Raw genomic sequence first — 57,671 nt, 5'->3', positions numbered from 1 at the left:
ATTTTGGCCTGTTGTCCAAGCTCTTCGCCGGCATGCAGTACGTAGACCAGCAGAAAATTGCGGCAATGTATGGTGCACCGAGCGGCAAGGCGTTCGCACAGTGGCTGCGTAGCCTGAACTTCATCCGCAACGTGTCTGCGCACCACAGCCGCCTATGGAACATCAACGTGCTGGATTACTCGCCGCTTCCTTTAGGCTGGCCAACCCAACTCAACAGTGCACGCCCGTTCGTTTATTTCTGCCTGATGCAGAAATTGTTGGAGGTGATCTGCCCGAACTCTTGCTGGGGACAGCGCTTTAAGGATTTGCTGGAAAACGAGTTCCCGGCGATGGCCAACCAGCAGATTTCCCTCGCGGAGTTTGGGGCCTTTTCCGGATGGGAAAAATGGGTGCTATGGCCACAGTGACATAGAAATGAAAACCGACGCGTACACAGAGTGCAGAGGCGTCGGCCATATTGGGGCGGATTTTAGTTCCCTGAACTTTTTCGGTCAAGCTGTTTCGCTTCAGGCTGGTCCAGACACGAATGCACCGCAGTCTGTCATGAACTGAACGTCAGGACTCCCTCAACGGCCACCTCACCGCTGCCATCAGTGATAAACAGTCGCACCACCTCGCCCAACTTCTGAACCCCGGCAGGCCTGCGACTACAGCCGACACCCTTATTGCCGGTCAGATCGAAGCCGCCGAAGGCCTCATGCTTCTCGCCTCTCGCAGCGCCGCTGAAGGGATTCGGCAGAACATGATGATCAACCTGATGCGGGACACCTCCAAGACCATCCCGCAGTTGTTGAACGACCCTTCCGCGGTTCAAATCGCCACCGCTGAATCCATGGCGGCAGCCTCCAGCAACAGCAGTTACCTGGTCATGGCCAAGGTCGCCGAGGGAGCACTGCCCAAGATTCGCAACGTCATCCACCTGGTTGTCCTTGCCGTCTTCCCCATCTTGATGATGCTGCTGATCGCAGCCGGCACCAAGGGCGGCTTGGTCCTGAAGTCTTACGTCATCACGCTACTGTGGGTTAACTTGTGGGCGCCGCTCTACGCCGTGGTGAACTACATCGCAACAATGGCCGCAGCCAAGAGTTCCGCCGCCGCGTTGGCCGGCATCGGGGGTCAGACGCTGGGGACGGCCGCCACGCTAGCGTCCACCGTACTGTCCGATCAGGCCGTCGCTGGCCTGCTCTCGATCGCCGTTCCCGTCATGGCGCTCGCGCTGGTGAAAGGCGGAGAGGTCGCCATGAGTGGCGTTGTCTCCAGCGTCATGGGCCCGGCGCAGTCCGCGGCGTCCCGTGCCGGCGACTCCGTGGGCCAGGGCAACACCTCGATGGGCAGCACGAGCTGGGGCACGCACACGGCGAACATGATGGCCGCAGGCAAGGCCGACACCAACATCGCGCACAACTCGGGGGCGTTTTCCTTGGGGAGAGGCTTGGGTACGCATCGCTGGGATACCGGCGGTGCGAGCTCTTTCGATGGTTCTGGCTTCGGCACCAATCTAGGCAAGGTTGGAGGGATGCTCAAGAGCGCAGTCGAGCGTAGTTCTGCGGAACAGGCCTCCCGATCCTATTCGATGGCGACAGACCAGGCTCTCACCTTTGCGCAGGGGTTGCAAAGTATCGGCTCTACGGCCAGGGGGTATGAAACGCACAATCAGGGCAGCGAGGGCTTCCGTGGCAGTGAAGCCGGCCGCATCACGTCCGATATCTCCTTTGGCACAAACAACATGACCAAGATCGGCGAGCAATACGCCAAAGATCATAGTGTGAACGCCAAGACTGCCACACAGATTGCGATGGGAATGCAGGCTACCGCTTCGGCGGGGGGGGGACATCGGTATTTTTGCTGCTAAGGTTCATGGCTCACTGCAGGCAAATGGCATGTCTAGCGATGAAGTCAACAGGACGATGAAAGCGGCGCAGTCCATCCAGAGTGACACGGGCTTCCAGGAAGGCTACAACCGAACGGTTCAAGCAGTTCGCGATGGTGGCAGTCATTGGGACAGCTCGAGCGGAGACAAGGCGTCGAGAACTTTTGGTGCCCAGCTAAACGATACTATGCGTGCTGAAGAGCAAGCGAGCACGTCGTTCAAACGAGCCCAAGCATATGACGAAGTCAACCGCGAGATGAAGTCGAACGGTAGCGGCGTCGACGCCAGCCTTGGTGCGATGTATCTTGAGAAATACGGCTCTGCGGCAACTGAGGCACTGGCTCGAATGTCAACCCCTGAGCAAGCTGCAGCCCTGCAGGCCTTCTCGCAAGGTGCTGCGCAAGACATGGCGGAGAAGTTCCTCGGGGGAAGTGGCGTTCAGCCCATTACTGCGGAGCAGAAAGCAGTGAAGGGCACTGTACAATCCCAAACGCCTGAGGATGTCACCGCGACCAATGCGAAAGTTCAGGTACTTGGGAAACATGCCCAGAACGATGCAGGCATTCCGGGAAATCCTAATGCTGCGCCAGTCGATAGAAGCTCGAAGGAAATACAAGTTATTGCGGCAAACACTGAAAACACCGTTGCGAGGGAAACCGCAAAGGCACAGGAAAAAGTCGCCAAGAAAGGAGGTGAAGTTTACGACGCCTATAAGCAGAGCGCCGAAAATGCCAGCAGTCCGACGAGCATCTTTACTGGGGGCACAGCACTTGGAACTGTGAACGGTCTTTTCGATCTGGGTGTGAAATTTGGGCTCGATGGCGTGAGCCTGGAGAAAATGAACAGGACTGATGGGCCTGACCAACCAGGGGAGGCTCTCAACAGCGTTTTCAATCGAGCCAAAGCATGGGGCTCTGAAGAATGAAGAAAGAGTGTTAACTCAAAATCGAAAAAAACGGCGCTAAGCGCCGTTTTTCGTTTTAGGAGCATCACATACTTAGAACTTGAAAGGATCCATATCAAGATCAGCGCTGACTTTGAACTTGCATGGTGACGTAGGATGCTCGAACGCAAAAAATTCATCCGCCTTTTCTTCCCTACGGCTGGTAGCACGCGGCGCTGCACGGACAAACGGTGCAGTCAGCTTGGCAACAACCCATGCCGCAAGCACAACCACCAGAATGATAGATACCGCGCCCATGACCATGATTCCCTCCTGATTCCATCTATCCCAAGCTCATCGGTGAGCCCTGACGCCTTCAACTTATCACCTATGTCCGCAAAAGGGAACAAAAAGTTCAACCCCCTGGGCCTTGCCTCCCCGGGTCAAAAAAACCGCCGCCCCGACGCTGGAACAGATGTCATATGGGTCAGTTCCCTTCCGTTTTTTTCCGGAAGGGCTGCTGGATATACTGAAATGCATGAGCGCCTATGACACCTTCCGCACGACGGTTGAGCACCTTTACCGGCAACGCTTCGGCGGCACTGCGGATGCGCTCGGCGTCTCAGCCATCACGGCAGCTTCACTGCTCACCTCTCAAGCACTCGAATGAACCCAGGTCGCCCAACTGAGCTTGGGCAGGCAGACAAAAACTCATGCTGAAGCGACAGTCATGATGGCTTTCTTCATTGACGCGCCCCTTCAAACACCGCGTTCACCGTACCTTCAAGTGCCATGTAGATCAATTCCTGAGGGATGAAGGCGGGCTGATAGGCCTCTGCCGCACGACCGAAGCGGGAAAGCTGGACATCGCCTTCAAACAGGTACGCTTCGACCCGGGCTTTCTGGCGACTGAAGTCGCGATCGGCGCAATCCTGTAGGCAGACCCCACGTGGGTCGCCGACCAGCATCTGGTTGAAGCGGCCAGAAATTCCTGTTGCCTGGGCAATAGCCCCAAGAATGTTTCCTCCCATATTGTTCAGGTATCCTGCATTGAACATTTCTGCCGTTTGCACTGAAGCCCCGATAGTGATGAGGGTTTCCCCGGTCGTCGCTGTACGATAGTCACGTGCCTCAAGAGCAGCATCTGCCCAATCGAAGATCGGACCCAGTTCAATCGGCGGGATATTGATCTTTCCCTTGGACTGGAAATGGCCGGAAACTAGGATCACATAGCGAGCCTGATCGCTATTCTCCACGATCTGAAAACCTCCTTTGGAGAACGCTTCCGTCAGATACCGAGTCATGGAAGTACTGTTCTCAAAGGAAACATAGACCGGAGCGCCTTTGATCTCCGCGGGAATCTTGTCCACACCGACGAGCATCAAATACGCGGGCTCTTCCTTGACGATTCTTTCCGGCAGGGTCGTGCAGGCCGAAAAAATCATGACCGAAAGGGTTACGCAGATAAATGGGATACGTCGCATGAACCTTTTCCTATTAAATTATGAATATGTATTATCCCTCTCTTCGCCATGCTTATCCAGTATATTTCTGATGTCTTTCGCCTCGCACCAGCCGAGAAAATAACGGAAGCAAGCAATCAGAAACAATAACGACACCGCGATGAGAATGCCGTATAGCCAACGCTGCTCACGTACGGATTTCTCCGCGAAAGCCGGAAGCTGAGCTCTAGTGTCAGCTTCACAGAGAAGTGCGAGATCCGCCTGCGGCATGCTCGTGACGGATTCTCTGGTCGCTTGATCGTCACACCGCGCCAGATCGAAGGTCTCTCCATTGCTGCCTCTGAAGTGGATCACCGCGCCATCCGTACGAAACCGGGCTCCTGACTCCTTCATATACAACTGCGCAAGAGGATCATTGGCGCCCATGTTCGCCCAGACCATGCACAACACGGCGGCTGCCATGACGACGACTGTGCAGGCCAGCTCCCGCCTGCTCGGCTCGACAACGATTTCCGCCTCGCGCAACCGAACCCAGTAACGGGCACGCTGGAGCCGGACCACCGGGATATCGTATTTCTTGCACCAAGTCATCAAGCGCTTCAACTGGGCCTGTGACTCGACTTTCAGGCGGTACATGAAACGAAATTTCTCGATGTCGCGATTCCATGCGAGGAATTCTTCCAGCTCTTTGCTGGCAACCTTGGCCTGCCCGGCAGCCAAGCTCCATACGCGCTCGAAAAGGGTGTTCATCGAACCTGCCCGCCACAAATAAAACACGCAAAGAAAAACGAGCGCAGCCACAGGCGCCAGTTTCAGCACGAGAGGACTCCCGGCCAGGGCAGCAATATCGTTCACATACCTCTCCAATCAATTGTCATATTTATGGGCTATGGATCTGTAGTCTGGCTTCCGATACTGTCGCTTTCTTCACGCCCCCGCTGTACGGACGCTGCGAATCCCAGCACATCCGGCAAAAACTCCATGAAATCCTCCTCGAACCCCGCGTAATTCTCCAGCAACTCTTCCCCCGCCCCTTTCAACTGATTGGGCTGGCGCAAGCGATACTCGCCAATGCGGTCGAGCGCGAGAGCCACCGAAGCCGGATTGCGATAGCTGGCCAGCCAGTCCTGCACGGCCATGCGGGCGAACACCTTACGGAAGGCCGGTGGCAAGGGCTCGGGGTGCGTGGCAATGAGCCGATAGGTATTGGCAGTGAAGCATTCCAGCTCGCTTTCCCCGGGCAGATCCTTCGCCAGTTCCGTCCAATGCACGGCAAGAAAATGGTCATAGAACAGATCGACCATGATGCCGCCAACACGGCGGCGTTGCGCGCTGACGCGGGCGCGGCTGCGCTGGAAGGCGAGATGAGTGTCCGCGTAGGCGTCGATGCGGCGATGCAGGACGAGGCCGGCGCCGAGCAGGGGGCCGATGCCGGGCGGTAGCGGGTCGAGCGGGCCGCGGACGAAATCGCCGGCAATGCCGCCGACGCGGTCGGAGGACAAGGGACCGGCGAGGAAGGCGTGGGCGAGATAGTTCATGGCGCTATGGGTGAAAAGCGGGAACCGGTATGGAAACAAGCCGCGATCGATGGGTTTCGCTACGTTCCCTGCTCATCCTACGGCACGGATCGCTGAAACGACACCGCCGTACCAGCACCTTTTGCACCGCAGTCTTGTCGAAGGGTTGTATGAGCAACGGAGAACAGCCATGCTCCGCAAACACCTTCTCGCCGCAGCCGCTGTGCTGCTGGCCTTCCCCATCACAGCCCCAGCGGAACCACCACCGCAGGTTACGGTGGAATTCGTCAAGCCGGAAGGCTACATCGACGTTGGCCGTTACGGATACGACCGCGAACGCAACCTGAAGACGCTGGAACGCCACTTTGCCACCGAGGGCAAACGTTGCCTGAAACCGGGCGAACGCATCGAAGTGCGGGTGCTCGACGTCGACCTTGCCGGGCGCCAGGAATGGTGGCATCACGGCAACGACAACCTGCGGGTGATGACCGACATCACCTGGCCACGGCTGGAGTTCGAATTCACCAGGCACGCGGCCGATGGCACTGCGCTGGAAAGCGGCCGCGAACGGCTGAGAGACATGAACTATCTGCGCCGCAGCGCCTGGGTACGCCACGACGGCAAACCGCTGCCCTATGAACAGGCCATGTTGCGCGACTGGTTCGACAAGCGCTTCTGCCGTCCCCAAAGCGACAACCTGGCGTCACACCGTCCGTGAGAATGTGGGAGGCACCGACCAATCGGCCACGAAGAGGGTGATCCGATCGGTTCCCCGTCTACGGTGCTTCGTTCTTGCGCTCCCCGGCCTCCGCCGCCAGCAGATGCGGAAACACGTCCATCCTCGCCAGCACCGGAAACAGCTTCATCCATCCACCGGCCACGGCGAGCGTCGCCGCACCGCCGAACACGACCGCCGGCACCAGGCCGAGCAGGCGCGCGGCAACACCGGATTCGAAATCGCCGAGCTGGTTCGAGGCGCCGATGAACACCGAATTGACCGCACTGACGCGGCCGCGGATTTCGTCCGGCGTCTCGTGCTGCACCAGGATCTGGCGCACATAGACGCTGACCATGTCGCCCGCGCCGCTCAGGGCCAGCGCAACGAAGGACAGCAGCAGGCTGGTGGACAGGCCGAACAGCACCATCGAGGCACCGAACAGGGCGACGCCACCGAACATCCAGGGCCCGACGTTACGGCGGATGGGCCGCCATACCAGCATCACTGCGGCCAGCGCAGCACCCACCGCCGTCGCCGCGCGCAACAGGCCGAGGCCGGCGGCGTCGGTATGCAGCACGTCGGTCGCCATTGCCGGCAGCAGCGCCACGGCACCGCCGAACAGCACGGCGAACAGGTCGAGCGATACCGCGCCCAGCACCACCGGGCGCGAGAAGACGAAGCGCAGGCCCTCGAACACCGCGCCGGCACCACGATCGCCTTCCTGTGCAGCGACGTGGCGCAAGCCGCTGCGGACCCGGCTCATCAGCAGCACCGCGCAGCAGAACAGCGTGGTCGAGGCGACGTAAACCGCGTGCGGCCCGCCGAGATAGACCATGCCGCCGAGCACCGGACCGACGATCACCGCGATATGGAAGGACGAGGAGTGCAACGCCACCGCCTGGGCGAAGCGCGGCGCCGATACCAGGTTGATCAGTACCGCCTGGCTGGCCGGCATCATGAAGGCCCGCGCGCAGCCGAGCAGCACCAGCACGGCATAGATCAGGCCGACTTCGCGCCAGCCCGACAGCGTGATTGCCAACAGCGCGGCCGATGCCAGCCCTTGCAGCGCAAAGCAGACGGCGATGATGCGGCTGCGTTCCTTGCAGTCCGCGACTTGGCCGGCGGGCAGGATCAGCACCACGAACGGCAGGAACTGCGCCAGCCCGACCAGGCCGAGCGCGAGCAGGTCGCCAGTCAGTTCATAGACTTGCATGCCGACCGCGACGCTGACCATCTCGGCGGCCAGCGTGACCAGGATCTTCGCGCTCAGGAAGAAGACGAAATCGCGCTCCTGCAGTACTTCCAGCCGCTCGCGCATGCTCAATTTCGTCTCCGCGGGTGTTTCGAGCGGGCGATTATCGCGCATCGGCTTAGAATTCCGCTCATTGCGCCTGTCTCTCACCAGCCATGCAGAATTCGCTTTTCGCCGATGACGAAGCCGGCCTGCCGCTCGTGGTCGAGGCCGCAGCGCCCGACCCGGCGCTGGTCGAGCTGGCCACCGCGCTGCCTCCTCGGCTGCGCTTCGGCACTTCGTCGTGGAACTACCCCGGCTGGGCCGGGATGGTGTGGAAGCGCGACTATCCGGATGCGGTGCTGTCCAGCCACGGCCTGCCGGCTTATGCGCAGCATCCGCTGTTTCGCACGGTCGGGCTCGATCGTAGTTTCTACCGGCCACTGAGCGCAGCCCAGTACGCCGACTATGCGGTGCAGGTGCCCGAGGATTTCCGCTTCGTGATCAAGGCGCCGGGCGCCGTGACCGATGCCATGCTGCGCGACTCATCGGGCCGCGGGCGGCAGCCGAATCCCGATTTCCTCGCCACGGAGCCTGCGCTGCGGGATTTCATCGAGCCTGTGCTGGCCGACATGGGCAAGAAAGCCGGCGCGCTGGTGTTCCAGATCAGCCCGCTGCCCAACGACTGGCTGACGCGGATACCGGAATTGATCGCGCGCCTGCACACGATGCTGGCTGCCATCCCCGAGCTGCGCGACACCGCCCCCGACGCCCTGGTGGCGGTGGAAGTGCGCGATCCGCAATGGCTGGTGCCGGCTTTCACCCAGGTGCTGCGCGACACCGGCGCGACCTATTGCATGGGCCTGCATGCCAAGATGCCGCGCATCGCCGAACAGATTCCGATCCTGCGTGCATTGTGGCCGGGGCCGCTGGTATGCCGCTGGAACCTCAACCCGCTGCACGGCGCCTTCGGCTACGAGGAAGCGCGCCGCGCGTATGCGCCCTACGACAAGCTGGTCGATCCAGACCTGGACACCCGTGCCGCGCTGGCACGGGTCATCGCCGGCACGGTCGGCGCTGGCCAGAACGCCTACGTCACGCTCAGCAACAAGGCCGAAGGCAGCTCGCCGCTGTCGGTGCAGGCCCTGGCCGAAGCCGTCCACGCACTGCGGCGCTGAACGCGCAGGCCAAGCCGCCTTTCACTGCTCGCGCTTCTTGTTGGCGTACATGGCATGGTCGGCATGGGCGAGCAGGGTCACGCTGTTCGTGCCGTCAGCGGGGAAACAGGCCGCACCGATGCTGGCGCCGACCCTGAAAACATGCCCGTCGTACTCCAGCGGCGCGGAAATGGCCCTGTACAGCTTGTCGATCAGGACCTGGGGTTCGTAGGGCCGCTGCAGGTTCTCGGCAATGACGACGAATTCGTCGCCGCCGAGGCGGACCACGGTGTCGGAGCGGCGCACGCTGCTCGACAGGCGGCGCGCCGTTTCCTTCAGCACGGCGTCCCCCGCCGCGTGTCCATAAGTGTCGTTGATCGGCTTGAAACGATTCAGGTCGATCAGCATCACGCAGCCGATCGTCTGCTGCCGCTCGGCGCGCGCCACCGCGCCCGACAGTTCTTCTTCCAGCACCAGCCGGTTGCCGAGCTTGGTCAGCGGGTCGAGGCGGGCGATCTCCATCAGCGCCCGTTCGTTGTCGCGCAGCCTGTCGATCACGCTGGCAAGCTCGACCATCAACTCGTCATAGGCACGCATGACGTCGCCGAGCTCGTCGTTGTGCTTGCGGATCTCGTCGTCGAGCCGGGGCAGATCGTCGCCGCCGAAACCCACGCCGGTGCGGATGGCAGCCTGGAAGCGCGCCAGCGGCTGGCTGATGGTGCGCCTGAAGACCAGGATCGCGCCCACCATCATCACGCCGAGCATGACGAAGAACAGCACCAGATAGCGCCACATCATGTCGAGCGCGGCATTGGCGATGGAAGCCGGATGGAAGGCCACCGTCAGCTCACCGACGGTGTACCGGCGCCCCTGCTGATCGACGTAAATCACGTGCTGGCTGTATTGCTGCGCTTCCGTCTGTGCGGACCCGACCTCACCCGCCTTCAACGACAGGTTGTTGCACAAATCCTGCAGCTCGGCGCCCGCTACCGTCGGCAGCGAGGCCAATGCATCGACCACGCCTTGCGAGGCCGTACTGTCGCAATCCCACAGCGGCTTGACCAGGGCATGCGAGAAGACGCGAACGAGATCCTGCCGATGCGAAACCTGCGCCGCGAGCTCGACCCGGTAGCCGATGAGCACCGTGCCGGCGGCAGCCAGCACGAAGGCGATGACCAGGGGAATGAGCAGTTGGCCGATGAACTGCCGATACAGCGGCCGGCGGGGCCGGGTATCGTTCCACGGAGATCCGAGGCTCACTTCGCCCTGTCCTCGAAAAGAAGATGGCGATACTTCGGCGGCACCAGGTCGTAGCCGTAGAAGGGGTTGGGGATGTCGATGATGACGCGGTCCTTGAAGACCGAATCCGGCGGCGGCTTGCGGTACTGCTGCCAGATTTCCAGAAAGCGGCCGTTGGCGACCATTTCGTCGAAGCCGCGCTGCAGCGCATCGAAGACTTCGTCGGCCTCGGGTTTCGGCGACACCCACACGAAGCGAAACCACGGATAGCGCACGATCACATGCGGATCGATGGTCAATTGCGGGTATTTCCTGCGGAAATGCGGCAGGAAGTGGGTGAGCGTCTCTTCCAGCCCGAGCGGGAAAAGATCGAGAAAGCCGGCCTCCATCTGCAGCGCGAACTCACCGTCGGCCCAATCCTTGATCTCCTTGGTCGGGATGCCGGCCGCACGGTAGATCTCGACGTCCATCCAGCCGACGTTCTGCCCCAGGCTGAAGGCCCGCAGGTCTTCCGCGGTCCGGACGCCGGCAAGCATGTCGCGCCGGCTCTCCAGCAGCAGATTGACCCGGTATCCCAGCAAGCCGCGATCGAGCGGAATCGGGATCATCCTCAGCTTGCCGCTGCGTACCAGCTCGAGACGGGTGGGCGTGGCCGGCATCATGTCGATGTGGGTCAGCCCCTCGGAGATCAGGGCCACGTTGCGCCGCTCGTTGCCCTTGGACGCATCGACCATGTCGACCGTCAGCCCGCCAACGCGCAAGGCCTCCTGCACCAAGGCGCGGGCATGCGCCAGGTGAGGTTCGTTCTGCACCGTCAGCGTCATCGCAGCGGCGCCGGCAGCCGCGAACAGGCCGCAGACGAGCAGGCAGAAACGGATCGGCAAGGCCATGCTCACCTGCTGGTCAGGATGCCTTCCGAAACCTTCTTGCCCTTGGAATACAACGCGACCTGGCCGTCCTCGAATTCGACTTCCATGCAGCCGGAGTTGCCCTGGAGCTTGCCGTCCAGCCATTCGCGGCAGTAACGCCCCTGCTCATCCACCCACCAGCGGCCGTTGGCGCCGGTGGCATCGGTCAGCTTGCCGTCGGTGCCGAAACTGAGCGTATAGGCGGACTCGGTGCGCAGATAGACACCGATGAAGGTCGCGCCACTCAGTATTTTCTCGACTTCGGCCTTGTCGGTGATGAAGTTCTGCGCCATTACGCCGCCAGCGGCGGCAGACAGGGCCGTGGCAGCCAGCAATACGCGTCCTGCATTGTGGATTTCGAGTTTCATGGTCCTCTTCCTGTTGCCTGGTTTGGTTCGATTCATGCAGCCGCGGCTTTCAGCCGCGCATCCCCAGCCGGCCGACGAGGCCGCGCAGCGTTTCCTGCAGGTCGGCCGGCATCACCACCACCTTGGAGCCGCTGCCTTCACCCAGCTTCTCCAGCGCGGCGATGTACTTCTCGCCCAGCAGATAGAGCATCGGCGTGGTCTGGTCGCCGATGCTCGCCGTCACCCGGCGGATGGATTCAGCCGAAGCCTCGGCCAGCATCACCTGGGCATTGGCGTCGCGCTTGGCCGCCTCCAGCCGGGCCTCGGCTTCGAGGATCGCCGCCTGCTTGGCGCCTTCGGCCTTGGTCACCGCGGCCTTGCGCTCGCGCTCGGCGGCGGCCTGCAGCTCCATCGCCTTCTGCATCGACGGCGACGGCTTGATGTCCTGGATCTCGACCGACTTCACCGTCAGGCCCCAGTCCACCGCCTCGTCGGCAATGCTCTCGCGCAGCCTGGCCTTGATCTTGTCACGCGAGGATAAGGCCTCGTCCAGCTCCATTTCGCCGACGATCGAGCGCAATGTCGTCATGATCAGGTTACGGATCGCTTCGGAGAAGTCGGTCACGCCATACACCGCCTTGACCGGATCGGTCACTTTCACGAAGGCGATGGCATTGGTCAGGATCACCGCGTTGTCGCGGGTGATCACCTCCTGCTCCTGCACGTCGAGGATGATGTCCTTGGTCACCAGCTTGTAGGCGACGTTGTCGAGATAGGGAATCAGGATGTTGAGGCCCGGCCGCAGCGTGGCGTGGTACTTGCCGAGCCGTTCCACCACCCATTCCTCGCCCTGGGAGACGAGCCGCACGCCCTTGGCAATGGTGATGACGATGAAGATCAGGACGGCGAGCGCGATGGCGAGGCCTTCGGTCATGTATGTGTTTTCCCGTGGATTGAAACGATCAGGCTTTCGCCACCTTGACGAAGCTGCCTTCGACGCTGACGACGCGCACCCGCTCGCCGGCCGCGATCGGACTTTCGGCCATGCAGGCCCATTCCTCGGCGCCCAGTACCGGGCGCTGGAAGCGCACCTTGCCACGCTCGAACGGCGCCACCGCACTGACCAGCAGCCCCACTTCGCCGATGACCTCGCCCACCGCAGTGCCGATCAGGGTCTTGTGCTGCGAACGCTTGAACACCCGGAACCACAGCACCGCCATCGCCACCGACGCGACCGTCCAGGCAGCGATCTGCGTCGGCAGGGACAAATCCGGCATCGCCAGCAGCAGCAAGCCGACCAGCAGCGCGCCGAGGCCGAACCAGATGACGAAAAAGGCCGGGATCACCAGCTCGAGCAGCACCAGGCCGACGCCGACGATTTCCCAGTGCCACCATTCGATGAGCGATGTGTAGTCCATGGCGCGACTTTAGCGCAGCTCGACGGCGGCGGGTTCGATCCGGCAAGGCTTGTGAACGCCGGGAACGGTGGAAAAGCTGTGGTCCGGAAGGGGAGGAAACTGTGGACAAAGCCGACCCTGCAGCGCGTGACGTTTTTCATCAACAAAGCGTCCAGCGCTTTCCGTGCAACCATACACGCCTTTATGCAGTGCACAAGCATCTGTTTTCAAAGTGCTAAAACGGCTTATCCACAGAAATGGGCAATACATGATGTTTACAGTCTTTTAAATATATAAAACCTGTGTACACTCAAAAGAAACAGCCTTCGGCTGCATGGACACCTGTTCTTCCCTCCCCTTCGCGGGGGGAGGGAGAGACCCGCTCAGGAACCTCCAGGAAAAGACATCTGCATCAGAACGGCGGGTCGTCTGCTGCCACGCTGGCCACGGCTTCGGAAGACGGTGCTGTCGCTGCCGGACCAGCTTCCACTTTTGCTTCCGTCGGTGTAGCCACGATCTCGCCGCCCAGCGCCTGAACTACTGCCGGCAGCAACAGCGCCAGCTCGCCGGTCATCAGTGCGAATTCGGCGTTGAACAGTGCTTCGGCATCGTCCTGCTCGCCATCGATCTGGTCGCGCACGACGTCGAGGAAATCCAGGCGCTTGATTTCCAGCTTCTCGGTCAGCACGAAGCTGATGCGGTCGTCGAAAGTTAGTGCCAGCCGGGTCGGCAGCTTGCCGGCTTCCAGGTGGCCTTTCACCTCCTCGCCTTCCAGCGTGTGGCGCACGTAGCGCACAGCCGCCTTGTCCTCGCCGATCGAACGCAGCTCGCAGTCCTGGTCGATGGTGAAACCTTCCGGCGCCTCGCCGCCGGCCAGCCAGTCGGCCATCGCCGAAGTGGGCGAACGCTCGGTACGCAGCAGGCTCAGCGGGAAGCTGTCGAGGGTGTGGCGCAATTGTTCGAGCACGTCCTCGGCCTTGCTCTGGCTGGCAGCATCGACGACCAGCCAGCCGTTGATCGGATCGATCCAGGCGAACATGCGCCGGCGGCGGGTGAAGGCGCGCGGCAGCAGCTCCTGCGTGACTTGCTCGCGCAGCTCCTTCATCTGCTTGCGGCCGAGCTTGTAGCCCTGCTGCTCGGCCATTTCCTCGGCGCGCTCGTCGGCTTCCTGCTTGACCACGGCCGAAGGCAGCAGCCGGTGCTCGAAGCCCAGCGATACCAGCCACTGGCCGCCGACGGCATGCACCAGCACTTCGTTGTTCAGCGGCGACAGCCAGCCGCGGCTTTCCATGTCCTGGCTGCCGCAGGGGTGGAAGGGCTTCTTCGCCAGTTGCTCTTCCAGGCGCTCGGCGCTGATGTCCCAGTTGGCGGGCAGGCGATAGATCTGCAGATTCTTGAACCACATCGGTAGGGGTCTTCCTTGTTGTGAACGAAAACACGCCCGCCATGGCTGCAGCGGGCGCGGTAAAGATTGGAATCAGTGCGTCAGGGTCACTGCTGCAAGCCGCCGGATGCGGCGATCATGCGGATGACGCGGACGGTATCGACGTCGGACTGGTGATAGGCCGAACGCACGAACTCGGCATAACGACCGTCCTCGCTGCCGGCACCTTCCGGCAGCGTGGTGCGGTAGCGGAAGCGCAGGAACAGCGAACCGGTCTCCGGCTCCTCGATGCTGATCCTCAGACTGCCGCCGGCATGCTCCTCGTTGGCTTCGGATTCGAAGCAGATCCACTCCATCGTCTTGAAGGTCACGCGGTCGCGGACGATCGCATGGCCGAAATGCAGGTCGCGCACCAGCTCGCCGTCCCTGCGCTCGACGATGTTGCAGGCTTCCAGCCCCGGCAGGAAGGCGCGCGCGTCTTCCGCCCTGCACAGCAGGCCGAACCACAGCTCCTCGCGTGTCAGCACGTCCTGCTGCGGATCGGCGAGGTCATTGACTTCGACCAGGTGTTCGAAATTCACGGGCATCTCCTGAACGGCGAGCGCCACAGTTTACCCCGACGCCCACCATGGCCGGGATAACATGCGCCTCATGCAGATCGAACGACTCCTCCATTCCCAGGGATTCGGCAGCCGCAAGGAATGCCGCGCCCTGATCCGTGCCGGCCATGTCAGCGTCGCCGGCGTTCCGTGCGAAGACCCTTCCGCCGATTTCGACCCGGGCAGCAGCGACGGCTCGGCGGGGCTCGAATTCAGCGTCGGCGACGAGAGCTGGCGCTACCGGGCCAAGGCCTACCTGATGCTGCACAAGCCCGCCGGCTACGAGTGCTCGCACAAGCCGACCTTCCACCCCTCCGTATTCACCCTGCTGCCGCAGCAGATGCTGCTGCGCGACGTGCAGTGCGTCGGCCGGCTGGACCAGGACACCACCGGATTGCTGCTGCTGTCGGACGACGGCCAGTTCATCCACCAGTGGAGCTCGGGCAAGAAGCGCACGCCGAAAGTGTATGAGGTGACGCTGAAGCATCCGGTGGATGAAAGCTTCACCGCCCGCCTGCTTGCCGGGGTCGAATTGCACGACGAGCCGGCGCCGATCGCCGCAGCCGCCTGCGTGCTGACTTCGCCGACGCAATTGCAACTGACCATCTGCGAAGGCAAGTACCACCAGGTCAAGCGCATGATCGGTGCCGCCGGCAACCGGGTGGAAGTTCTGCAGCGCAGCCGGATCGGCGGCTTGTCGCTGGATCCTGTGCTCGAACCCGGGCAATGGCGTTGGCTGGAAACCGGCGACTTGCAGGCCTTGGCCGATTTCGTCTGAGTAGTTGCTTTAGCCACCAGGTACGGGCCGTACCGGTGGCATCGAAGGCGAAACCCGGCACGAAGTTTTATGTGGCGGGTTTCGCAGGCTATGGACCTGCCTGGCCTGACTCCCGGTCCACCCTTGTGTGTTTCCAGTCCTGCCACGAGGTCTTCCATTTTTGTTTTCTACCTGCCGGCAACGCTGAGGAAAGGGGCAGGTTTGTTCTATATGTTTTTCTTTTTATTTAAAGATAAAGATGTAAACAGTAGGGCAAAATCTGTGGATAAGTCCATCAAGGCCTTGAAGCACACTGGTTCCAGGACTGTAGAACAGCGTGGACAAGGCAAGTGGATGCCTGTGTGCCGATTGTCCATGGTTTTTCCGGCAATGCGCTTTTCCCCCTTTGTTCAAAAGCTTTCCCCTCTTTCTACGCAAAAGTATCCACATCCATGAATACCGCCCATGAACCCTCTGTTCCTACCTGGGAGATCTTCTGCCAGGTTGTGGATAATTTTGGGGATATCGGCGTGTGCTGGCGGCTGGCGCGGGATCTGGCGGCGCGTACGGGTGCCGGCGTCCGGCTGTGGGTGGATGACTGGGCGGTGCTGCTGCGCCTCTGTCCGGCAGCCGGAAACATCGATCCGGCCGTGGGCGGCGTCATCGCAGGCGTGGAACTGCGGCAGTGGGCCGCGCCCTTTCCTGCAGTTGAACCGGCCAGTGTCGTCATCGAAGCCTTCGCCTGCGAGATCCCTGAAACGCATCTGCAGGCCATGGCGCGGCGGCAGCCGGCGCCGGTGTGGATCAATCTCGAATACCTGTCGGCCGAGGACTGGGTGGCGGGCTGCCACGGCATGGCTTCGCCGCATCCGCGTCTGCCGCTGACCAAGCATTTCTTCTTTCCGGGGCTCGGTGGTGGAACGGGGGGCCTGCTGCGCGAGCCGGGGCTGCTGGCGCGCCGCGACGCTTTCCTGCGCGACCGCTGCGGGCGCGAGCAATGGCTTGCATACAGAGGCGTGCGGCGCGAGGCGGGCGACACCTGCGTGTCCTTGTTCGCCTACGAGCAGCCGGCTTTGCCTGCCTTGCTGCAGGCCTGGATGAAGGGCTCGCGGCGGACGCATTTGTTCGTTCCCGAAGGGCGGGTGCTGGCGGACGTGGCGCGCGCCTTCGACCGCGGCGAACTCGGCGTGGGTGATGCCGCGAGCAAGGGCGCGCTGGACCTGCATGTGCTGCCCTTCACCGACCAGGACGGCTACGACGAGCTGCTGTGGGCCTGCGATCTGAACTTCGTCCGCGGCGAGGACTCCTTCGTCCGCGCCCAGTGGGCCGGCCGGCCTTTCGCCTGGCACATCTATCCGCAGCAGGACGGGGCCCACTTCGACAAGCTCGAAGCCTTCATCGCGCGCTACACCGCCGGCCTGCCGGCGCCGGAGAAGACTGCACTGAGCGATTTCTGGTGGGCCTGGAACGGCCGCGGCGACCCTGCTGCGGCCTGGCCGGCCTTCGCCGCTGCGCTGCCGACGCTGGGCCGCCATGCGGCCGCCTGGGGCGATTCCCTAGCCGCACAGCCGGACCTGGTGACGCGCTTGGTGGAATTCTGCTCGCACAGCAGGGCATCGGCAGGGTAGAATCCCGCGGCTAAATTTTTCAAGGACATGCGGCAGTTGCGCCGCATCGACTCAATCAGGAATCAGCATGAAAACCGCTCAGGAACTCCGCTCGGGCAACGTCATCATGGTCGGCAGCGACCCGCTGGTGGTGCAGAAGACCGAATACAACAAATCCGGCCGCAATGCCGCGGTCGTGAAGATGAAGCTCAAGAACCTGCTCACCGGCGCGCCGTCCGAGTCGGTTTACAAGGCCGACGACAAGTTCGAAGTCGTGGTGCTCGACCGCAAGGAAGTCACCTACTCCTACTTCGCCGATCCGATGTACGTGTTCATGGATGCCGACTACGAGCAGTACGAAGTCGAAGCCGAGAACATGACCGATGCGCTGAAGTACCTCGAAGACGGCCTGCAGTGCGAAGTCGTGTTCTACAACGGCAAGGCGATCTCGGTCGAGCTGCCCAACAGCGTCGTGCGCGAAGTGGTCTATACCGAGCCGGCCGTCAAGGGCGACACCTCGGGCAAGGTCATGAAGCCGGCCCGCATCGGCACCGGCTTCGAACTGCCGGTTCCGGCCTTCGTCGAGATCGGCGACAAGATCGAAATCGACACCCGTACCGACGAGTACAAGAACCGCGTCAAGTAAGCATCTGCTTGCATGCCGCACGAGAGGCCCCGTCACGGGGCCTTTCCTTTTTCGGGCTTCACTCGCGCCCAGGCCGCCACACCGCAGCGAAGGCCTTGAACTTGTTCCAGGCCGACAGGCGTTCATCCGATACCGCGTCGAGGAAGTCCGACAGGCGCTTCGATTTCACCATCGTGTAGATCGTCAGCCCGCCGAAGACGGCGGCGACCAGCACGAACAGGAGCAGCCGCCGGGACAGCGGCGAATTCGCTTCCGCCAGCAGGTTCATGCCGAGGAAACCGGTGGTCATCGAGCCGATCAGGCCGAAGATCGTCACCACCGTCAACCGCACCACCGTGTTGGCCTGGCGGCGCAGGCCGTCGGCGTCGAGATAGGTATTCATGTCGGCGGTGCGCTCCTTGACTTCGGCATACAGCGAATCGGTCTGCAGGTGCTCGGTGGTCATGCGGAACAGCGCGCGTGTCTGCGCCTGTTCGGCGATGTCGTGGAACCAGTAGCGGTGGGTGAAGCGCAGGAAGCCCTCGAAGCTGGCGCGGATCGCGCGCTTGAAGCGCCGGACGCTGGCCGGGTCGCTGACCCGCAGCGGCTTCAGCGCTTCGACCAGGCGCTCGGAAAAGGTCAGCAAGGCCGCTTTCTGGAAGTGCGCGATCAGGAACAGCAGGAAATGCTGGTGGCGGAACTGCGCCAGCACGCCGCGCTGGCGGTCGGTGAAGAAGGCAGAACGCGCATCGCCCACCACGATCAAGGCATGGCCGCTGCACAGGTAGCGGGTATGCGGCGCGGCGCCGCCGGCGCTCCAGAAACGATCGTAGCAATAGCGGCGCTCGAAGTCCGCGAGATGGAGTTCGGCATAGGGCGGCGCGGCAGCGTCGCCGTCGATGGCGGGTGCGGTTGAAGGCTTGCGTGGCCCGGCGCCGGTCACCAGGCCGAGGCGGATGAAGTCGTTGCGTGTCAGCGCACTCGGATCGTCGAGCGCCAGGTAGGCCGCCAGCGGCATGCGGTGGTATTCGATCTGGCGGTAGCGCAGCGCGCCTTCCTCGTCGGCATGGGCGCTGACCAGCGGACGCATCAGGAAGGCCCAGTTCGCCGCGATGCGCGGCGAGCGGTGGCGGCTGACGTGGGTCAGGAAAGCCTGCTTGTCGTGGGCGTCGGAGCGTGCCAGCACCGTGCCGTCGGCGGCCAGCCATTCGGATCGCGCCAGGCCGTGCAGCGCCTTGCCGTGCTCGTCCCAGCCCGAGGGGTAGGCGCGGCCGATGCGGTACATCAGGTCCTGCACCTGCGGCAGCGGCATGTCCTCGCCCTTGACCTCGACGTTGAGGATCACCACATCGACGTCGAAGAAGAAGTACAGATGCACATGCACGATGTCGAGCGTCACCGGTTCGTCGTGTTCGTGCGCGGCGATGCGCATCCTGGTCACGTCGCGGCGCTTGAAGACCCGCATCGGCGCGCCTGCGCCGGGTTCGCCGCCAGCCGCCGAGCGGCCTTCGCCGTACAGGAACTGCTGTACGTAGGGCAGGAAGGTGACGAACTCGCTGTAGTGGCGTTCCTCGAAAAAGCCGCCTTCGCGCTCGATGTCGTGCTCCACTTCGCGCCACGGCGAAGCCTCGCCCATGTCGCGCAGTACTTCCCAGGGCCGCAGCTGCGCTTCGACCATGCCGGGCGCCGGCAACAGGCGCAGCGGCCACAGCAGGGCCAAGCGGAATTGGGACACCCTCGGTGCGGCGGCGGATTCATCCATCGCCTGTCTCCTGTTCATCGTTTTTCTGCAGCGGGGCCTTTGCCGTGCAGTGTAGCGGCCCTGCCGTTTCACTGCTGGTCCGCAGGCTGGTAACGGATTCGGTGCGGCGCGGGCCAAGCCTTAGAATGTCGCCTTGTGTCACTTTCCCGCGAGCCATGTCCGCCGCCGACCACGATCCCGCCGCCATCCGCATCCGCGGCGCGCGCCAGAACAACCTGCGCAACCTCTCGCTCGACCTGCCGCTGAACCGCCTGACCGTCGTTACCGGCGTGTCCGGCTCGGGCAAGTCCTCGCTGGTGTTCGATACCCTGTACGCCGAAGGCCAGCGCCGCTACGTCGAGACTTTCTCGCCCTACGCGCGCCAGTTCCTCGACCGCATGGACAAGCCGCAGGTCGACCGCATCGAAGGCGTGCCGCCAGCGATCGCGATCGACCAGACCAACCCGGTGCGCACCTCGCGCTCGACGGTCGGCACCATGACCGAGCTGGCCGACCACTTCAAGCTGCTGTACGCGCGCGCGGCGCATCTGCACTGCCGCTGCTGCGGCAAGCCGGTGCGGCGCGATTCGGCGGCCAGCATCGCCGCCAACCTCAGGGAGCGCGCCGCGGCAACGGGCGATCCGCGGCTGGTGGTGTGCTTCCCGGTGCCGGTGCCGGCCAACTTCAGCGAGGAAGAAGTCGCCGGCCTGCTGAACGCCCAGGGCTATACCCGCATCCAGCAGCGCACCGCCGGCAGGAACGGCGAAGGCGACGTGCTGCAGGTGGTGCAGGACCGCTTCCGTGCCTCCAGCGTGGATGATGCCCGCCTGGCCGAGGCGCTGGAAACCGCGCTGCAACGCGGCAATGGCCGCATGTCGGTTCATGCCTCGGGCGAGGGCGTGAAGCCGGATCCTGCTTCGGCGGACGGCGAGGCCATATGGCGCTACTCCTCCGGCCTGCACTGTGCCGAGTGCGACATCCACTATGCCGAGGCCACGCCCGGCCTGTTCTCGTTCAATTCGCCGATCGGCGCCTGCGAGACCTGCCGCGGCTTCGGCCGCGTGATCGGCGTCGATTACGGCCTGGTGGTGCCGGACGAGTCGAAGACGCTCGCCGAGGGCGCGGTCAAGCCCTGGCAGACCGAAAGCTACCGCGAATGCCAGGGCGACCTGGCGAAGATGGCGAAGAAGTACGGTGTGGCGATGAACATCCCGGTGCGCGACCTGCCGCCCGAGCATCGCGAGTGGCTGTTCGAAGGCGATCCGAAGTGGAAGAGCTGGGACAGTTCCTGGCCGCGCATGTGGTACGGCGTGCGCCATTTCTTCGACTGGCTGGAGAGCAAGGCCTACAAGATGCACATCCGCGTGCTGCTGTCGCGCTACCGCAGCTACACGGAATGCCCAGCCTGCCACGGTGCGCGGCTGAAGCCCGACGCCTTGCTGTGGCGCCTGCCGGTGGCGTTTGATGCTGCGGGCGACTCGCGAGGGCTGGCAATCCACGAGCTGATGGCGCTGCCGATCGATCGCGTCCGCGAGGCGGTGGCGGCGCTCGGCCTGCCCGGCGCGGCCGACGAGGCCACCGAACTGGTGCTGGGCGAGATCCGCAGCCGGCTTGACTACCTCGCCGACGTCGGCCTCGGCTACCTGACGCTGGACCGCCAGTCGCGCACGCTGTCGGGCGGCGAGGTGCAGCGCATCAACCTGACCACTGCGCTCGGTACTTCGCTGGTGAATACCCTGTTCGTGCTCGACGAGCCTTCGATCGGCCTGCACCCGCGCGACATCGGCCGCATCCTCGGCGTGATGACGCGGCTGCGCGATGCCGGCAACACCCTGGTGGTGGTGGAGCACGATCCACAGGTGATGGTCGCTGCCGACGAACTGCTGGAAATCGGCCCCGGCCCCGGCGAACGCGGCGGCAACATCGTCGCGCGCGGTACGCCGGCCGAGATCGCCGCCGATCTCGGCTCGGTGACCGGCCCCTGGCTGGCCGGACGCAAGCGCATCGACATCGACCGCCCGCCGCGTCCGGTCGATGCGACCACACCGCGATTGGTGCTGGCCGGTGCGCGCCAGCACAACCTGCGCAACATCGACGTCGCCTTCCCGCTGGGCCGGCTGAGCTGCCTGACCGGGGTGTCCGGCTCGGGCAAATCCACGCTGATCCAGGACGTACTGTATCCAGCGCTGGCCAAGCATTTCGGCGAGTCGATCAGCGAAGCGCCGGGCGATTTCGACCGCCTGGAAAATGTGGATAACTTGCGCGGCGTGGTTATGGTCGACCAGTCGCCGATCGGCAAGAGTTCGCGCTCCAACCCGGTCAGCTACGTCGGCGCCTGGGACCCGATCCGGGCCTTGTTCGCCGCCCTGCCGGAAGCCAGGCAGCGCGGCTACACCCCGGGAACCTTCAGTTTCAATGCCGGCCACGGCCGCTGCCCGACCTGCACCGGCTCGGGTTTCGAGCACGTCGAGATGCAGTTCCTGTCCGATGTCTGGCTGCGCTGCCCGGACTGCGACGGCAAGCGCTACCGGCCGGAAGTGCTTGAATTGAAATGGAACGGGCTGTCGGTCGCGGACGTGCTCGAACTCACCGTGCATGAAGCGCTGGACGTCTTCCGCGAGCATCCCAAGGCGCTCGCCGCGCTGGCGCCGCTGGCCGACGTCGGCCTCGACTACCTGCGCCTCGGCCAGCCGGTGCCGACACTGTCCGGCGGCGAAGCCCAGCGCCTGAAGCTCGCCGGCCATCTCGCCGAAGCGGCGCAGAAAAAGACTGTACGCAAAACCAGGGTTGTGGATAACTTTGGGGAAAAAACTGGGGGCAAGTCCGCACCCGGCCTGCTCTTTCTGTTCGACGAACCCACCACCGGCCTGCATTTCGAGGACGTCGCCAAGCTGCTCGGCGCCTTCGACAAGCTGTTGCAGGCCGGGCATTCGCTGATCGTCATCGAGCACAACCTGGACGTGATCGCCGCCGCCGACTGGATCATCGACCTCGGCCCGGAAGGCGGCGAGGGCGGCGGCATGATCGTCGCCGAAGGTCCGCCGGAGGTGGTGCGTGCCCATGAAACCTCGTTTACCGGCGCCGCGCTGCGCGAATACGCCGAAGCGCTTCAACGCACACGCAGCGAAGCGGCCGACCAGGTTTCCGGTGCCGCGTTGCTGGCCGCCGAGCCGGCCGTGCGCTACCGCGCGATTGCGGCGCCGGCGATCGAGATCCGCCATGCGCGCGAGCACAACCTGAAGAACGTCAGCCTGAGCATTCCGCGCGACCGGTTCACCGTCATCACCGGGCTGTCGGGCTCGGGCAAATCGACGCTGGCCTTCGACATCGTGTTCGGTGAAGGCCAGCGCCGCTACCTCGAATCGCTCAACGCCTATGCGCGCCAGTTCGTGCAGCCGGCGAGCCGGCCCGACGTCGACGGCCTGTTCGGCATTCCGCCGACGGTGGCGATCGAGCAGCGCACCAGCCGCGGTGGGCGCAAGAGCACGGTGGCGACGCTGACCGAGATCCACCCCTTCCTGCGCCTGATGTACGTGAAGCTGGGCACCCAGTTCTGCCCGGACTGCAAGGTGCCGGTGACGCCGCAGAGCTTCGAGGCCATCGTCGCCCAGATCCAGCGCGAGCTGTGCGGCGCGTCGGTCGAAGTGCTGGCGCCGCTGGTGGTCAATCGCAAGGGCTTGTACACCGATCTCGCCAAGTGGGCGCGCGGCAAGGGCCATGCGCAGTTGCGCGTCGACGGCGAATACCTGCCCACGGCGAAGTGGCCGCGGCTCGACCGCTACAAGGAACACAACATCGAGCTGCCCATCGGCATGGTGGTGGTCGAGCCGGAGCACGAGACGACGCTGCGCGAGTTCGTCCGTCAGGCGCTGGACATTGGCAAGGGCGTGATCAAGGTGCTGGCGCTCGGCAGGCTGGGCGCGGAGCCAATTACCTTCTCCACGCTGCGCGCCTGCCCGAGCTGCGGCACCGGCTTCCCCGAGCCCGATCCGCGCCTGTTCTCGTACAACGCCAAACACGGCTGGTGCCCGAAGTGCTTCGGCACCGGGCTGAAGACTGCGCCGCGCATCGAAGACCCGGATGCCCTCGATCTCGGTGACGCCGAAGGCGTCATCGTCAGCGACGAGCCCTGCCCGGCCTGCCACGGCGCGCGGCTGAACCCGGTGGCGCGGGCAGTGCGCTTCCGCGATCTTGGATTGCACCAGCTCGCGGCCTGGCCGGTGGATAAAGCTGCGGTCTTCTTCGGCGATCTGGCGCTGAACGAGCGCGAAACAGACATTGCCCGCGACCTGGTTGCCGAAATCCGCGGCCGGTTGGCCTTCCTGCAGCACGTCGGCCTGGGTTACCTGGCGCTGGATCGTGCCGCACCCACGCTGTCCGGCGGCGAAGCGCAGCGCATCCGCCTGGCAGCCCAGCTCGGCTCCAACCTGCGCGGGGTCTGCTACATCCTCGACGAACCGACGATCGGCCTGCATCCGCGCGACAACCGCCTGCTGCTCGACACCCTGGAAGCCCTGCGCGACCGCGGCAACACGCTGCTGGTGGTCGAGCACGACGAGGACACCATCCGCCGTGCCGACCACGTCATCGACCTCGGCCCCGGTGCCGGTGTGCGCGGCGGCCAGGTGGTGGCCGAAGGCGGCATCGCCGATCTGCTTGCTTCACCTGCGTCGGCGACCGGCGAGTGCTTCCGCCATCCGCTGCAGCATCCGCTGCGGCCGCGCCGGCCGGTGCTCAAGGATCATCCGTCGATCCGGATCGAAGGCGCCAGGCTGCACAACCTGCAGGACGTCTCGGTGCGCATCCCGCTCGCCCGCCTGAGCGTGGTCACCGGCGTGTCCGGCTCGGGCAAGTCCAGTCTGGCGCGCGACGTGATCCATGCCAACCTGCGCGCCCGCCTCGGCGACCCCGAAGCCACCCGCGCCCGCCGCCGCGGCCAGGCCCAGCCGGCCGAAGTCGATCAGCCGCTGGTCGGCTGCAAGGCCATGCACGGCTGGCAGCAGGTCGGCCGCGTGCTGGAAGTCGACCAGACCCCGATCGGCAAGACACCGCGTTCCTGCCCGGCGACCTACGTCGGCTTCTGGGACGCGATCCGCAAGCTGTTCGCCGACACCTTCGAGGCCCGCACGCGCGGCTGGAGCGCATCGCGCTTCTCCTTCAACACCGGCGCAGGCCGCTGCCCGGTATGCGACGGCGCCGGCCAGACCACGGTCGAGATGAACTTCCTGCCCGACGTGAAGACGCCCTGCGAAGGCTGCGGCGGCGCCCGCTTCAACCCCGAGACGCTGGCGGTGCGCTGGAAGGAGCGGACGGTGGCCGAAGTGCTGGCGATGCCGGTGGACGAGGCGGTCGATTTCTTCGCCGCCCATCCGGCTATCGCCCATCCGCTGCAGCTGCTGCAGGACGTCGGCCTCGGCTACCTGACCCTGGGCCAGCCCAGCCCGACGCTGTCCGGCGGCGAGGCCCAGCGCATCAAGCTGGTCACCGAGCTGGCCAAGGTGCGCCGCCGTCCCGGCGATGCCGAGGACACCGGCGGCGTGCCGCTGCCGGCCGACAAGCACAGCCTGTACGTGCTCGACGAGCCGACCGTGGGCCTGCACATGGCCGACGTCGACAAGCTGATCCGGGTGCTGCACCGCCTCGCCGATGCCGGCCATACCGTGCTGGTGATCGAGCACGACCTCGACGTGATGGCCGAAGCCGACTGGCTGATCGATCTCGGCCCGGAAGGTGGCGACGGCGGCGGCCGGGTGGTGGCCGAAGGCCCGCCGGAAACGGCGATGGCGACCAAGGGCTCGCACACCGGCCGGTATCTGCGGGAATTCCTCGCCAGCCGCGCAAAGGGCGCAGGCTGGTAGCAGGGTGGGTCGGGCCGCGCAGGCAGAGCGAAGCGAGGCCCACCCGTCAAGCCTGAGGCGAAATCCACTCATCATCGAGGTCGGTGGGTTTGGCCTGAGGCTCTACCCACTCTACGGGCTGATCCTTCTCATCGCTTCCCGGCCCACTGCGGCCGCGGCTCCCGCTCGAAGCGGTAGAACAGGTTGGGTTCCGACAGCACGTAGATGGCGCCGTCCGGCCCGGTCGCAAGGCCTTCGGCCTGCGGCACCATCGATGAGAGGCCGTGCCAACCTTTCCACATCGGCAGCATGCTGACGGGGCGGCCGTCCGGCGCGTATTCGACGATCAGCGCCGATTCGTCGCTCAGCAGCAGCATGTTGCCGGTCGGTTCGTGGACGGTCAGCGAGGACAGGTCGGTCATGAACAGCGCGGATGCTTTCGACGACGTCCATTCGCTGATCTGCAGGTCGAAGGCGCTGCCCTTCAGCAGTCCGGGCAGGCCGGCGATGGCGAACACCCGCAGCGGCGCCTTTTCCTTAGCGACGAACAGGCGCTGGGTAGTGGAGTCCCACGACACGCCCTCGAATCCGCGATTCTTGTACAGATCGATCGCCAGCCCCAGGCGCGGCACGCCGCGCAGGTCGATGCTGTCGGTGTCGGCGTCGATGATGACGCGGTAGAGCTGCTGGTCCGGCTCGTCGGCGATGACGAAGACGTCGCCATCGATGTGGGCGATGCCTTCCGGGTCCTGGCCGCCGTGGATCGGAATCCGCCGCAGCAGGCGGCCCTCGGTATCGAGCTCGATCACTTCCTGCGGTGCATTGGTGACGGAGAACAGCGTGCCGGTCGCGGGGTTGAAGGTCAGCCCCGAGGCATTGCGTTCGATGCCCTCGATCGGCCGGGCCTCGACCGCGACGCGGTAGAAGGGCAGCCAGACGCCCTTCTCCTGCCACTCGGCCGAGCGGCCCTTCATCGTCATCCAGTAATATGCGAACGGAACGGCCTTGAAGTGCCAGGCGGCGAAAGCCAGGATGGCGAGCAAGATGCTCAGGCCGAGGATTCGTCTTTTTTTCTTGGTCATTGTGCGGTTTTCCGCAAGAGAGTGGGGCTGCCGGGCAGCCGATTCTAGCGGCCCTCGCCGACGGGCGACGATCGCCTGTTTGCTACAGTCTGCAATGCTGCGGTGCGGAACTTCAGCCGATCGGATTTGTCGTTTTTCGGATCACCGAACATTCCGGATCATTCAATAGGGACGATGAACAATTCATGAACATCCGCAAGATACTTGTCTGGGATATTCCCACGCGCGTTTTCCACTGGACGCTGGCGCTGCTGGTCGTCGCGGCCTACTGTACGGCGCTGATCGGCGGCAACCTGATCGTCTGGCACGGCTGGCTGGGCATTGCCATCGGCGGCCTGCTGGTCTTCCGCCTGGTGTGGGGCGTGCTCGGCTCGACCTATGCGCGTTTCGCCAACTTCGTGCCGGGGCCGGGCGGCATCGTCGCCTATCTGCGCGGACAATGGCGCGGCGTCGGGCACAATCCGCTCGGCGCCCTGTCGGTGCTGGCGCTGCTGGCGATCCTTGGCTTCCAGGTGGTCAGCGGGCTGGTGGCGAACGATGACATCGCTTTCGAAGGGCCGCTCTACGCACTGGTGAGCAAGGACACCAGCGACTGGCTCAGCGGCCTGCACCGGCAGAACTTCTGGATCATCATCGCGCTGGTTGCGCTGCACGTGCTGGCGATTCTTTTCTATGCCCACGTGAAGAAGGACAACCTGGTGAAGCCGATGATCAGCGGCTTCAAGGAGGTGTCCGATCCCGAGCTGAAGTCGGCGCAAGGCGGCGGCACGGTCGCCTTCATCGTGGCTCTGGCGGTGGCGGGTTTCGCGGTGTGGGCGGCAATGGGCGGGCTGCTGCCGCCTCCGCCGCCACCGCCTCCGGTCCAGGCCGTTCCCGCCTGGTGATCGCGGGCAGGGAGCCTGCCACCGCGTGAGCGCCCTGCCGGTCGGCAGGCATGAATGAAAAAAGCCGCGATTTGCGGCTTTTTCATGGCCCGGGCTCACGTGGCCCGTCCTAGAACGGCGCGGCCTGATGCGGCCTGATGCGGCCCGATCGCTTCTTACTTGGCGCGATACTTGTCGTGGCAGGCCTTACAGGTGCCGCCGGTATCGCCGAAAGCCTTCTGCACTTCGGCCTTGTCGCCGGTGGCGGCAGCGGCAACCAGGTTGTTCGCCGCGCTATTCAGATCGGTGGCGAGCTTGGCGACATCGTCCATGTTCTGGAAGAACTCGGGCTTCACGCGCGTTTTGACGTTGCCGATGGCCTTCTCGGTGCCGGGGCCGAACAGCGCGCCCATGCCGGAGCCGGAGATGGCGGCGATGGCGTTGGCGGCGGCCTGGACCTGCTGCGCGTTGAATTCGCCATCGAGGTTGGCCTTGATCTTGCCCATGTTCCAGGACATGAAGCTGTAGCCGGCCTGGCGGTACTTGATCTGGTCTTCGGGCTTCACCTGGGCGGATGCGGTGCCGGCGACGGAAAGGGCAAGGATGCCGAGTGCGATGATCTTCTTCATTGTTACCTCGTTGCTGCTTTGAAGCGTGGTTGAAAAAAATGACGTCGAGGAGGGCGACGGGCGCGTCTTGGAACCGAGACCGTCCTGCGACAGCACAGGTTCCATATTGGTTCAATGCATCTTATATCAGCGCCGAATGATATTCGGTTTGCACGGCAGCGATCAAATCCCCTGCCGCCGGCTCAAGAATGCGGGTTTGCCGGCCGTTGATGGGAAACGGGCCCGCCGATGGGGCGTCTCGGCCCGCCATCGTAAATGTGGATAGAGAGAGCGAATGATGCGCCGCTTTGCGGATACTCCGATCTGGTTCAGGCTGACCGCCGCGATCTGGCTGATGCTGGTGCTTGCCTGGGGAAGCATGATCGTGTGGGAAACGCGCGTGACCCGCGACATGGCGATCGAGCAGGCGAAGGATTTCGCCGCCACGGTCAACGAAATGACCATGGCCGGGCTGACCGGCATGATGATCACCGGCACCGTGGCCCAGCGCGACGTGTTTCTCGACCAGATCAAGGAACTGTCGGTGGTGCGCGACCTGAAGGTGATCCGAGGCGAGGAGACGAGCCGGATTTTCGGCCCGGGCGAGGCCGGCGAAGTTCCGCTCGACGAGGCCGAGCGCCGGGCGCTGGCCGACGGCCGGACCCACATGGCGGTGGAGCACGGCGCGGAACATGGCGAGCATTTGCGCGTGGTCATACCGGCGCTGGCATCGAAAGACTGGCTGGGCAAGGACTGCATTACCTGTCATCAGGTTGCCGAAGGAGTGCCGCTGGGCGCGGTCAGCATGCGCGTCTCGCTCGACCGGGCGGAGGCGGCAGTGGCCGAGTTTCGCAACAAGAGCATCGTCTTCGCCGTGTTGGTGTCGCTGCCGCTGCTGGGCTTCGTGTTCTTCTTCATCCGCCGCTTCGTTGCCCGTCCCCTGTCCGGTCTGGCTGCCGGCCTCGCCGAAATCGCCCAGGGCGGCGGCGACCTGACGCGCCGTCTCGAACGGGCCGGCAAGGACGAAATCGGCCGTACCGCGGATTCATTCAACGACATGATGGCCGTCATTGCGGTGCTCGTGCGCGAGGTCGGCGCGGCAGCCGACGAAGTGGCACGGGCGGCACGGCATCTGGCGGAGGGTGCCGATGATCTCGGCCAGCGCTCGCACCGACAGAACGAACGTTCGGCAACGGCCAGCGCCGCAGTCGAGCAGATGAGCGGCAGCATCACGCACATTGCCGCCAATGCGGCCGAGGTGCGCGAACGTTCGCATGCCAGTCTGGCGCATTCGCGAGAAGGCGAGCAGAGCGTGCGGCAACTGATCGGCGAGATGGAGCAGGTCGAGTCGGCAGTGCGTCAGATGGCAGGCACGGTCGGTGATTTCATCGAATCGACGCAAGCCATTTCACGCATGACGCAGGAGATGCGCGAGATTGCCGAGCAGACCAACCTGCTGGCGCTGAATGCCGCGATCGAAGCGGCACGCGCCGGCGAGCAGGGGCGCGGCTTTGCGGTGGTTGCCGATGAAGTGCGCAAGCTGGCCGAGAAGTCGGCGCGTTCGGCGGGCGAGATCGACGGCATCACGCACGAGGTCGGGCGGCGTTCGGATTCGGTGAGAGGGGCGATCGAGAGCGGCCTGGCCCACCTCGAATCGAGCCGCGTGGCGGCGGATGGCGTTTCGCAGGTGCTGGGTGCGGCGAACCTGCTGGTCGCCGAAGTAGGCGAAGGACTGGACCGCATTGCCACCGCAACGGCCGAGCAGCGCCGCTCCAGCGCATCGGTGGCATCCGGCATCGACGACATTGCCGGCATGGCGAGCGAGAACGATCTCGCCATCGGGCAGACGGTACAGGCGGCGCGCGAACTGGAACGGCTGGCGGCACGGCTGCAGGAATCGGTCGGGCGCTTCCGGGTGTGAGATGCCGGGCCTGAACGGATGCGTGGGGGCCGGGGCGGGGCCGGCCCCCGTCTTGCGTCATTCCAGCCGCAGCGGCACGTAGATGCGCGATTCGCCGCGCTGGATCAGCAGTGCGAAGCGTTTGCCGGCGGCCCGGACCAGCTTGCGGAAGTCGGCGACGTTGGTGACGGCGTTGTTGTTGAGCGCGATGATGACGTCGCCGTTGCGCAGGCCGGCGCGTGCGGCGGCGCCATCCACGCTTTCCACCACCAGGCCGCCGCGCAGCTGCAACTGGGCTGCCTCTTGCGAAGTCAGTGCCCGCACGCCGAGGCCGAGGCCGGCATCGACGTTTTCGACCTGGCTCGGCGCCGGGGCGGCGGCGATGTTGTCGTTCGTCATCTCGTCCAGCGTCGCCACCACGTCGCGGCTGCGGCCGTCGCGCCAGATTTCCATGCGGATGCGGGTGCCGGGGCGCTTCTCGCCGACTGCGCGCGGCAGGTCGGCCATGTCGTCGATGCGCTTGCCGTCCAGGCTCAGCACCACGTCGCCGGCCTGGATGCCGGCCTTGTCGGCGGCGCTGCCCGGCTCCACGCTGGCCACCAGGGCGCCGCGCGCGTCAGGCAGGCCGAAGGACTGGGCGAGATCCTTGTCGACGCTCTGGATGCCGATGCCGAGGCGGCCGCGCTGTACGCGGCCATGAGTGGCAAGCTGATCCTTGACGTTCATGGCGACGTCGATCGGGATCGCGAACGAAATGCCCATGAAGCCGCCCGAACGAGAATAGATCTGCGAGTTGATGCCGATGACCTCGCCGGCGAGGTTGAACAGCGGCCCGCCCGAATTGCCGGGATTGATCGCGACGTCGGTCTGGATGAAGGGCACGTAGGTCTCGTCCGGCAGGCGGCGCGCCTTGGCCGAGATGATGCCGGCGGTGACGGTGTTGTCGAAGCCGAAGGGCGAGCCCATCGCCACCACCCACTCGCCGACGCGGGCCTCGTCGGCCTTGCCGATCCTCACCACCGGCAGGTCCTTGGCCTCGATCTTCAGCAGCGCGACGTCGGTGCGGCGGTCGATGCCGACGACCTTGGCCTTGAATTCGCGCTTGTCGATCAGCGTCACGGTGACTTCGGACAGCGCCGCGTCGCCGTCCTCGCCGGCGACGACGTGGGCGTTGGTCAGCACGTAGCCGTCCTGGCTGACGATGAAGCCCGAGCCGATGCCCTGCCGGGCGCGCGGCCCCATGCCGGGCTGGCCGGGGAAGCCCGGCATCGGTACGCCGAAGCGGCGCAGGAAGTCGTAGAAAGGATCGTTGGCGAACGGATTCTGGCCGCCCGCCGTCTGCTGCTGCTGCACGACGCTGATGTTCACCACCGCCGGGCCGACCTCTTCGACCAGATCGCCGAAGTCCGGCAGGCCGTAGCGGTTCGGCGACACCAGCGAAGCCGCCGGCGCGGCCTGGGCATGGGCGGCGGGAATCAGGGCCGTACCGGGCAGCGCGGCAGCGATGGAGAGAGCGATAACAGTGGTCACAAGATGTTTGCGCATGATCGATTCCGTAGTTGGTCAGTGCCGACGACAGCAGTGGACGTCGATTCGCCGAGACTGTTCCACTGCACACATCTGATTGCAAATTTGGGGTGAAGCACGCTGCGATCAAGCCTTCCGGTCGATTTTTCCGCCGCAGGGTCCCGGCCAGCCTCAAAGAGGCATGTTTACGCTCAGGAAGACCTGCCGATCCGCCTTGTTGGGCTCGCGATGCCGGTGCTGCGGCATCGACTGCAGCGGCTTGTGCGCCAGTTCCTGGTGCCTGCCGAGGAGGTTGATGGCCGTCAGGCGCACATCCATCGAACGGTCGCCGATGCGCAGGCTGCGGGCGACGCTCCAGTCCAGGCTGGTATAGGAGGGCACGGTGTAGTGCAGGCCGGGAACATCGCCGGTCGTGGCCGCGAGCGGCCCCATGCGCAGCAGGCTCATCGTCGATCGCCAGTTGCCGATCCGCTCCATCCAGGTCAGCGTCGCCGTGTAGGGCGGGACGCTGCCCCGCACGGCCCTGTCGTCGGCGTGGCGCTGGATGAGGGTGTGAGTGAACAGCAGCGTCGTGGCCGCTCGCGGCTTCAATGAAAGCTGGTATTCCAGGCCGCGGAGGCGAATGCTGCCGGGCGCGTTGGACCACTGCGTGGAACCCATGATGTGATGGATCAGGAAGGGGTCGCCATTGGTCGCATCCTCCAGGGCTTCGCTCGGATCGAAGGGGTTCGAGAGCCTGATGGGCCTGCGCTGGATGTAGTCCCTGACGTGTTCGTCGAATATGCGCACGTCGAGCAGGCCGCCCCACGGGGTGCTGCCGAGGTAGCCGATTTCCCAGGTATCCAGCCGCTGCGGACGAAGATGGGGGTTGGGGGTGTAGCGTTGGTTGACCACGCCGAGCCCATCGACTGATATCCGCACGTTGGTCCAGAGCTCGTGCAGCGTGGGCTGGCGCCAGGCGCGCGAATAGCCCACGCGCCATGTCACGTCGTCCCGCGGCTGCCAGTTCAGGAATACGCGCGGTGCGAAGCGGACGCGGTCGCCTTCGACCTGTTCGGCCATGGCGCCGAGGTTCCACAGCCATTCGGATGCGGAGTGCCATTCGGCGTTGCCGAACAGCCGCCATTCTTCCCGTGTGCGCCGGCGGCGGCTGTCATAGAGGAAATCCGAATCGATGCGGTCGTAGCGCCATTCGGTACCCCACAGCAGGCGCAGCGCATCCGTTGCGGCGAAGCGATGCTGGAGCGAGACGTTGTCGCGCAGGGTGTCGCGGTTGTTATTGACGTTGCCGCGATAGCGCGGCATTTGCAGCAGCCTCGAGCAGAGCTGTCCCACGCGGAGGTCGTGGACGGGGCAGTTGGCCCGGGAATCCACCCACCAGTCGTCCCGGGTGTGTTCACGGTTGCGGTACCACGATACGATCCATTCTTCGTCGAATGACGGCAGATGCCGCCAGGTTGCGTGGATCGTGTAGTCCTGCTGTTCGAGCTCGCGGATGCCGCTGCCGTTGAACAAGGTGTCCGGATAGCCTTCGTCCTGCGTGGCAGTAGCGTAGCTGGCGGAGAATTCCAGCGTGTCGGTGGTTCCGAGGTCCAGGTCGCCGCGGAGGTTGAAGGAACGCAGGTGCTGGCCGTCGTGCAGCCCGGACCAGCCGTCGTCGCGCTGTTCGTGCGCGCTCAGCCGCAGGCCGAGCGCGCCGCTGCGCAACAGCGCCCGTCCGCTGACGTCGGCGATGCCATGGCTGCCGATGCGTGCGCTAACGGAATGGCCGGCTTCGGCGCCGGTATGGCGGGTGACCAGATTGACCACGCCGAGAAAGGCGTTCGAGCCGTAGCTCGCGGAATTGGAGCCGCGCACGATCTCGATGCGCTCGATGTCCTCGAGCAGGACCGGAAGGGCGCGCCAGTTGGTGCTGCCGGAATAGTGGGGCGAATAGATCGAACGGCCGTCGATCAGCACCTGCATCTGGTTCGGATGGTCGGCGCTGAGGCCATGATAGGTCACCCACTGCTGGTTGCCGCGTTCCTGCGCGACCATCATGCCGGGTACGAGCCGGAACAGCCGGGCGAGTTCGCGGTAGCCGGTGGCTGCGATCATGTCGGCGTCGATGACGGTGACGGCGCCGGGTGTATCCTGCAGGGGCTGAGGCAGGCGCGATGCGCTCAGCACCACCGGGAGCGGCTGGAAGAAGGCATCCTCTGCAACGGCATCGCCTGCCGGCATGAAGGCGAGCAGAGGCAGCATCATCGCGCTGACGTGGTGCAGGCGGAGCGACATTCGTGTCCGTCGAATGGTTGCAGAACATCGAAGTATAAGCGGGCGGCTACTGAAGCACGCAGGGGCTTGATGGGCAAGGTAACATCGACAGCCCATCCGGAGGGAAACCCATTTTCAGCGGGAGCAGACCATGACATTGACCGATCTGCGCTATCTCGTCGCGCTCGCCCATGAGCGCCATTTCGGCCGCGCCGCGGAGAAATGCCACGTCTCCCAGCCGACCTTGTCGGTGGCCGTGAAGAAGGTCGAGGAAGAACTCGGCATCCAGCTCTTCGAGCGCAGCGCGACCGAAGTCAAGATCACCGAAACCGGCCGCCGCATCGTTGCCCAGGCCGAGAAGGTGCTGATGGAAGCGAGCCAGATCCAGGAGATCGCCGCCGCGGGCAAGGACCCGCTGGCCGGCCCGCTGCGTCTCGGCGTGATCTACACGATCGGCCCCTACCTGCTGCCGCGGCTGATTCCGCGCATGCACCAGCTGGCGCCGCGGATGCCGCTGATCATCCAGGAGAACTACACCGCCCGGCTGGCCGAAGCGCTCAAGCGCGGCGAGCTGGACGTCATCATCATCAGCCTGCCGTTCGAGGAGGCCGGCATCGTCGCCCAGCCGGTGTATGACGAACCTTTCCGCATCCTGATGCCGGCCGATCATGAATGGACGCAGGAGGCGGCGGTCGATGCCCGTCTGCTGGCCGAGGACCAGTTGCTGCTGCTCGGTGCGGGCAACTGCTTCCGCGACCAGGTGCTGGAAGTCTGTCCGAGCTGCCGCAACGTCGGCGGCCTGCAGCGCACGCTGGAAGGCAGTTCGCTGGAGACGATCCGCCACATGGTCGCCACCGGCCTCGGCGTCACCGTGCTGCCGAGTTCCGCGGCAGACGATGCGACGATGCAGTATCCGCTGGTGGCGGTGCGTCCGTTCTCGCAGCCCGAGCCGGCGCGCCGGGTGGCGCTGGCGTGGCGTGTCACCTATCCGCGCAGCGGCGCGATCGACATCCTGCGCACCGCGATCCTCGAGAGCGGCCTGCCCGGTGTGCGCCCGGTCGGCCGGATGCCGGTGAAGGAGCCTGCCTGATCGGCAGGGTCGAGCGTTTCAGATCGGGAACGGCAAACCGCCGCCCGAGCGCGGTGGTGAATGCTGTGAGCTTGGCCTAAGGCTCTATCCAGCCGCGTAGGGTGGGTAGAGCGAAGCGGACTCACTGCACTTGGCTACAGGCAAGTTCATCTACCACCGCGATCTTCGCCGGCGTTGATGGGCTTCGCTTTTGGCGCGACCTACGCGGCCCGACCCATCCCGTGCCGGGTTGGTCCGACGGCTTATCCAGATTCGGGCCGGCTCAGCCGGTCTTTCGGGCCGTGCGCTTCTTGGCGGGTACTTCGGGTTTGGCAGCCGGGGCTTCCTTGTCGGTCTTCTCGGCCTTTGCCGCAGTGGCCTTGGCGCCGGCTTTCGGCGTCTTGGCCTCGAACTCGAAGCCGACCTTGCCGTCCTTGCCGCGCACCAGGAAGGCCGAGAACTTGCGCCGCGTGCGGGCCGAGACGAAGCCTTTCAGCAAATCGGTCTTGCCTTCGGCCAGCAGCTTGGCCATCTGCTCACGCTCGATCGGCTGCTGCAGGATGATCTTGCCGGAGCGGAAGTCGCAGCTCTTGCCCGGGCCGACCGATTTCTCGCAGACGTAGGCCATGCCATGCTCGAACACCCGGCTGCTGCACTTCGGGCAGGCGCCGACGCTCTGCTGGTCGGAGAAATCGACCGGCTCGGCTTCCTCGCCTTCCTTGGGCTGGCCGAAGTCGAAGGCGGGCTGCTTGTCCTCGTTGAGCACGATCTCGGCGTTGAACAGGCGGCCCATCTTGTTGCGGAAGCCGAGCAGCGGGCCGACCTTGCCTTCGCGCAGCAGGGTTTCGATCTCGTCGTATTCGAACTGGCGGCCGGCGACGATCTTCCAGGTGCTCCAGTCGCAGCGCTGGCAGGCGAACTTCTTGTAGTTCTCCTTCACCACGCCGCCGCACTTCGGGCAGGGCGTCTTCAGCGTGACGAAATCGCCCGGCACGGTGTCGGATTCGTAGCGCTTGGCGCGCTCGACCACTTCGCGCGCCATGTCGGCGATTTCCTGCATGAAGGCTTCGCGGCTCAGCTCGCCCCGCTCCATGCGCGACAGCTTGTATTCCCAGCCGCCGGTCAGTTCGGGCGAAGTCAGTGCGTTCACGCCCAGGCCCTTCAGCAGCGTGATCAGCGAGAAGGCCTTGGCGCTGGGGATCAGCTCGCGGCCTTCGCGGTGGATGTACTGCTCGGTGATCAGGCCTTCGATGATCTGCGCGCGCGTGGCCGGCGTGCCGAGGCCGCGTTCGGCCATCGCCGCGCGCAGTTCCTCGTCGTCCACCATCTTGCCCGCGCCTTCCATCGCCGACAGCAGCGTGGCTTCGTTGAAGCGTGCCGGCGGCTTGGTCTGCAGGGACTTGAGCAGAATGCTTTCGGTGGCGACTGTCTCGCCCTGTTTCACCGGCACCAATTGCGGGCCGCCGTCCTTGCCGTCCCCCGCCTTGCCATCCTTGTCGTCGCCGGCGGCTTCCTTGCCGTAGATCGCCAGCCAGCCCGGATTGACCAGCACCTTGCCCTCGGTCTTGAAGGCTTCGCCTTCGACGCGGGTGATGCGGGTGGTGATCTGGTATTCGGCCGCCGGGTAGAACACCGCCAGGAAGCGCTTGGTGACCAGGTCGTAGATCTTCTGCTCGGCCTCGGACAGGCTCCTGGGCAGCGTGCCGGTCGGGATGATGGCGAAGTGGTCGGAAATCTTGGCGTTGTTGAAGATGCGCTTGTTCGGCTTGACCCAGCCCTGCTTGGCGATCTCGGCGGCGAAGGGGGCGTACTGCTCGGGCAGGTTGCGCATGACTTCGCCGACCGTGCCGAGGTAGTCCTCGGGTAGCGCGCGCGAATCGGTACGCGGGTAGGTCAGCACCTTGTGCTTCTCGTACAGTGCCTGGGCCAGCTGCAGGGTGACGCGGGCGGAGAAGCCGAAGCGGCCGTTGGCCTCGCGCTGCAGGCTGGTGAGGTCGAACAGCAGCGGCGACAGCTGCGTCGAGGGCTTGGATTCCTCGGTGACCACGCCCGGCTTGCCGTCGCACTTGGCGCGAATGGCCTCGGCCTGGGCCTTGTCCCAGATGCGATAGGCGGTGGCGTGCTCGTCGCCTTCCGGCTTCTTGAACTTCTCGTCGAACCAGCGTCCGGGGTAGTGCCCGGCCGCGGCGGCGAAATCGGCTTCCAGCTCCCAGTAGTCGCGCGGCTTGAACTTGCGGATTTTGTCCTCGCGCTCGACCACCAGCGCCAGCGTCGGCGTCTGCACGCGGCCGACGGTGGTGAGGTGGAAGCCGCCGGTCTTGGAATTGAACGCGGTCATCGCCCGCGTGCCGTTGATGCCGATCAGCCAGTCGGATTCGGCGCGGCAGATCGCGGCGTTGCGCAGGCCTTCGACGTCCTGCGCGGCGCGCAGGTGGGCGAAGCCGTCGCGGATCGCCTGCGGCGTCATCGACTGCAGCCACAGGCGCTGCATCGGCTTTTTGGTGCCGGCGTGCTGGGCGATGAAGTTGAAGATCAGCTCGCCTTCGCGCCCCGCGTCACAGGCGTTGATCAGGCCGGTGACGTCCTTGCGCTTGATCAGCCGGGTCAGCAGCTTGAGGCGGTCCTCGGTCTTCTCGATCGGCTTGACGGCGAAGTGCGGCGGGATCACCGGCAGGTGGGCGAAGGTCCATTTGCCGCGCTTGACTTCGAATTCTTCTGGCACCGCCAGTTCGAGCAGGTGGCCGACGGCCGAGGACAGCACGTATTCGTCGGACTCGTAATAGTCCTTTTCCTTGGTGAAGCCGCCGAGCGCACGGGCGATGTCCTGTGCGACGGAAGGTTTTTCCGCGATGATCAGTTGCTTGCTCATGCTCTCTGGCTGTCGGGCGGGCCGGCATATGCCGGCTGGGGGGTCGGGAGGCTGGAGCCGCGGATGATAAAGAGGCCGCGCCGCGCCTTGCAAGCAGTCGGGACTGCCGTATTTTTCCTAATGTATCGTGGGACTGTAATCCCAGTCTTCATCGACGCTCAGTAGTTCATCGACCATCAGCGTGTCGATCGGTTGCTCCTGCTGCCACAGCACCATCAGCACGATGACCTTCAGGCGGTCGAGCGTGATATCGACACTCTCCAGCGCGAGCGCGCGTTCGATGATCAGTTCGCGATGCACGCCGTCCAGCACGCCGGCGCTTTCCATCAGCGCCAGGAAGCCGCGGCAGTCGGCATTCAGGTGAAGCTGTTCGTCTTCGGTGTAGATGCGGACCGAGCGTTCGTCGGGCGCGCCGGCCGGATGGGTTTCGCGCGCCACGTGCTGCAGCCCGGCCAGCCATTCCAGCGCCCTGGCGATTTCCGCTTCCTCGAAGCCGGCAGCGGACAGCTTGCGCGCAAGCTGGTCGGACTCCGGGCAGGCGTCGGCGTGGATGTAGCTTTCGTAGAGATAGACGAGGATGTCGAACAAAACGGTCTCTCAATGGAACGGAACGGCAAGGGGAGCGGTGACGCGGGTGAAAGGGAGAACGATGTGGTTCAGCGCCCGACTCTCTGGATGCGGCCACCGGGAAGGCTGGCGACCCGCCCGTCCAGCTCGAGCGGCAGCAGGATGGCGTACAGGGCATCTACCGTCAAGCTGCAGCGTTGCGCAAGCGTGTCGAGGTCGACGGGATCGTGGCCGATCGCCTCCATCACCCGGGCGGCATTGCCGTCGAGTGTCAGGTCGGCCTGCGGCGTGGCGCTGCGTTTCGCGGCAGGGGCGGGCAAGTGAGTGCCGAGCCGGCCCCGCAGTTCCTCGACCACATCCTCGGCGGTTTCCACCAGCTTGGCGCCGTCGCGGATCAGGCGGTGGCAGCCGCGCGACAACGGCGAGTGGATGGAGCCGGGGATGGCGAAGACTTCGCGCCCGGTTTCGGCTGCCAGCCGCGCAGTGATCAGCGAGCCGCTGTTGAGCGCCGCCTCGACCACCAGCACGCCCTGCGCGAGGCCGGCGATGACGCGGTTGCGGCGCGGGAAATTGTGCTGCAGCGGTGGCGTGCCGAGCGGAAATTCGCTGACGATGGCGCCGCAGGCGGCAATTTCCCGTGCCAGCGCCGCATTGCGGGCCGGATAGATGCGGTCGATGCCGGTGCCGACGACGGCCACCGTGCCGGCGCCTGCTGCACCCGCCGCCAGGGCGCCGCGATGGGCGGCGGCGTCGATGCCTGCCGCCAGGCCGCTGACGATGGTGAAGCCCTGGGCGGCCAGATGGCGGGCGAAGGCTTCGGCGTTCGCGTCGCCCTGCGGCGTGGCGCTGCGGGCGCCGACGATGGCGAGTGCCGGGCGCTGCAGCAGGGCCGGGTCGCCCTTGACGTAGAGCAGCACCGGCGGATCGGCGATGTCGAGCAGGGCGCGCGGATAGTCTGCGTCGGCCAGGGTCAGGATGTGGCTGCCGTCCTCGGCGGCCCAGACCCGGGCGCGCTCGATCCAGTCCTGCCGGGGTTCGGCGAGCAAGGCATCGGCCGCGACACTGCCGACGACGCCGGTGATGGCGCTGCGTCCGGCGGCGAAGATGTGCCGCGGCAGGCCGAAGGCGGCGAGCAGGCTGCGCTGGCGGTCGGCACCCAGGCCGGGCGTGGCGGCCAGCCGCAGCCAGTCGATGAGGTCGTCGTCTCCGGTCAAGGGTGACGGCCGCCGCGCGTCAGGGCTTGCGGACGGCGTCGCCGATCGTCACCGGTCCGTCGGTCTCCATCACCAGCGCATAGGACACGCGATCGAAGACGCGGAACACGAACAGCAGGCCGTAGCGCTTTTCCGGCAGGACGAAAGTTTCCTTGCCGTTGTCGCCGCGGTAGACGGCGGTACCGCGGTTGCGGAACAGGCTCAGCACGTGGCCCGGCTCGACGCCGTCGCGGGCACCGGTGTCGAGGGCGACGACGTGCAGGCGGCCGGTTTCCTGCACGCCGCGATGGATCGACACCACATGGCCGGCGACTTCGTGTTCGGGCGCATGGGGCATGTAGGAGAACACCTTGGGCGCTTCGCTGGGCAGCAGCAGGTCACCGGCGCCCACTTCCTCGATCGCCGAGAGGATTTCGAGTGTTGCCGGCTCGCCGTGTGCGGTGATGCGGGCACTGCCCAGGTTGTCGGCCTCGTAGGCGATCAGCTCGCCGGTCAGCGGGTGCTTCAGCGGACGGGCCGGGCGCATGATCTGCCAGACTTCGATGGCGGGATCGATGTTCTTGGCGAACACGGTGTCGCCGGCGCCGGTCATCACGCGGCTGGTTTCGGTGGCGACGATGGTCGCCGCGCCTTCGAGATTGGACTGGTCGATGACCAGCGGCTTGTTCAGGAAAGGCTCGATGATGTGCACCGGAATGCTGGGCACGGCGTTTTCGAGCGTTTCCTCATACACCTGCGGCTGCAGCTTGCCGCTGCCGCCGATGCGGCGGCCGATCGTCAGCCACGGCCCGCTGCGGTCGAGCAGCACGACCTGGCCGGGATAGATCAGGTGCGGGTTGCGGATCTGGTCGCGGTTCATGCGCCAGACTTCCGGCCAGCGCCATGGTTCGCTCAGGAAGCGGCCCGAGATGTCCCACAGCGTGTCGCCCTTGACGACGGTGTAGCTGTCGGGCGCGTTGTCGGCGAGCCGGACGTTGGACTGGGCGATCGAGGCGCTGCTGAACAGCGCCGAGATGCCGACGAGGAGAGGGAATATAATTCGGATCATCGATCGCTTCCGGTTGGATGGGGCGCTTCGGTCGAATACCGGAACGCCCGCGGCCTGGCTGGGTCGAAACCACGGTGGGCGCGTGGTGCCGAAACGCCCGCGTGACCGCCCCCAGATCATCGTGCATTACATGTGCATATGCGCGAAATCACTTGAAATTCTGCACTCAAAGGTTTATTGCGGCAAGCATTCATGGCTTTACTACCTATCCTCCGCTACCCCGATCCCCGGCTCCACACCATTGCGCAGCCGGTCGAGTCGGTCGACGACGAAATCCGCCAACTGGTCGCCGACATGGCCGAAACCATGTACGAAGCGCCGGGCATCGGACTGGCCGCGACCCAGGTCAATGTCCATAAGCGCGTCGTCGTCATCGACGTGTCCGAGGACAGGACCGACCTGATCGCGCTGATCAACCCCGATATCCTCGAACGCTCCGGCGAACAGGTGTGCGAGGAAGGCTGCCTGTCCGTACCCGGAATCTACGAGAAAGTGACCCGTGCCGAGCGTGTGAAGGTTCGCGCTCTGGACGAAAAAGGCCAGTCGCGCGAGATCGAGGCCGACGGCTTGCTCGCGGTCTGCATCCAGCACGAGATCGATCACCTGGACGGCAAGGTCTTCGTCGAGTACCTGTCTTCGCTCAAGCTCAGCCGGATCAAGAGCAAGCTGGCCAAGAAGGCCCGGATCACCGCCTGATGGCCGCCCCGCTCCGCGTGGCGTTCGCCGGCACGCCCGAATTCGCCGCCTGTGCGCTCGACGCCATCCTGGCCGCCGGCCACGAGGTGGCGCTGGTGCTGACCCAGCCCGACCGCCCCGCCGGCCGCGGCATGAAGCTCACGCCCAGCCCGGTCAAGCAGCTGGCGCTGGCGCGCGGCATCGAGGTCGACCAGCCCGAGCGGCTGCGCACCGACGAGCAGCGCGCCCGCCTCGCCGCCTGTGCGCCCGACGTGCTGGTGGTGGCCGCTTACGGGCTGATCCTGCCCAGGGCGGTGCTCGACCTGCCCCGACGCGGCTGTATCAACATCCACGCCTCGCTGCTGCCGCGCTGGCGCGGCGCGGCGCCGATTCATCGCGCGATCGAGGCCGGCGATACCGAGACCGGCATCACCATCATGCAGATGGACGAAGGGCTGGATACCGGCGCGATGCTGCTCGAGCGCAGCCTGCCGATCCTGCCCACCGACACCGCGGCGACGCTGCACGACTGCCTGGCGGTGCTCGGTGGCGAATGCATCGTCGCCGCGCTGGCCCAACTGGATGAACTGAAACCGGTGCCGCAGCCTGCCGAAGGCGTCAGCTACGCCGCCAAGATCGGCCGTGCCGAGGCCACCGTCGACTGGCGGCGACCGGCGGCCGAGCTGGAACGCGCGATGCGCGCCTTCGATCCCTTCCCCGGCCTGGCCTCCACGTTGCGCGATACGGTAGTCAAGTTCTGGTCGGCCGATGTGATCGACGCCGAAGGCGAACCCGGCACGGTGCTGGCCGCCGACGAGGCCGGCGTCGTCATCGCCTGCGGCCGGGGCGCGCTGCGTTGCACGGTGTTGCAACGCCCGGGCAGCCGGCGCCTGCCCGCCGGGGAATTCCTGCGCGGCTTTGCGGTCTCTGTCGGCGAACGCTTCGCTTCCGGCGAAGCCGATCCGGCTTGATGCAGGGCATTTCCGCCCCCATCTACCGCATCGAAGCGAATCTTTACGAAGGAATACGCAATGCTAGGAAACTGGATCAAGACTTCCATCCTGATGGCCGGCATCGTCGCCCTGTTCGGCGCGATGGGCGCGGCCATCGGCGGCCGCGAAGGCATGATGATGGCGCTGGTGCTCGGCGGCGCGATGAATTTCTGGGCCTACTGGTTCTCCGACAAGGCCGTGCTGAAGATGTACAAGGCGCGCCAGGTCGATGCCAGCACTTCGCCCTACCTCTACAACATGGTGCGCGAGCTGGCCCAGCGCGCCGAGTTGCCGATGCCCAAGGTCTACATCATCGATGAGGACCAGCCCAATGCCTTCGCCACCGGCCGCAACCCGGAAAACGCCGCGGTGGCCGCGACCAGCGGCATCATGCGCATGCTGTCCGAGCGCGAGTTGCGCGGCGTCATGGCGCACGAACTGGCCCACGTCAAGAACCGCGACATCCTGATCTCGACGATCTCGGCAACCGTGGCCGGCGCGATCTCGATGCTCGCCAACTTCGGCATGTTCTTCGGCGGACGCGACGGCGAGAACCGGCCCAACCCGATCGTGTCGATCGCGATGATGATCCTCGCGCCGCTGGCCGGCATGATCATCCAGATGGCGATCAGCCGCACCCGCGAGTTCGGTGCCGACCGCGGCGGCGCGGAGATCTCCGGCGACCCCGAGGCGCTCGCCAGCGCGCTGGCCAAGATCGACGCCTACGCCCGCGGCATCCCGATGCACACCGCCGAGCAGCACCCGGAAACGGCGCAGATGATGATCATGAACCCGCTGTCCGGCGGCGGCCTGCGCGGCCTGTTCTCGACCCACCCGTCGACCCAGGAGCGCATCGCCCGCCTGCACGAAATGATCCGGCGCTGAACCTCGGCCGCTTCGGCGCCGCGTCTCCCAGCCCCGCCCCGCCCCGCCGCCTGTGCCAGGTCGCGGGGCGGCGGCATGTGCCGCGTGCCGATTTGACGCCACACGGCAAATCCACAAGAATGGGAACGATTCGCAATAAATAAAGCGAACCGCCCTATTCCCCATCGACCGGCGGCGCTTTTCCCCGGAGATTTGCGTGAGCAGCGCGGCAACACCCGAATCGATTTCCACACTCTACCAGGACCACCACGGCTGGCTGTTCGCCTGGCTGCGGCGCAAGACCGGCTGCTCGCAGCAGGCCGCCGACCTCGCGCAGGATACCTTCCTGCGCCTGCTGAGCGTTCGCGAACAGGAAGCCTTCCGTGTACCGCGCGCCTATCTGCGCACCGTCGCCCACGGCCTGATGGTCGACCAGATCCGCCGCCGGGCGCTGGAACAAGCCTACCTCGAAGCCCTGGCCATGCAGCCCGAGCCACTGGCCCCCTCGCCCGAAGAACGCCTGCTCGTCATCGAAGCGCTCCACCGCATCGACACCCTGCTCGCCGCCCTGCCGGACAAGACCCGCAGGGTGTTCCTGCTCTCGCAGATCGACGGCCTCGCCTATGCGGCCATCGGCGAACGCCTGGGCCTCTCCCTGCGCACCGTCAAGCGCCACATGCATACCGCCTTCGCCCAGTGCCTGCGGGCGCTGATGTAAGCTGGCCGTGAGCGCAGGCCCGCTTCCCGCCAACGACGTGGTCGACCAGGCCGCCGGCTGGCTGGTGCGCCTGCACGCCGGCGAACTGGACGCCGCCGGCCGCCAGGCGCTGAACGCTTGGCGCGCCCAGCACCCCGAGCACGAACGCGCCTGGCAGGCCGCCGAAACCCTGGCCGGCACCTTGAATGCCATTCCCGCCGGCGTCGGCACCGAGGCCTTGCACCGCAGCCACCAGGCCCAGCGCCGCCGCGTTGCCAAGGCCCTCGCCGTGCTGCTCGCCGCGCCCGCCGCCGGCTGGCTGGGCTGGCGCCAATGGGGCGGAGAACTCGCCGCCGACTACCGCACCGCCACCGGCCAGCGCAGCGACCATCGCCTTGCCGACGGCAGCCTGCTCCACCTCAACACCGCCAGCGCCGCCGACGTGCGCTTCGACGAGGCCCAGCGTCGCATCGTGCTGCAGAGCGGTGAAATCCTCATCCACACCGCTCCGGACAGCGCCCGGCCGCCCCGCCCCTTCCTGGTCCAGACCGAGCACGGCACCATCCGTGCGCTGGGCACCCGCTTCATCGTCCAGCGCGAAGGCGGCCGGCAGACGCGGGTCAGCGTGCTCGAACATGCCGTGGAAATCCGCCCCGCCCTGGGCGACGCCGCGCTGCGGCTGGACGCCGGCCAGAGCGTCCGCTTCTCCGCCCACGCCAGCGGCCCGGTCCAGCCTGCCCCGGCCGGCAGCGATGCCTGGCGGCAGGGCAACCTGATCGCCGACAAGCAGCGCCTGGAAGACTTCCTCGCCGAACTCTCCCGCCACCGCCCCGGCATCCTGCGCTGCGCGCCCGAAGTAGCCGACCTGCGCATTTCCGGCGTCTTCCAGCTCGACGACACCGACCGCATCCTCGCCATCCTGCAGGAAAACCTGCCCATCAGCGTGCGCCGGCACACGCGCTACTGGGTCAACGTGCATCCCCGCCAGCCATGAAAAAATCCACCGCCGCCATCGCCCTGATCCTCACCGCCGCCAGCGCCGGCAGCCATGCGCTCGATGACGCCGAACTCGCCGGCCTCGTCCGCCAGCGCCTGCAGGGCGACCGTACCGGCGCCTGCATGGCCGTGGCGGTGATCGAACAGGAGCGCGTCGCCCGAACCTGGCAGTGCGCCGACGACCGGGACCTGCCCCGCATCGGGCCGGACACCGCCTTCGAGATCGGCTCGGTCAGCAAGACGATGACCGCCGCGCTGCTCGCCGACCTGATCCTGCAAGGCAAGGGCGCGCTCGACGATCCGCTGTCGGCGTGGCTGCCGGAACACGCCAGGGTGCCCGACTACCAGGGCCAGCCGATCCTGCTGCGCCATCTGGTCACCCATACCTCCGGCCTGCCGGCCCTGCCCTCGCGCCTGGGGGCGACCCGCATGGACGACCCCTATGCCAACCTGGACGAAGCGGCGCTGCTGGCTTCGCTCGGCGACGTCACGCTGAACGCCGCGCCGGGCAGCCGCTTCGAATACTCCAACTTCGCCGCGATGCTGCTCTCCTACGCCGTGGCGCGCCGCGCCGGCAGCGACCTCGGCACGCTGCTGCACGAACGGCTGTTCGCGCCGCTGGGCATGCGGCATGCGCACCTGGGCGCGGCGCCGGCCGGCATCCGCGCGGCCACCGGCCATACGCCCAACCGCCAGCCGGCGGCGGCCTGGACCTTTGCCACCGACCTGGCCGGCGTCGGCGGCGTGCGCGCCACGCTGGAGGACATGACGCATTACCTGCGTGGCCAACTGGGCCAGCCGGAAACCACCGTCACGCCGGCCCTGCGCCTGACCCAGGAAAGACTGCTCCCCCGTCCGCCCATGGCCATGAACTGGATGCTGCTGCGCGCCGCCGGCCGCGTCGTGCATGTACACGAAGGCGGCACCGGCGGTTTTTCCTCGTTCGTGTCCTTCGACAAGGAAAGGCAGCGCGGCGTGGTGATCCTGTCCGACACCGCATGGAATTCCATCGGCGGCCTGGGTTCGCTAGGCCTGCACCTGACCGATGATTCCTTCCCGCTCGGCGAACCGCGCCGGACGGCAACACCGGATGCGGCGCTGCTCGATGCGCTGGCGGGCGAATGGGAACTGGCCAGCGGTCTCAGGATGAGCCTGCGGCGCCGGGGCGACGCGCTGGAAATCCAGGCTGCCGGACAAGGCGCCTACCGGATGGCCTACGACAGCGCCGGCGATTTCCATCCGCACGACTTCGACGCCATCCTGCGTCCGCAGCGCACGGCCGACGGCCATGAATTCACCTGGATACAGATGGGCGGCGCGATACCAGCAAAACGCATCGGCCCGGCGAGCGGCATCGACTGATCGACCGCGCCACGGCCCCGTGCAGGCGCGCAATGAAAATCTCGAAGACCGCGGCCCCTTTTTTTGCTTCGTTCGACAAGTCAGAGAAACCCCCGTTGATCGACTTGCGAAAGGAGCTTCCGTGCAAACCCGGCAACCCCACCCCCTGCGGCCCCTGGCCGTGCATCTGCGCATCGCCCTGCTCGGTCTGGCCTGCATCGCACTTCTCCCGGCTGGTCCGGCCAGCGCGGCAGAACCGGCGACGTTGGCCGGCGCCGCCCAACAACACTACGCTCTTCCCGCCGGCCCGCTGAGCCAGGCGCTCTACCACTTTGCCGCCCAGGCCGGCATCACCCTGACCTTCGACGCCGCGCTGACCGACGGCCAGCATTCTGCCGGCCTCGACGGCAATTACGGTGCGGAAGCCGGCTTGCGCAAGCTGCTCACCGGTAGTGGGCTGGAAGCAGTGCGCGGAGAAAACGGCGGCTACAGGCTGCGCAGCCTGCCGGCGGTGAGCATGGGTGATGTGCGGCTTGCTCCGGTAACGGTGTCTGCACAGCCCGAGCGTAGTGCCATCACCGAAGGCACGGGCTCTTTCGCGGTTCGCGCGGTGAGCATCAACAAGGGAGAGCAGGCACTCAAGGACATTCCGCAGTCGATCAGCGTGCTCACGCGCAAGCAATTGGATGAACAAGGCATCACCGATCTCAGGGCGGCGGCCAATAACGTCACGGGCATGGTGGGGGCCAAGGGGGTCGGTCCCGGCATGGTGCTCACGGCACGGGGTTTCCAGATCGATGCTTGGCAGCACGACGGCGTCGCCATTCCCCGGAATACGTGGGCGCTGGGCAATTGGGGCACCGAAGGCATGGTTTTCTATGACCGGCTCGAAGTCCTGCGTGGCGCCTCGGGCCTGCTGCAAGGTACGGGTAGCCCCGGCGGTGCAGTCAATCTGGTGCGCAAGCGTGGGCAAGTCGAAAAGACCGTTGCGTTGACGGCCCGGGCTGGATCCTGGGACCGCCATGGCCTGCAGGTGGACGCCGGCGGGCCGCTCGACGACGATGGCTCCTTGCGCGGCCGCGTGGTGCTGGACGAGGTGCGCAGCCACTCCTTCATCGATTACGTGAATGACCGTACCCGCTCGCTGTACGCCGCGCTGGATTACGACGTTGGCCTGGATACGACCTTGGGCCTGGGCGTCAGCCATTCGGACAGCCACGGGCGGCCGATGATCCGGGGATTGCCGCGCTATCCGGATGGCAGTGACTTGCATCTTCCCCGCTCCACATTCGTAGGCTCATGGTGGAACCGCATGAGCATCGAGCAGACGACGTTTCATGCCGATCTGGAGCATCGCTTCAATGCCGATTGGAAAATCAAGGCCTCTGCGTTGCGCATGAGCGAAAAGAACAGCTCCACGCATCAGCGCATGCACGGACTCGTGGCAGCGGACGGAAGCGGGGTGAGCTACGCCGATTGGGTGACCGACTTCGATTCCACCAAACTCGGATTCGACGCTTACGTGAACGGCCGCTTCGAAGCGCTGGGCCGGCAAAACGAAGTCACCCTGGGTGCCAACTATTCGAAATACACGTCGGACGATCTGTGGACGAGACTTTTCACACCGGGCGGAAACATCTTTGCCATCGACCACCATCGCCCCCGGCCGACCGCGGACAGCTTGCTGGCGGCGGGCGGTATGCAGAACCCCTCGGAATACGACGTGCGGCAAAAGGGTATCTACGCCAGTTGGCGCGTCCGGCTCAGCGAACCGTTGACTGCCATCGTCGGCGCACGCGTGAGCTGGTACGACTATCTTTATCGAAACCTGTCGAACGGCTCTCCGTCCGTCAACACCGATTCGGGCGAGATCACGCCCTATGCAGGCTTCGTGTATGAACTCACGCCGCAATGGTCGGTTTACGGCAGCTACACCAGCGTGTTCGAACCGCAGTCCGAACGGACAGCGGAGGGCAGTGTGCTGGATCCGATCATCGGTACGAACTACGAACTCGGCATCAAGGGCGAGTTGCTGGACGGGCGCGTGAATGCGTCGCTGGCGGTGTTCCGTTACGACCATGAGAACCGCGCCGTCAACGATGTGGCTTCCGGTTTCGCCTGCAGCGGCTGGTACTGCGCAAAAGCTTCGGGCAAGGTGCGTAGCCAGGGTATCGAGGCAGAGATCAGCGGCGAAGTGCTGTCCGACCTCCAACTGATGGCTGGCTATACCTACAACACCAGCAGGTTCATGAGCGATCCTGTGAATCAGGGCAAGGTATTCAGTACCTGGACCCCCCGGCACATGCTCCGCGTATGGGCTTCGTATCGGCTTCCGGGCGAATGGAACCAGCTCACGGTGGGTGGCGGCCTGACCGCCCAGAGCCATACACTGGGTTACGACCGCTCGTTCAAGGTGCCTGGCTTTACCGTGGCGAACTTGCGGCTGGGCTACCAGGCCACACCCGAAGTCGGTTTGGCGTTGAACCTCAACAACGTGTTCGACAAGCGCTACTGGATTCCAGCCTATGCCCAGCAGGACGGCAACAACGACTACGGTGAGCCGCGTAACGTGATGTTCACGCTGAAGTACACGCCCAGGTTGTGACTACCCGGCGGACGAGCATGCCGATGGGCGCTGGCCGACGTGCGAGCGCCCTGCCTCGGACAAGATCGGAGGCAGAGATGGGCAGGGGAAACAGGCTCGAATCGTACGGGCTCCAGCGCCGAGGCCCTCACGTACGGAACTCTTCCGGTCAGGCGCCGATCATCCGGTATTCGCGTTTTGTCCCACAACCCCGCTCATCATGCTTCATACCCTCAAGGAACTGTTCGGCTTCCTTGCCGAACCCGCGCCCGCCAGCCAGCCTGGCGATGCCGAACATCGCCTGAAACTGGCGACTGCCGTATTGCTGGTGGAGGTCATGCGCGCCGACGACGAAGCCGGCGATGCCGAGCGCGAAGCCATTCTGGCGTCGTTGCGCACCCAGTTCGATCTCCATGCCGACGAACTGGAGCGCCTGTACGAACTGGCCCATGCCGCCTCGCGTGATGCGCCCGACCTGTATGGCTTCACCTCGCAGCTCAACAAGGGCTACAGCATGGCGGAGAAGGTCCTCATCGTCGAATACCTGTGGCGAGTGGCCTATGCCGACGGCTGCCTGAGCCATTACGAGAACCATCTGATGCTCAAGCTGGGCGACCTGCTGTACATCCCGCGCGGTGATTTCGTCGCCGCCAAGCAGCGTGCCCGCGAGGCTGCCCCTCAGGTGGCGGAGCGGTTTTCTGTTGTCGACGGCCAGTTGCCGGCTCGGCGCCACTGTAGCGAGAAAGGCTCCTAGCCGGGGGGTACTCCGGCCGGAAGCGCGCATGGGCTTGGCCGTCCTGGCCGAACGAATTCCGTGTCGGGTTCGCATCTACCGCCATCCACTGGCTCTCCTGCGGATGCCCTGCCCGAGGGGACGGTAATCAGGGCCGGGGCGACGCATGGCGGGTGGCAACGTTGGCTGTGCTGCGCGCAAGGCAGCGAGTGTCCGCCGGGCGGCCAGCGCTGGCAATGGATCGTGTTACGCTCGTCCATATTCGATTGCTCGTAGATTCTTTCCACGCATATACCTTTTCTGGATAAAGGTATTGCATTTCGGCCCGGCGTCCGCCGCGCTGTTTCAGGATTCCCGCATGGAAATCAAGGTCAATTTCCTCGACAAGCTTCGTCTCGAGGCCAGGTTCGATGACTTCACGGTGGTGGCCGATCAGCCCATCCGCTACAAGGGCGACGGCTCGGCGCCCGGTCCGTTCGACTATTTTCTGGCGTCATCGGCGTTGTGCGCGGCTTACTTCGTGAAGCTGTACTGCGAAACACGCAACATCCCCACCGACAACATCCGCCTGTCGCAGAACAACATCGTCGATCCCGAAAACCGCTACAAGCAGATCTTCAAGATCCAGGTCGAATTGCCGGCGGATATTTCCGCCGCGGACCGGCAGGGCATCTTGCGCTCCATCGAGCGCTGCACGGTGAAGAAGGTGGTGCAGACCGGGCCCGAGTTCGTGATCGAGGAAGTGGAAAACCTGGATGCCGATGCGCAGGCCTTGCTGACGCTGAATCCAGATGCCGGGGCAGGCACCTACATCACGGGAAAGGATCTGCCGCTGGAGCAGACCATCGCCAACATGTCGGGGGTTCTGGCGGACCTGGGCATCAAGATCGAAATCGCGTCATGGCGCAACCTGGTGCCCAACGTGTGGTCGCTGCACATCCGCGACGCGCACTCGCCGATGTGCTTCACCAACGGCAAGGGCGCAACCAAGGAGAGCGCCCTGGCGTCGGCGCTGGGCGAATTCATCGAGCGGATGAATTGCAATCATTTCTACAACGACCAGTTCTGGGGGCAGGACATTGCCGGCGCGGAGTTCGTGCATTACCCGGACGAGCGCTGGTTCAAGCCCGGCCCTGGAGATGCGCTGCCGGCTGAAATACTCGATGAATACTGCCTGCGGATCTACGACGCCGATGGTGAGCTGCGCGGCTCGCATCTGTACGACACCAATTCAGGCAATGTGCAGCGTGGCATCTGTTCGCTGCCCTACGTGCGCCAGTCGGACGGCGAGGTGGTGTATTTCCCCTCCAACCTGATCGACAACCTGTTTCTCAGCAATGGCATGAGCGCCGGCAATACGCTGGCCGAAGCGCAGGTGCAATGCCTGTCGGAAATCTTCGAGCGGGCGGTGAAACGCGAAATCCTGGAAGGTGAAATCGCACTGCCCGACGTGCCGCACGAAGTGCTGGCGAAGTACCCCGGCATTCTGGCCGGCATCGACGCGCTGGAAAAACAGGGCTTTCCCGTGCTGGTGAAGGATGCGTCGCTGGGCGGGGCGTTTCCCGTCATGTGCGTCACCCTGATGAATCCGCGCACGGGCGGCGTGTATGCGTCGTTCGGGGCGCATCCGAGCCTGGAGGTGGCGCTGGAGCGCAGCCTCACCGAGTTGCTGCAGGGGCGCAGCTTCGAAGGCCTGAACGATCTGCCGCGGCCGACCTTCGAAAGCAACGCCGTGACCGAGCCGAACAACTACATCGAGCACTTCATCGATTCCAGCGGCGTGGTGTCGTGGCGCTTCTTCAGCGCCAAGGCCGGTTTCGATTTCGTCGAGTGGGATTTTTCCGGCCGTGGAGAACACGCCAATGCCGAGGAGGCCGCCACATTGCTCGGCATTCTCGAGGACATGGGCAAGGAAGTGTACATGGCGGTGTATGACCAGCTCGGCGCAACGGCCTGCCGCATCCTGGTGCCGGGTTATTCGGAAGTCTATCCGGTGGAAGACCTGATCTGGGACAACACCAACAAGGCCTTGTCCTTCCGCGCCGACATCCTGAACCTGCACCGCCTCGACGACGCCGGCCTGGAGGCGCTGCTCGAGCGCCTGGAGGACAGCGAGCTCGATGATTACACCGACATCATCACGCTGATCGGCATCGAGTTCGACGAAAACACGGTCTGGGGCCAGTTGACGATCCTGGAGCTGAAGCTGCTAATCAATCTCGCCTTGCAGCAATTCGAAGCGGCGCACGAACGGGTGAAGGCCTTCCTGCAGTACAACGAGAACACGCTCGAACGCGGATTGTTCTACCAGGCCCTGGACGTGGTGCTGGAAGTCGTGCTGGACGACGACCTGGAACTGGACGATTACGAGGCCAACTTCCGCCGCATGTTCGGCAATCCGCGGATGGATGCGGCGATGGGCTCGGTGGACGGCAGCGTGCGCTTCTTCGGCCTGACGCCGACGAGCATGGCGCTGGAAGGGCTCGACCGGCACCAGCGCCTGATCGACAGCCTCAGGAAACTGCACACGGCGCGGGTCAGGGTGGCGGCTTCATCCCGCCAGGGAAACTCTGAAAAAGCCCGTCATGCCCGCGAAGGCGGGCATCCAGTGAACCCCTGAGGCCTTGACGTCAAACGCACTGGGCTCCCGCCTTCGCGGGAGCGACGAATAAAACCGAATTATTCAGATCTTCCATAGGGCGGGCGGCCGCTTGCCGGTGTTCCGCGGTCTCCTCGGCGGCGCGGGCCCGATGACGGCCGTGGCCGAACGGCCGCCATCCTGTTTCATCCCTGGGCGCCCGGTGTCTTCCCCACATCCGCGTCCGCCGAAGCGGCGGCAGCATGGTTGATGGTTTCCAGCTGGGTTTCCTTGCCGTCGATGCTACGCACATGCACGTCGACCGTGTTGAAGGCCATCTCGATGCCGTATTCGCGGAACAGCGCGTCGATGCGGCGGTTGATCTCGTCCACCACCGCGCCGCGATCGCCGATCTCGCGCACGTGCAGGCTCAATTGGTGGTCGAGGGTACTGGCGCCGAAGGCGACGAACTGCGCCTTCGGTGCGGGTTCGTCGAGCACGCGCGGGTTTTCCTGGGCGGCCTGCAGCAGCAGCTTGCGCGTCAGCTCCAGGTCTGAGCCGTAGGCCACGCCCACGGCCATCGTCACCCGTGTCACGGTGTCGCTCAGCGACCAGTTCACCAACTGGCCGGTGACGAAGGTCTTGTTGGGGACGATGATCTCCTTGCGGTCGAAGTCGGTGATCGTGGTGGCGCGGATCTGGATGCGGCTGACCGTGCCCGACAGGTTGCCGATGGTGACGACGTCGCCGATGCGCACCGGGCGCTCGAACAGGATGATCAGGCCTGAGATGAAATTGGCGAAGATCTCCTGCAGGCCGAAGCCCAGCCCCACCGACAGCGCGGCGACCAGCCACTGCAGCTTGTCCCAGCTCACCCCCAGCGTACCCAGCGTGGCGACGATGCCGATGCCGCCGATGATGTAGGACAGCAGCGTGGTGATGGCGTAGGCGCTGCCCTGCGCCAGCTTCATGCGCGACAGCACCAGCACTTCGAGCAGGCCGGGCAGGTTGCCGGCGAGCACGAAGGCGAGCGTGGCGATGAGCAGCGCGCCGAGCAGGTCGCCCAGGCTGATCGGAATCAGCGTGGTGGCCTGGCCGCTGCCGCTGGCGTATTCGTACAGCGTGATGTTGTCGAGGTAGGCGAACACCGTGATCAGGTCGGCCCAGACCCAGTACAGCGCACCCAGCAGGGCGCCGAGCAGGCCGAGGCGGATCAGGCGCAGCGACTGCTGGTTGACCTGTTCGATGCCGATCATCGGTGTTTCGGCCAGTTCGACGCCGGCCGGGCTGTCGCCTTCCGCCTCGCGCTCGGCGGCTTCGCGCCGTTCGACCGCGCGCTTGTATTCGAGGCGCCGCGCGGCCACGGCGAGGCCGCGGATGGCAGTGGCGTTGGTGATGGCCCAGACGATCAGGATCAGCAGGGTATCGATCAGGCGGCCGGTCAGCTTCAGCGCGGTGTAGTAGTAGCCCAGCATCAGCGCGACGATCAGCGCCAGCGGCATCAGCGCGAGGGCGAGGCTGCCGAGCAGTTGCAGGGGCGAGCGTGCCGAATCGCTGGGGCGCTGGTGCGACAACAGGCGGCTCATCAGCCAGGCCATCACGGCGTAGCCGGCCAGCAGGGTCAGGATGCCGAGCACGTCGTGTTCCAGCCCTTCCGGCTGGCGTTCGGCGATCGCGACCACCAGCACCACGGCCAGCACGACCAGGCCGAGGTGCCGCAGCCTGCGGTGCAGCTTCCGGGTCAGCGCCGATGGCCATTCGAAGTGGCGCTCGGCGACGCCACCCGGCTCCAGGATGCGGTAGGCGGTGTAGAACACCAGCCAGGCCTGGGCCATGTTCATCAGGCCGATGCCCAGCGCCAGGTTCTGGCCGCGGCCGTCCATCTGCAAGGCCAGGCCGGCCATTGCCAGCAGCAGGCTCACCGGCAGCGCCAGCAGCAGGTTGAGCAGGATCGCCAGCGGCGTATGAAGTTGCGTGTCGCGGCGCACGTAGCCGATGTCGGCATTCAGGCGTTCCAGCGTGTCACGCAGCCAGCGCCGGCGCAACAGCAGCAGCACGGAGATCAACAGCACCGGCAGCATCACCAGCGGCTGCGTCTTCAGGCCTTCCCATAGCTGGATTGCAGTGGCGTGCCACGGCATCGCGGCGAGCTGGCGTTCGAGCGCGGCAGGAAGGCGCTTGAGCCAGTCGAGGTCGAGCGGGGCATTGCTCGGTACCCAGAACAGCTGTTCATCCACCGTGGTTCGCAGGCGCTCGGCAGTCGCCTGCAATCGGGTCTGCTGCAGTTGAAGATTGACCGATTCGCTGAGGATGGCGTTGAGCTCGTGGCTCAGGCGCTCCAGCAGTTCGGCCCGGCTCCTGAGCAGGCTGCGCAGGGCGTCGCGCTCGGCGGCATCCGGTGCCGGTTCCTGCGCGGCGAGCAGCGCATCGGCGTAGGCTTCGGGTTTGCTCAGTGCTTCTCGCTGCTTGTTGATCTCGAACTGGTACAGGCGCACGTCGGCGATCTGGTGCGTCAGCGCGTTGTCGGGCTGGGGGCTCGGCAGGGCCCGGCGCTGCTCGTTGAGGATGCGCGGCAGCAGCGGGCTGTCCTGCAGCACTTCGATCTGCTCGGCGATCAGCGTGCTGCTGCGGTTGAGGGCGTCGAGGCGCTGCTGGGTGTCGAGGTTGCGTTGTTTCAGATCGGCCAGGTGCTCGGTGGCGCGCAGCAGATAGGCCGACAGCGTCTGGTTGCCCGCCGTCGCGCGCGCGATCAGGCCGTCGCCCGTCGCCGTATCCGCGTCGGCCTGATTGAGCTGCTGCACGGTCTCGAGCATTTCGGCACGCCGGCGCTGGTTGATGGCCGACTGGACCAGCTCCATGTCGTGCTCGATCCGGCCCAGCTCGAATTCGGCCAGTTCGCGCTGGGCCTGGGCCGCATCCTGCAACAGGCCGCTGCCCGAGAGCTCCGCCAGGCGCAGCGCCGAGCGTGCATCGAGCGCGTGCCACTCGGCGGCCAGTGCGGCACGGTGTTCGGCGCCGAGGCTGCGACCGCCATCGCGTCCGCTGCGCAGCGCAGCATCGATGGCCTGCATGCGCGCCTGCATGTCGGCGATGTCGGCCTGGGTGCGCTCTGCGGCGGTGCGCAGCGCCGGCGTCCCGGCCTGGTCGAGCATGGTGCGCCAGTGTGCGAGCCGGGTCCTGGCCTGGGTCAGGCGGGTTTCGAGCGAAGCCAGTGTGGCATTGCCCGCGATCGCCACCGAAGCGGGCTGGGACTGGCTGCGTGCCAGTTCGTTGCGTGCATTGTCGATCAGCGCCGGCGCCTGTTCCAGCTGCTTGCGCAAGGCATCGAGCTGATGCCGGCTGTTTTCGGCATCCGTCAGATGCGCCAGCGCCTGCTGCAGTGCCTGCTGGGCGGCAAGTTGATCGGCTTCGGACAGCTTGCGCTCGGGGAGTGCATCGAGCCGGGCCTGCAGTTCGGCTGTAGTGGGAAGAGGCGCCGGCTGGGCGAGGGCAAGCAGCGGCGCGAGCAGCAGCACGCAAAGCAGGGTACGCAGGTGGCGCATCGGAGGCGGCTCCCGGGGCTAAGGGAGAGGAACAAAGGGCAAGCGAGCGGCCGGGCCGCGATGTCGCGAGCGCCCGGCGCGGGAACTGCAGTTTAGCCGTGTGCCGGGCGATCCGGCAGCGCGGTGCCGCCGGCGATGCGGGCGACGGCCTGCGCCAGCGTGTCGCGCAGCCGGGGCGGCATGTCGGCTTTCCGATAGACCATGCCGGTCGGCACCATGCCGATGTCGGCCGGCACTTCACGAAGCGCCAGGCGCTCGGTGTGGGACGACTGCTGCACGATGCGGCGCGGCATCAGCGTCCAGCCGAGGCCGACCGAGACGCAGCCGAGAATGCCTTCGAGCGTGCCGAACTCCATTGCCTCATTGTGCACGTGGCCGAGCGTGCGCTGCAGTGCGAGCGCGCGTGCGCGGTAGGCGCAGCCCTCGCGGAACAGGATCAGCGGGCAGCGTGCCGGATCGGCACCGGGGGCGAAGACCTGGACCAGCTCTTCGCGGGTCAGTTCGTCGAACTGCAGCGCCGGATGCTGCAGCGGGCCGGCGATGAAGGCGCAGTCGAGCTTGCGGGACAGCACCTTGTCGATCAGCACGGCGCTGGTGTCCGTCCTGATGTGCAGTTCCAGCGTGGGGTGGGCCTGGCGCAGGTCGCGCAGCACGGCCGGCAGATAGAGCGCGGTGAAGGTCTCCATGGCGCCGATGCGCAGTTCTCCGGCGTCCTCGCCCGCCTGACGCACTGCGGCCACGGTCTGGCGTTCGAGGCTCAGCATGCGGCGGGCGTAGTCGAGCAGCACGCGGCCTGCGGGGGCGAGTTCCACGCCCCGGCCGGAGCGGAAGAACAGCTCGGTGCCGAGCTCTTCCTCGAGCCGGCGGATGCGGTTGGTGACGTTGGATTGCACGGTGTTGAGCTTGCGCGAGGCGGCGAGGATGCCGCCTTCGTCGACGACGGCCTCGAAGGTGCGCAGGGCGAGGAGTTCCATTGTCGTATCTCTGAAACAGAACGGTCTATTCTGAAATAATCGCTTGAAGGGATATCTTACGCCGACTATCTTTTCGGCTCCAGGAGGAGACAGGACATAAGGACATGGACGATCAGATCCAGCGGATGAAAGTGCTGGGCGCGGGCATTTTCAGCCTGATCCTGGCGATGGGGGTGGCGCGCTTCGCCTATACCCCGCTGCTGCCGGTGATGCAGGCCCAGGCCGGGCTGGGCCTGGCGGAAGGGGGCTGGCTGGCGGCGATCAACTATGCCGGCTACCTGACCGGGGCGCTGATCGCGGCGTCGATCAGCGATCTGGTGCTGAAGGACCGGCTGTATCGCGTCGGCCTGGTACTGGCGGTGCTGACCACGGCGATGATGGGGCTGTCGGACAGCCTGGTGGTCTGGGCGGTGTCGCGCTATCTGGCCGGGTTGGCGACTTCGGGGGCGATGCTGCTGGGAACCGGCCTGATCCTGAACTGGCTGATCCGCCACGGCCATCGCAGCGAGCTGGGCATTCATTTCGGCGGCATCGGCATCGGCATCGCCGCATGTTCGATGGCCGTGGCGCTGATGAGCAGCGTACTGGACTGGCGCGAGCAGTGGTTCGTGTTCACTGCCATCGGCTGCCTGCTGCTGGTGCCCGCGCTGGGCTGGCTGCCGGCGCCGGATGCCAGTCCGGTGACCAGGAGCGGCGCGCCGATGCACGACAATCCGCCGAGCCCGCTGTTCCTGCGCCTGTTCATGATCTCGTACTTCTGTGCCGGGATCGGCTACGTCGTCAGCGCCACCTTCATCGTCGCCATCGTCAATGATCTGCCCGGGCTCGAAGGCAAGGGCAACTGGACTTTCTTCGCCATCGGCCTGGCGGCGGCGCCGACCTGCATCGTGTGGGATCTGATCGCCCGCCGCACCGGCGAACTCAATGCCCTGATCCTGGCTGCGCTGCTGCAGATCGTCGGCATCCTGCTGCCGGTGACGCTGGGAGGGGTGGCCGGCACGGCGGCCGGGGCGCTGCTGTTCGGCGGCACTTTCGTCGGTCTGGTCAGCCTGGTGCTGACGATGGCGGGGCGCTACTACCCGACGCGGCCGGCGAAGATGATGGGCAAGATGACGATTTCCTACGGTGTGGCGCAGATCATCGGCCCGGCGGTGACCGGCTGGCTGGGGGAAAGCTTCGGCAGCTATGCCGGCGGGCTTTATTTCGCCGCCGCCATGATGGGGTTGGGCTGCGTGCTGCTGCTGGCGCTGAAGGCGGTGGAGCGGCGCGACGCCGCGGCGCGCGAGGTCGCCGACCCCTGCATGCAGGGATGAGGGTCGGGCACCTCGTCGGGGGCTGAGTAACCGTCTTAGAAGTCAAGCATCGTGAAGCGATTTGTCCCAATGTTTGCCTGTGCGGACCATGGCGTTGAG

The 57,671-nt window shown here is 65.2% G+C and carries 45 protein-coding genes and 1 pseudogene (1 of these 46 running past the window's edge); 23 read left to right on the top strand and 23 right to left on the bottom strand.

The window, feature by feature from the left end; all coding sequences use genetic code 11:
• The 3 genes and pseudogenes from NX068_RS09405 to NX068_RS09395 form a co-directional block, all read left to right on the top strand.
• On the top strand, nucleotides 1–407 hold the 3' portion of the coding sequence (locus tag NX068_RS09405; protein WP_263461017.1) for an Abi family protein. The gene continues 556 nt to the left of window position 1, outside the view; 407 of the gene's 963 nt are visible here — the last part of the coding sequence; its start codon lies off the left edge, out of view; the stop codon is at nucleotides 405–407.
• Between the two features lie 167 nt (nucleotides 408–574).
• Nucleotides 575–1,852: pseudogene (locus tag NX068_RS09400) on the top strand (conjugal transfer protein TraG N-terminal domain-containing protein); the annotation flags it as partial.
• Between the two features lie 28 nt (nucleotides 1,853–1,880).
• Entirely contained in the window at nucleotides 1,881–2,795 is a 915-nt protein-coding gene (locus NX068_RS09395; protein ID WP_263461016.1) for a hypothetical protein, read from the top strand.
• A 72-nt stretch (nucleotides 2,796–2,867) separates the two neighbouring features.
• Here NX068_RS09395 and NX068_RS09390 read toward each other — a convergent pair whose 3' ends face one another.
• On the bottom strand, nucleotides 2,868–3,077 hold the full coding sequence (locus NX068_RS09390; protein ID WP_263461015.1) for a hypothetical protein: 210 nt from the start codon (nucleotides 3,075–3,077) through the stop codon (nucleotides 2,868–2,870).
• A gap of 214 nt (nucleotides 3,078–3,291) precedes the next feature.
• On the opposite strand from NX068_RS09390, the gene NX068_RS09385 reads away from it, so the two are divergent.
• On the top strand, nucleotides 3,292–3,423 hold the full coding sequence (locus NX068_RS09385) for a hypothetical protein (protein WP_263461014.1): 132 nt from the start codon (nucleotides 3,292–3,294) through the stop codon (nucleotides 3,421–3,423).
• 73 nt (nucleotides 3,424–3,496) lie between these two features.
• Here NX068_RS09385 and NX068_RS09380 read toward each other — a convergent pair whose 3' ends face one another.
• The 3 genes from NX068_RS09380 to NX068_RS09370 are packed head-to-tail and all read right to left on the bottom strand — an operon-like array spanning nucleotide 3,497 to nucleotide 5,754.
• Entirely contained in the window at nucleotides 3,497–4,237 is a 741-nt protein-coding gene (locus NX068_RS09380) for a hypothetical protein (RefSeq protein ID WP_263461013.1), read from the bottom strand.
• Nucleotides 4,238–4,255: 18 nt separating this feature from the next.
• Entirely contained in the window at nucleotides 4,256–5,071 is an 816-nt protein-coding gene (locus tag NX068_RS09375) for a DUF6216 family protein (RefSeq protein WP_263461012.1), read from the bottom strand.
• A gap of 32 nt (nucleotides 5,072–5,103) precedes the next feature.
• Nucleotides 5,104–5,754 (bottom strand): acyl carrier protein phosphodiesterase, encoded by a 651-nt coding sequence (locus NX068_RS09370; RefSeq protein WP_263461011.1) that lies wholly within the window; start codon nucleotides 5,752–5,754, stop codon nucleotides 5,104–5,106.
• Nucleotides 5,755–5,923: 169 nt separating this feature from the next.
• Here NX068_RS09370 and NX068_RS09365 point away from each other — a divergent pair, with 169 nt between their 5' ends.
• Nucleotides 5,924–6,451 (top strand): DUF3016 domain-containing protein, encoded by a 528-nt coding sequence (locus tag NX068_RS09365; protein WP_263461010.1) that lies wholly within the window; start codon nucleotides 5,924–5,926, stop codon nucleotides 6,449–6,451.
• A 58-nt stretch (nucleotides 6,452–6,509) separates the two neighbouring features.
• Here NX068_RS09365 and NX068_RS09360 read toward each other — a convergent pair whose 3' ends face one another.
• Nucleotides 6,510–7,817: an MFS transporter gene (locus NX068_RS09360; RefSeq protein ID WP_263461009.1), complete on the bottom strand. Its 1,308-nt coding sequence runs from the start codon at nucleotides 7,815–7,817 to the stop codon at nucleotides 6,510–6,512.
• Between the two features lie 41 nt (nucleotides 7,818–7,858).
• Here NX068_RS09360 and NX068_RS09355 point away from each other — a divergent pair, with 41 nt between their 5' ends.
• Nucleotides 7,859–8,860, top strand: a complete 1,002-nt coding sequence (locus NX068_RS09355) for a DUF72 domain-containing protein (RefSeq protein WP_263461008.1) — start codon at nucleotides 7,859–7,861, stop codon at nucleotides 8,858–8,860.
• A 21-nt stretch (nucleotides 8,861–8,881) separates the two neighbouring features.
• On the opposite strand, the gene NX068_RS21215 is transcribed toward NX068_RS09355, so the two are convergent.
• The 7 genes from NX068_RS21215 to NX068_RS09320 form a co-directional block, all read right to left on the bottom strand.
• Entirely contained in the window at nucleotides 8,882–10,099 is a 1,218-nt protein-coding gene (locus NX068_RS21215; protein WP_263461007.1) for a diguanylate cyclase domain-containing protein, read from the bottom strand.
• A complete protein-coding gene (locus NX068_RS09345; RefSeq protein WP_263461006.1) occupies nucleotides 10,096–10,968 on the bottom strand; it encodes an amino acid ABC transporter substrate-binding protein in 873 nt (290 codons plus the stop codon). Before NX068_RS09345 ends, NX068_RS21215 begins: the two co-directional genes overlap by 4 nt.
• A 2-nt stretch (nucleotides 10,969–10,970) precedes the next feature.
• Nucleotides 10,971–11,354 (bottom strand): hypothetical protein, encoded by a 384-nt coding sequence (locus tag NX068_RS09340; RefSeq protein ID WP_263461005.1) that lies wholly within the window; start codon nucleotides 11,352–11,354, stop codon nucleotides 10,971–10,973.
• Between the two features lie 49 nt (nucleotides 11,355–11,403).
• Complete coding sequence (locus NX068_RS09335) at nucleotides 11,404–12,267, bottom strand: SPFH domain-containing protein (protein ID WP_263461004.1); 864 nt, start codon at nucleotides 12,265–12,267, stop codon at nucleotides 11,404–11,406.
• A gap of 28 nt (nucleotides 12,268–12,295) precedes the next feature.
• The gene (locus tag NX068_RS09330) at nucleotides 12,296–12,751 is read right to left on the bottom strand and encodes an NfeD family protein (RefSeq protein WP_263461003.1); all 456 of its coding nucleotides are present in this window, start codon (nucleotides 12,749–12,751) and stop codon (nucleotides 12,296–12,298) included.
• A gap of 391 nt (nucleotides 12,752–13,142) precedes the next feature.
• Nucleotides 13,143–14,135 (bottom strand): recombination-associated protein RdgC, encoded by a 993-nt coding sequence (locus NX068_RS09325; RefSeq protein WP_263461002.1) that lies wholly within the window; start codon nucleotides 14,133–14,135, stop codon nucleotides 13,143–13,145.
• 86 nt (nucleotides 14,136–14,221) lie between these two features.
• Nucleotides 14,222–14,695 carry an SRPBCC family protein gene (locus NX068_RS09320; protein ID WP_263461001.1) on the bottom strand — a complete coding sequence of 158 codons (474 nt, stop codon included), beginning with the start codon at nucleotides 14,693–14,695 and terminating at the stop codon, nucleotides 14,222–14,224.
• A gap of 61 nt (nucleotides 14,696–14,756) precedes the next feature.
• Between NX068_RS09320 and NX068_RS09315 the strand changes: the two genes are divergently transcribed.
• From NX068_RS09315 to efp, 3 genes are all read left to right on the top strand, one after another.
• Entirely contained in the window at nucleotides 14,757–15,491 is a 735-nt protein-coding gene (locus NX068_RS09315; protein WP_263461000.1) for a 16S rRNA pseudouridine(516) synthase, read from the top strand.
• A 431-nt stretch (nucleotides 15,492–15,922) separates the two neighbouring features.
• Entirely contained in the window at nucleotides 15,923–17,098 is a 1,176-nt protein-coding gene (gene earP, locus NX068_RS09310) for an elongation factor P maturation arginine rhamnosyltransferase EarP (protein ID WP_263460999.1), read from the top strand.
• Between the two features lie 67 nt (nucleotides 17,099–17,165).
• Nucleotides 17,166–17,723, top strand: a complete 558-nt coding sequence (efp, locus tag NX068_RS09305; protein WP_068635665.1) for an elongation factor P — start codon at nucleotides 17,166–17,168, stop codon at nucleotides 17,721–17,723.
• A gap of 58 nt (nucleotides 17,724–17,781) precedes the next feature.
• Here the strand turns inward: efp and NX068_RS09300 are convergent, their stop codons facing one another.
• Nucleotides 17,782–19,464 carry a hypothetical protein gene (locus NX068_RS09300; protein ID WP_263460998.1) on the bottom strand — a complete coding sequence of 561 codons (1,683 nt, stop codon included), beginning with the start codon at nucleotides 19,462–19,464 and terminating at the stop codon, nucleotides 17,782–17,784.
• A gap of 155 nt (nucleotides 19,465–19,619) precedes the next feature.
• Here NX068_RS09300 and uvrA point away from each other — a divergent pair, with 155 nt between their 5' ends.
• Nucleotides 19,620–25,301, top strand: a complete 5,682-nt coding sequence (uvrA, locus tag NX068_RS09295; protein ID WP_263460997.1) for an excinuclease ABC subunit UvrA — start codon at nucleotides 19,620–19,622, stop codon at nucleotides 25,299–25,301.
• Nucleotides 25,302–25,429: 128 nt separating this feature from the next.
• On the opposite strand, the gene NX068_RS09290 is transcribed toward uvrA, so the two are convergent.
• Nucleotides 25,430–26,362, bottom strand: a complete 933-nt coding sequence (locus NX068_RS09290; protein ID WP_263460996.1) for an SdiA-regulated domain-containing protein — start codon at nucleotides 26,360–26,362, stop codon at nucleotides 25,430–25,432.
• Nucleotides 26,363–26,547: 185 nt separating this feature from the next.
• Between NX068_RS09290 and NX068_RS09285 the strand changes: the two genes are divergently transcribed.
• The gene (locus tag NX068_RS09285) at nucleotides 26,548–27,246 is read left to right on the top strand and encodes a cytochrome b/b6 domain-containing protein (protein WP_263460995.1); all 699 of its coding nucleotides are present in this window, start codon (nucleotides 26,548–26,550) and stop codon (nucleotides 27,244–27,246) included.
• A gap of 155 nt (nucleotides 27,247–27,401) precedes the next feature.
• Here NX068_RS09285 and NX068_RS09280 read toward each other — a convergent pair whose 3' ends face one another.
• Nucleotides 27,402–27,854, bottom strand: a complete 453-nt coding sequence (locus NX068_RS09280; RefSeq protein WP_263460994.1) for a c-type cytochrome — start codon at nucleotides 27,852–27,854, stop codon at nucleotides 27,402–27,404.
• 277 nt (nucleotides 27,855–28,131) lie between these two features.
• On the opposite strand from NX068_RS09280, the gene NX068_RS09275 reads away from it, so the two are divergent.
• The gene (locus NX068_RS09275) at nucleotides 28,132–29,754 is read left to right on the top strand and encodes a methyl-accepting chemotaxis protein (protein ID WP_263461121.1); all 1,623 of its coding nucleotides are present in this window, start codon (nucleotides 28,132–28,134) and stop codon (nucleotides 29,752–29,754) included.
• A 57-nt stretch (nucleotides 29,755–29,811) separates the two neighbouring features.
• Here the strand turns inward: NX068_RS09275 and NX068_RS09270 are convergent, their stop codons facing one another.
• Both NX068_RS09270 and NX068_RS09265 read right to left on the bottom strand, forming a co-directional pair.
• Nucleotides 29,812–31,278 (bottom strand): DegQ family serine endoprotease, encoded by a 1,467-nt coding sequence (locus tag NX068_RS09270; RefSeq protein WP_263460993.1) that lies wholly within the window; start codon nucleotides 31,276–31,278, stop codon nucleotides 29,812–29,814.
• A 153-nt stretch (nucleotides 31,279–31,431) separates the two neighbouring features.
• On the bottom strand, nucleotides 31,432–33,537 hold the full coding sequence (locus NX068_RS09265) for a TonB-dependent receptor plug domain-containing protein (protein ID WP_263460992.1): 2,106 nt from the start codon (nucleotides 33,535–33,537) through the stop codon (nucleotides 31,432–31,434).
• Nucleotides 33,538–33,667: 130 nt separating this feature from the next.
• Here NX068_RS09265 and NX068_RS09260 point away from each other — a divergent pair, with 130 nt between their 5' ends.
• Complete coding sequence (locus NX068_RS09260) at nucleotides 33,668–34,606, top strand: hydrogen peroxide-inducible genes activator (RefSeq protein WP_263460991.1); 939 nt, start codon at nucleotides 33,668–33,670, stop codon at nucleotides 34,604–34,606.
• Between the two features lie 262 nt (nucleotides 34,607–34,868).
• Here the strand turns inward: NX068_RS09260 and NX068_RS09255 are convergent, their stop codons facing one another.
• The 4 genes from NX068_RS09255 to NX068_RS09240 all read right to left on the bottom strand — a co-directional run bounded on the left by NX068_RS09255 (nucleotide 34,869) and on the right by NX068_RS09240 (nucleotide 40,283).
• Nucleotides 34,869–37,454: a DNA topoisomerase III gene (locus NX068_RS09255; RefSeq protein ID WP_263460990.1), complete on the bottom strand. Its 2,586-nt coding sequence runs from the start codon at nucleotides 37,452–37,454 to the stop codon at nucleotides 34,869–34,871.
• Between the two features lie 117 nt (nucleotides 37,455–37,571).
• Nucleotides 37,572–38,042 carry a Smg family protein gene (locus NX068_RS09250; protein WP_263460989.1) on the bottom strand — a complete coding sequence of 157 codons (471 nt, stop codon included), beginning with the start codon at nucleotides 38,040–38,042 and terminating at the stop codon, nucleotides 37,572–37,574.
• Between the two features lie 68 nt (nucleotides 38,043–38,110).
• Complete coding sequence (dprA, locus tag NX068_RS09245) at nucleotides 38,111–39,235, bottom strand: DNA-processing protein DprA (RefSeq protein WP_263460988.1); 1,125 nt, start codon at nucleotides 39,233–39,235, stop codon at nucleotides 38,111–38,113.
• A gap of 19 nt (nucleotides 39,236–39,254) precedes the next feature.
• Complete coding sequence (locus NX068_RS09240) at nucleotides 39,255–40,283, bottom strand: LysM peptidoglycan-binding domain-containing protein (RefSeq protein WP_263460987.1); 1,029 nt, start codon at nucleotides 40,281–40,283, stop codon at nucleotides 39,255–39,257.
• Between the two features lie 192 nt (nucleotides 40,284–40,475).
• Here NX068_RS09240 and def point away from each other — a divergent pair, with 192 nt between their 5' ends.
• The 9 genes from def to NX068_RS09195 all read left to right on the top strand — a co-directional run bounded on the left by def (nucleotide 40,476) and on the right by NX068_RS09195 (nucleotide 51,785).
• Nucleotides 40,476–40,979, top strand: a complete 504-nt coding sequence (def, locus tag NX068_RS09235; protein ID WP_263460986.1) for a peptide deformylase — start codon at nucleotides 40,476–40,478, stop codon at nucleotides 40,977–40,979.
• Nucleotides 40,979–41,929: a methionyl-tRNA formyltransferase gene (gene fmt, locus NX068_RS09230; protein ID WP_263460985.1), complete on the top strand. Its 951-nt coding sequence runs from the start codon at nucleotides 40,979–40,981 to the stop codon at nucleotides 41,927–41,929. Before def ends, fmt begins: the two co-directional genes overlap by 1 nt.
• Nucleotides 41,930–41,989: 60 nt before the next feature.
• Nucleotides 41,990–42,835, top strand: a complete 846-nt coding sequence (gene htpX / locus NX068_RS09225) for a zinc metalloprotease HtpX (protein WP_263460984.1) — start codon at nucleotides 41,990–41,992, stop codon at nucleotides 42,833–42,835.
• A gap of 196 nt (nucleotides 42,836–43,031) precedes the next feature.
• Entirely contained in the window at nucleotides 43,032–43,532 is a 501-nt protein-coding gene (locus NX068_RS09220; protein WP_263460983.1) for a sigma-70 family RNA polymerase sigma factor, read from the top strand.
• 7 nt (nucleotides 43,533–43,539) lie between these two features.
• Nucleotides 43,540–44,505 (top strand): FecR domain-containing protein, encoded by a 966-nt coding sequence (locus tag NX068_RS09215; RefSeq protein ID WP_263460982.1) that lies wholly within the window; start codon nucleotides 43,540–43,542, stop codon nucleotides 44,503–44,505.
• Nucleotides 44,502–45,869 carry a serine hydrolase domain-containing protein gene (locus NX068_RS09210; protein ID WP_263460981.1) on the top strand — a complete coding sequence of 456 codons (1,368 nt, stop codon included), beginning with the start codon at nucleotides 44,502–44,504 and terminating at the stop codon, nucleotides 45,867–45,869. Before NX068_RS09215 ends, NX068_RS09210 begins: the two co-directional genes overlap by 4 nt.
• A 121-nt stretch (nucleotides 45,870–45,990) precedes the next feature.
• On the top strand, nucleotides 45,991–48,453 hold the full coding sequence (locus NX068_RS09205) for a TonB-dependent siderophore receptor (RefSeq protein ID WP_263460980.1): 2,463 nt from the start codon (nucleotides 45,991–45,993) through the stop codon (nucleotides 48,451–48,453).
• Nucleotides 48,454–48,652: 199 nt separating this feature from the next.
• Nucleotides 48,653–49,186 carry a tellurite resistance TerB family protein gene (locus tag NX068_RS09200; RefSeq protein ID WP_263460979.1) on the top strand — a complete coding sequence of 178 codons (534 nt, stop codon included), beginning with the start codon at nucleotides 48,653–48,655 and terminating at the stop codon, nucleotides 49,184–49,186.
• 337 nt (nucleotides 49,187–49,523) lie between these two features.
• Nucleotides 49,524–51,785, top strand: a complete 2,262-nt coding sequence (locus NX068_RS09195) for an OsmC domain/YcaO domain-containing protein (protein WP_263460978.1) — start codon at nucleotides 49,524–49,526, stop codon at nucleotides 51,783–51,785.
• Nucleotides 51,786–51,949: 164 nt separating this feature from the next.
• Here NX068_RS09195 and mscK read toward each other — a convergent pair whose 3' ends face one another.
• Both mscK and NX068_RS09185 read right to left on the bottom strand, forming a co-directional pair.
• Nucleotides 51,950–55,285: a mechanosensitive channel MscK gene (mscK, locus tag NX068_RS09190; protein ID WP_263460977.1), complete on the bottom strand. Its 3,336-nt coding sequence runs from the start codon at nucleotides 55,283–55,285 to the stop codon at nucleotides 51,950–51,952.
• 92 nt (nucleotides 55,286–55,377) lie between these two features.
• The gene (locus tag NX068_RS09185; protein WP_263460976.1) at nucleotides 55,378–56,259 is read right to left on the bottom strand and encodes a LysR family transcriptional regulator; all 882 of its coding nucleotides are present in this window, start codon (nucleotides 56,257–56,259) and stop codon (nucleotides 55,378–55,380) included.
• Nucleotides 56,260–56,363: 104 nt separating this feature from the next.
• Between NX068_RS09185 and NX068_RS09180 the strand changes: the two genes are divergently transcribed.
• A complete protein-coding gene (locus tag NX068_RS09180) occupies nucleotides 56,364–57,572 on the top strand; it encodes a YbfB/YjiJ family MFS transporter (protein WP_263460975.1) in 1,209 nt (402 codons plus the stop codon).
• The last annotated feature ends 99 nt before the right edge of the window (nucleotides 57,573–57,671 follow it).

It is taken from the genome of Thauera carbonicopians (assembly GCF_025699485.1).
Lineage (GTDB): Bacteria > Pseudomonadota > Gammaproteobacteria > Burkholderiales > Rhodocyclaceae > Thauera.
Note: the sequence above shows the minus strand (reverse complement) of the source record. Positions and strands in the feature narration are given on the sequence as shown.

Coding starts and splice junctions, on each gene's coding strand:
- NX068_RS09240 (WP_263460987.1), bottom strand. CDS start 40,283: ATGATCCGAATTATATTCCCTCTCCTCGTCGGCATCTCGGCGCTGTTC.
- def (WP_263460986.1), top strand. CDS start 40,476: ATGGCTTTACTACCTATCCTCCGCTACCCCGATCCCCGGCTCCACACC.
- NX068_RS09385 (WP_263461014.1), top strand. CDS start 3,292: ATGAGCGCCTATGACACCTTCCGCACGACGGTTGAGCACCTTTACCGG.
- NX068_RS09345 (WP_263461006.1), bottom strand. CDS start 10,968: ATGGCCTTGCCGATCCGTTTCTGCCTGCTCGTCTGCGGCCTGTTCGCG.
- NX068_RS09380 (WP_263461013.1), bottom strand. CDS start 4,237: ATGCGACGTATCCCATTTATCTGCGTAACCCTTTCGGTCATGATTTTT.
- uvrA (WP_263460997.1), top strand. CDS start 19,620: ATGTCCGCCGCCGACCACGATCCCGCCGCCATCCGCATCCGCGGCGCG.
- fmt (WP_263460985.1), top strand. CDS start 40,979: ATGGCCGCCCCGCTCCGCGTGGCGTTCGCCGGCACGCCCGAATTCGCC.
- NX068_RS09275 (WP_263461121.1), top strand. CDS start 28,132: ATGCGCCGCTTTGCGGATACTCCGATCTGGTTCAGGCTGACCGCCGCG.
- NX068_RS09270 (WP_263460993.1), bottom strand. CDS start 31,278: ATGCGCAAACATCTTGTGACCACTGTTATCGCTCTCTCCATCGCTGCC.
- NX068_RS09210 (WP_263460981.1), top strand. CDS start 44,502: ATGAAAAAATCCACCGCCGCCATCGCCCTGATCCTCACCGCCGCCAGC.
- NX068_RS09265 (WP_263460992.1), bottom strand. CDS start 33,537: ATGTCGCTCCGCCTGCACCACGTCAGCGCGATGATGCTGCCTCTGCTC.
- NX068_RS09325 (WP_263461002.1), bottom strand. CDS start 14,135: ATGTGGTTCAAGAATCTGCAGATCTATCGCCTGCCCGCCAACTGGGAC.
- NX068_RS09390 (WP_263461015.1), bottom strand. CDS start 3,077: ATGGTCATGGGCGCGGTATCTATCATTCTGGTGGTTGTGCTTGCGGCA.
- NX068_RS09360 (WP_263461009.1), bottom strand. CDS start 7,817: ATGCGCGATAATCGCCCGCTCGAAACACCCGCGGAGACGAAATTGAGC.
- NX068_RS09290 (WP_263460996.1), bottom strand. CDS start 26,362: ATGACCAAGAAAAAAAGACGAATCCTCGGCCTGAGCATCTTGCTCGCC.
- NX068_RS09200 (WP_263460979.1), top strand. CDS start 48,653: ATGCTTCATACCCTCAAGGAACTGTTCGGCTTCCTTGCCGAACCCGCG.
- earP (WP_263460999.1), top strand. CDS start 15,923: ATGAATACCGCCCATGAACCCTCTGTTCCTACCTGGGAGATCTTCTGC.
- NX068_RS09395 (WP_263461016.1), top strand. CDS start 1,881: ATGTCTAGCGATGAAGTCAACAGGACGATGAAAGCGGCGCAGTCCATC.
- NX068_RS09280 (WP_263460994.1), bottom strand. CDS start 27,854: ATGAAGAAGATCATCGCACTCGGCATCCTTGCCCTTTCCGTCGCCGGC.
- NX068_RS09355 (WP_263461008.1), top strand. CDS start 7,859: ATGCAGAATTCGCTTTTCGCCGATGACGAAGCCGGCCTGCCGCTCGTG.
- efp (WP_068635665.1), top strand. CDS start 17,166: ATGAAAACCGCTCAGGAACTCCGCTCGGGCAACGTCATCATGGTCGGC.
- mscK (WP_263460977.1), bottom strand. CDS start 55,285: ATGCGCCACCTGCGTACCCTGCTTTGCGTGCTGCTGCTCGCGCCGCTG.
- NX068_RS09185 (WP_263460976.1), bottom strand. CDS start 56,259: ATGGAACTCCTCGCCCTGCGCACCTTCGAGGCCGTCGTCGACGAAGGC.
- NX068_RS09180 (WP_263460975.1), top strand. CDS start 56,364: ATGGACGATCAGATCCAGCGGATGAAAGTGCTGGGCGCGGGCATTTTC.
- NX068_RS09285 (WP_263460995.1), top strand. CDS start 26,548: ATGAACATCCGCAAGATACTTGTCTGGGATATTCCCACGCGCGTTTTC.
- NX068_RS09195 (WP_263460978.1), top strand. CDS start 49,524: ATGGAAATCAAGGTCAATTTCCTCGACAAGCTTCGTCTCGAGGCCAGG.
- NX068_RS09340 (WP_263461005.1), bottom strand. CDS start 11,354: ATGAAACTCGAAATCCACAATGCAGGACGCGTATTGCTGGCTGCCACG.
- NX068_RS09330 (WP_263461003.1), bottom strand. CDS start 12,751: ATGGACTACACATCGCTCATCGAATGGTGGCACTGGGAAATCGTCGGC.
- NX068_RS09260 (WP_263460991.1), top strand. CDS start 33,668: ATGACATTGACCGATCTGCGCTATCTCGTCGCGCTCGCCCATGAGCGC.
- NX068_RS09335 (WP_263461004.1), bottom strand. CDS start 12,267: ATGACCGAAGGCCTCGCCATCGCGCTCGCCGTCCTGATCTTCATCGTC.
- NX068_RS09365 (WP_263461010.1), top strand. CDS start 5,924: ATGCTCCGCAAACACCTTCTCGCCGCAGCCGCTGTGCTGCTGGCCTTC.
- NX068_RS09255 (WP_263460990.1), bottom strand. CDS start 37,454: ATGAGCAAGCAACTGATCATCGCGGAAAAACCTTCCGTCGCACAGGAC.
- NX068_RS09315 (WP_263461000.1), top strand. CDS start 14,757: ATGCGCCTCATGCAGATCGAACGACTCCTCCATTCCCAGGGATTCGGC.
- NX068_RS09300 (WP_263460998.1), bottom strand. CDS start 19,464: ATGGATGAATCCGCCGCCGCACCGAGGGTGTCCCAATTCCGCTTGGCC.
- NX068_RS09370 (WP_263461011.1), bottom strand. CDS start 5,754: ATGAACTATCTCGCCCACGCCTTCCTCGCCGGTCCCTTGTCCTCCGAC.
- htpX (WP_263460984.1), top strand. CDS start 41,990: ATGCTAGGAAACTGGATCAAGACTTCCATCCTGATGGCCGGCATCGTC.